Annotated in this window: 53 protein-coding genes and 8 pseudogenes (1 of these 61 running past the window's edge); 37 read left to right on the forward strand and 24 right to left on the reverse strand. The window is 62.3% G+C overall.

What is annotated here, in order from left to right:
• Nucleotides 1–239, forward strand: a 239-nt coding sequence (locus GCT13_RS28680; protein ID WP_193727782.1) for a substrate-binding domain-containing protein, incomplete at its 5' end; no start/stop codon positions are given.
• Between the two features lie 394 nt (nucleotides 240–633).
• On the opposite strand, the gene GCT13_RS28685 is transcribed toward GCT13_RS28680, so the two are convergent.
• The 6 genes from GCT13_RS28685 to GCT13_RS28715 form a co-directional block, all read right to left on the reverse strand.
• Entirely contained in the window at nucleotides 634–1974 is a 1341-nt protein-coding gene (locus GCT13_RS28685) for an MFS transporter (protein ID WP_152763829.1), read from the reverse strand.
• 118 nt (nucleotides 1975–2092) lie between these two features.
• Nucleotides 2093–3331 carry an ABC transporter substrate-binding protein gene (locus tag GCT13_RS28690; RefSeq protein WP_152763831.1) on the reverse strand — a complete coding sequence of 413 codons (1239 nt, stop codon included), beginning with the start codon at nucleotides 3329–3331 and terminating at the stop codon, nucleotides 2093–2095.
• Between the two features lie 86 nt (nucleotides 3332–3417).
• Nucleotides 3418–4404 (reverse strand): NADPH:quinone oxidoreductase family protein, encoded by a 987-nt coding sequence (locus tag GCT13_RS28695; RefSeq protein ID WP_152763833.1) that lies wholly within the window; start codon nucleotides 4402–4404, stop codon nucleotides 3418–3420.
• Nucleotides 4401–4817, reverse strand: a complete 417-nt coding sequence (locus GCT13_RS28700) for a CoA transferase (RefSeq protein ID WP_152763835.1) — start codon at nucleotides 4815–4817, stop codon at nucleotides 4401–4403. Before GCT13_RS28700 ends, GCT13_RS28695 begins: the two co-directional genes overlap by 4 nt.
• An 85-nt stretch (nucleotides 4818–4902) precedes the next feature.
• A complete protein-coding gene (locus tag GCT13_RS28710; RefSeq protein ID WP_152763837.1) occupies nucleotides 4903–6666 on the reverse strand; it encodes an MOSC and FAD-binding oxidoreductase domain-containing protein in 1764 nt (587 codons plus the stop codon).
• A gap of 44 nt (nucleotides 6667–6710) precedes the next feature.
• Nucleotides 6711–7580, reverse strand: coding sequence for a DUF427 domain-containing protein (locus GCT13_RS28715; RefSeq protein WP_152763839.1), 870 nt, complete (start codon nucleotides 7578–7580; stop codon nucleotides 6711–6713).
• 796 nt (nucleotides 7581–8376) lie between these two features.
• Here GCT13_RS28715 and GCT13_RS28725 point away from each other — a divergent pair.
• Nucleotides 8377–8712, forward strand: a complete 336-nt coding sequence (locus GCT13_RS28725) for a DUF4148 domain-containing protein (RefSeq protein ID WP_407670875.1) — start codon at nucleotides 8377–8379, stop codon at nucleotides 8710–8712.
• A 121-nt stretch (nucleotides 8713–8833) separates the two neighbouring features.
• Here the strand turns inward: GCT13_RS28725 and GCT13_RS49575 are convergent, their stop codons facing one another.
• A complete protein-coding gene (locus GCT13_RS49575; RefSeq protein ID WP_227747056.1) occupies nucleotides 8834–8992 on the reverse strand; it encodes a hypothetical protein in 159 nt (52 codons plus the stop codon).
• An 83-nt stretch (nucleotides 8993–9075) separates the two neighbouring features.
• Between GCT13_RS49575 and GCT13_RS49580 the strand changes: the two genes are divergently transcribed.
• From GCT13_RS49580 to GCT13_RS28755, 7 genes are all read left to right on the forward strand, one after another.
• Nucleotides 9076–9312, forward strand: coding sequence for a hypothetical protein (locus GCT13_RS49580; protein WP_227747057.1), 237 nt, complete (start codon nucleotides 9076–9078; stop codon nucleotides 9310–9312).
• Between the two features lie 6 nt (nucleotides 9313–9318).
• A complete protein-coding gene (locus GCT13_RS49585) occupies nucleotides 9319–9651 on the forward strand; it encodes a hypothetical protein (protein WP_227747058.1) in 333 nt (110 codons plus the stop codon).
• 53 nt (nucleotides 9652–9704) lie between these two features.
• Nucleotides 9705–10424 carry a DUF1223 domain-containing protein gene (locus tag GCT13_RS28735; protein ID WP_152763843.1) on the forward strand — a complete coding sequence of 240 codons (720 nt, stop codon included), beginning with the start codon at nucleotides 9705–9707 and terminating at the stop codon, nucleotides 10422–10424.
• A 506-nt stretch (nucleotides 10425–10930) separates the two neighbouring features.
• Nucleotides 10931–12100, forward strand: coding sequence for a porin (locus GCT13_RS28740; RefSeq protein ID WP_407670872.1), 1170 nt, complete (start codon nucleotides 10931–10933; stop codon nucleotides 12098–12100).
• Nucleotides 12101–12430: 330 nt separating this feature from the next.
• Nucleotides 12431–13066 (forward strand): sigma-70 family RNA polymerase sigma factor, encoded by a 636-nt coding sequence (locus GCT13_RS28745; RefSeq protein ID WP_227747059.1) that lies wholly within the window; start codon nucleotides 12431–12433, stop codon nucleotides 13064–13066.
• Entirely contained in the window at nucleotides 13056–13706 is a 651-nt protein-coding gene (locus GCT13_RS28750; protein WP_152763846.1) for a DUF1109 domain-containing protein, read from the forward strand. The genes GCT13_RS28745 and GCT13_RS28750 overlap by 11 nt, the downstream gene beginning before the upstream one ends.
• Nucleotides 13707–13916: 210 nt before the next feature.
• The gene (locus GCT13_RS28755) at nucleotides 13917–14459 is read left to right on the forward strand and encodes a DoxX family protein (RefSeq protein ID WP_152763848.1); all 543 of its coding nucleotides are present in this window, start codon (nucleotides 13917–13919) and stop codon (nucleotides 14457–14459) included.
• A gap of 485 nt (nucleotides 14460–14944) precedes the next feature.
• Here GCT13_RS28755 and GCT13_RS28760 read toward each other — a convergent pair whose 3' ends face one another.
• Both GCT13_RS28760 and GCT13_RS28765 read right to left on the reverse strand, forming a co-directional pair.
• Nucleotides 14945–16201 carry a hypothetical protein gene (locus GCT13_RS28760; protein ID WP_152763850.1) on the reverse strand — a complete coding sequence of 419 codons (1257 nt, stop codon included), beginning with the start codon at nucleotides 16199–16201 and terminating at the stop codon, nucleotides 14945–14947.
• A gap of 5 nt (nucleotides 16202–16206) precedes the next feature.
• Nucleotides 16207–16599 (reverse strand): hypothetical protein, encoded by a 393-nt coding sequence (locus GCT13_RS28765; protein ID WP_152763852.1) that lies wholly within the window; start codon nucleotides 16597–16599, stop codon nucleotides 16207–16209.
• Between the two features lie 167 nt (nucleotides 16600–16766).
• Between GCT13_RS28765 and GCT13_RS28770 the strand changes: the two are divergent.
• Nucleotides 16767–17171, forward strand: a pseudogene (locus GCT13_RS28770) (tannase/feruloyl esterase family alpha/beta hydrolase); the annotation flags it as partial.
• A gap of 173 nt (nucleotides 17172–17344) precedes the next feature.
• On the opposite strand, the gene GCT13_RS28775 reads toward GCT13_RS28770, so the two are convergent.
• A complete protein-coding gene (locus tag GCT13_RS28775) occupies nucleotides 17345–18295 on the reverse strand; it encodes a LysR substrate-binding domain-containing protein (RefSeq protein WP_152763856.1) in 951 nt (316 codons plus the stop codon).
• 125 nt (nucleotides 18296–18420) lie between these two features.
• On the opposite strand from GCT13_RS28775, the gene GCT13_RS28780 reads away from it, so the two are divergent.
• The 12 genes and pseudogenes from GCT13_RS28780 to GCT13_RS51335 form a co-directional block, all read left to right on the forward strand.
• Nucleotides 18421–19593: a M20 aminoacylase family protein gene (locus tag GCT13_RS28780; RefSeq protein ID WP_321574678.1), complete on the forward strand. Its 1173-nt coding sequence runs from the start codon at nucleotides 18421–18423 to the stop codon at nucleotides 19591–19593.
• A gap of 18 nt (nucleotides 19594–19611) precedes the next feature.
• Entirely contained in the window at nucleotides 19612–20961 is a 1350-nt protein-coding gene (locus tag GCT13_RS28785) for an MFS transporter (protein WP_152763858.1), read from the forward strand.
• Nucleotides 20962–21347: 386 nt separating this feature from the next.
• Nucleotides 21348–21836 (forward strand): NUDIX domain-containing protein, encoded by a 489-nt coding sequence (locus GCT13_RS28790; protein WP_152763860.1) that lies wholly within the window; start codon nucleotides 21348–21350, stop codon nucleotides 21834–21836.
• 101 nt (nucleotides 21837–21937) lie between these two features.
• A protein-coding gene (locus GCT13_RS28795) for an IS6 family transposase (protein ID WP_407670873.1) occupies nucleotides 21938–22655 on the forward strand; the annotation gives its coding sequence in 2 pieces (ribosomal slippage) (nucleotides 21938–22420 and nucleotides 22422–22655; 717 coding nt in all).
• Nucleotides 22656–22722: 67 nt separating this feature from the next.
• Nucleotides 22723–23028, forward strand: a pseudogene (locus tag GCT13_RS28800) (M20/M25/M40 family metallo-hydrolase); the annotation flags it as partial.
• A gap of 717 nt (nucleotides 23029–23745) precedes the next feature.
• Nucleotides 23746–24435, forward strand: a complete 690-nt coding sequence (locus tag GCT13_RS28805) for an ABC transporter permease (RefSeq protein WP_152763864.1) — start codon at nucleotides 23746–23748, stop codon at nucleotides 24433–24435.
• Nucleotides 24432–25145: an ABC transporter permease gene (locus GCT13_RS28810; protein WP_321574679.1), complete on the forward strand. Its 714-nt coding sequence runs from the start codon at nucleotides 24432–24434 to the stop codon at nucleotides 25143–25145. The genes GCT13_RS28805 and GCT13_RS28810 overlap by 4 nt, the downstream gene beginning before the upstream one ends.
• Nucleotides 25146–25176: 31 nt before the next feature.
• Nucleotides 25177–25944, forward strand: coding sequence for an ABC transporter ATP-binding protein (locus tag GCT13_RS28815; RefSeq protein WP_152763866.1), 768 nt, complete (start codon nucleotides 25177–25179; stop codon nucleotides 25942–25944).
• Between the two features lie 80 nt (nucleotides 25945–26024).
• Entirely contained in the window at nucleotides 26025–26801 is a 777-nt protein-coding gene (locus GCT13_RS28820) for an ABC transporter substrate-binding protein (protein ID WP_152763868.1), read from the forward strand.
• A gap of 93 nt (nucleotides 26802–26894) precedes the next feature.
• Nucleotides 26895–28010: a succinylglutamate desuccinylase/aspartoacylase family protein gene (locus GCT13_RS28825; protein ID WP_152763870.1), complete on the forward strand. Its 1116-nt coding sequence runs from the start codon at nucleotides 26895–26897 to the stop codon at nucleotides 28008–28010.
• Nucleotides 28011–28369: 359 nt separating this feature from the next.
• Nucleotides 28370–28684: pseudogene (locus tag GCT13_RS28830) on the forward strand (LysR family transcriptional regulator); the annotation flags it as partial.
• Nucleotides 28685–28937, forward strand: a pseudogene (locus GCT13_RS51335) (methyl-accepting chemotaxis protein); the annotation flags it as partial.
• Between the two features lie 736 nt (nucleotides 28938–29673).
• Here GCT13_RS51335 and gcvA read toward each other — a convergent pair.
• Entirely contained in the window at nucleotides 29674–30567 is an 894-nt protein-coding gene (gcvA, locus tag GCT13_RS28840; protein WP_321574682.1) for a transcriptional regulator GcvA, read from the reverse strand.
• A gap of 203 nt (nucleotides 30568–30770) precedes the next feature.
• Here gcvA and GCT13_RS28845 point away from each other — a divergent pair, with 203 nt between their 5' ends.
• The 7 genes from GCT13_RS28845 (at nucleotide 30771) to GCT13_RS28875 (ending at nucleotide 39621) form a co-directional block, all read left to right on the forward strand.
• Nucleotides 30771–31616 carry a transketolase gene (locus tag GCT13_RS28845; RefSeq protein WP_321574684.1) on the forward strand — a complete coding sequence of 282 codons (846 nt, stop codon included), beginning with the start codon at nucleotides 30771–30773 and terminating at the stop codon, nucleotides 31614–31616.
• Nucleotides 31613–32608 carry a transketolase family protein gene (locus tag GCT13_RS28850; protein WP_152763876.1) on the forward strand — a complete coding sequence of 332 codons (996 nt, stop codon included), beginning with the start codon at nucleotides 31613–31615 and terminating at the stop codon, nucleotides 32606–32608. The genes GCT13_RS28845 and GCT13_RS28850 overlap by 4 nt, the downstream gene beginning before the upstream one ends.
• 66 nt (nucleotides 32609–32674) lie before the next feature.
• Complete coding sequence (locus GCT13_RS28855; protein ID WP_152763878.1) at nucleotides 32675–33439, forward strand: SDR family NAD(P)-dependent oxidoreductase; 765 nt, start codon at nucleotides 32675–32677, stop codon at nucleotides 33437–33439.
• A gap of 186 nt (nucleotides 33440–33625) precedes the next feature.
• Complete coding sequence (locus GCT13_RS28860; protein ID WP_152763880.1) at nucleotides 33626–34669, forward strand: TRAP transporter substrate-binding protein; 1044 nt, start codon at nucleotides 33626–33628, stop codon at nucleotides 34667–34669.
• 5 nt (nucleotides 34670–34674) lie between these two features.
• Nucleotides 34675–36534, forward strand: a complete 1860-nt coding sequence (locus GCT13_RS28865; RefSeq protein WP_407670876.1) for a TRAP transporter large permease — start codon at nucleotides 34675–34677, stop codon at nucleotides 36532–36534.
• 118 nt (nucleotides 36535–36652) lie between these two features.
• A complete protein-coding gene (tkt, locus tag GCT13_RS28870) occupies nucleotides 36653–38629 on the forward strand; it encodes a transketolase (protein WP_152763969.1) in 1977 nt (658 codons plus the stop codon).
• A gap of 35 nt (nucleotides 38630–38664) precedes the next feature.
• On the forward strand, nucleotides 38665–39621 hold the full coding sequence (locus GCT13_RS28875) for a D-2-hydroxyacid dehydrogenase (RefSeq protein WP_152763885.1): 957 nt from the start codon (nucleotides 38665–38667) through the stop codon (nucleotides 39619–39621).
• Nucleotides 39622–39981: 360 nt separating this feature from the next.
• On the opposite strand, the gene GCT13_RS49595 is transcribed toward GCT13_RS28875, so the two are convergent.
• Entirely contained in the window at nucleotides 39982–40122 is a 141-nt protein-coding gene (locus tag GCT13_RS49595) for a hypothetical protein (RefSeq protein ID WP_227747061.1), read from the reverse strand.
• 102 nt (nucleotides 40123–40224) lie between these two features.
• Nucleotides 40225–40448 (reverse strand): annotated as a pseudogene (locus GCT13_RS49600) (DUF1016 N-terminal domain-containing protein); the annotation flags it as partial.
• Between GCT13_RS49600 and GCT13_RS48575 the strand changes: the two are divergent.
• The gene (locus GCT13_RS48575) at nucleotides 40447–40794 is read left to right on the forward strand and encodes a hypothetical protein (RefSeq protein ID WP_193727787.1); all 348 of its coding nucleotides are present in this window, start codon (nucleotides 40447–40449) and stop codon (nucleotides 40792–40794) included. The pseudogene GCT13_RS49600 and the gene GCT13_RS48575 overlap by 2 nt on opposite strands.
• Nucleotides 40795–40874: 80 nt before the next feature.
• Here the strand turns inward: GCT13_RS48575 and GCT13_RS49605 are convergent, their stop codons facing one another.
• From GCT13_RS49605 to GCT13_RS28900, 4 genes are read right to left on the reverse strand one after another with little or no spacing between them, the layout of a single operon-like run.
• Complete coding sequence (locus tag GCT13_RS49605) at nucleotides 40875–41075, reverse strand: hypothetical protein (RefSeq protein WP_227747062.1); 201 nt, start codon at nucleotides 41073–41075, stop codon at nucleotides 40875–40877.
• A 1-nt stretch (nucleotide 41076) separates the two neighbouring features.
• A complete protein-coding gene (locus tag GCT13_RS28890) occupies nucleotides 41077–41535 on the reverse strand; it encodes a hypothetical protein (protein ID WP_152763887.1) in 459 nt (152 codons plus the stop codon).
• 1 nt (nucleotide 41536) lies between these two features.
• On the reverse strand, nucleotides 41537–41821 hold the full coding sequence (locus GCT13_RS28895; RefSeq protein ID WP_152763889.1) for a hypothetical protein: 285 nt from the start codon (nucleotides 41819–41821) through the stop codon (nucleotides 41537–41539).
• Complete coding sequence (locus GCT13_RS28900) at nucleotides 41805–42068, reverse strand: hypothetical protein (protein WP_152763891.1); 264 nt, start codon at nucleotides 42066–42068, stop codon at nucleotides 41805–41807. The genes GCT13_RS28895 and GCT13_RS28900 overlap by 17 nt, the downstream gene beginning before the upstream one ends.
• 76 nt (nucleotides 42069–42144) lie before the next feature.
• Here GCT13_RS28900 and GCT13_RS28905 point away from each other — a divergent pair, with 76 nt between their 5' ends.
• The 6 genes and pseudogenes from GCT13_RS28905 to GCT13_RS28930 all read left to right on the forward strand — a co-directional run.
• A complete protein-coding gene (locus GCT13_RS28905; protein WP_193727784.1) occupies nucleotides 42145–42387 on the forward strand; it encodes a hypothetical protein in 243 nt (80 codons plus the stop codon).
• Between the two features lie 98 nt (nucleotides 42388–42485).
• Nucleotides 42486–43025: a class I SAM-dependent methyltransferase gene (locus tag GCT13_RS28910; RefSeq protein WP_321574685.1), complete on the forward strand. Its 540-nt coding sequence runs from the start codon at nucleotides 42486–42488 to the stop codon at nucleotides 43023–43025.
• A gap of 168 nt (nucleotides 43026–43193) precedes the next feature.
• Nucleotides 43194–44174 carry a chromate resistance protein ChrB domain-containing protein gene (locus tag GCT13_RS28915; RefSeq protein ID WP_152763893.1) on the forward strand — a complete coding sequence of 327 codons (981 nt, stop codon included), beginning with the start codon at nucleotides 43194–43196 and terminating at the stop codon, nucleotides 44172–44174.
• The gene (locus tag GCT13_RS28920) at nucleotides 44171–45352 is read left to right on the forward strand and encodes a chromate transporter (RefSeq protein WP_152763895.1); all 1182 of its coding nucleotides are present in this window, start codon (nucleotides 44171–44173) and stop codon (nucleotides 45350–45352) included. The genes GCT13_RS28915 and GCT13_RS28920 overlap by 4 nt, the downstream gene beginning before the upstream one ends.
• Before the next feature lie 87 nt (nucleotides 45353–45439).
• Nucleotides 45440–45562: pseudogene (locus GCT13_RS28925) on the forward strand (chromate resistance protein ChrB domain-containing protein); the annotation flags it as partial.
• Nucleotides 45562–45804, forward strand: a pseudogene (locus tag GCT13_RS28930) (hypothetical protein); the annotation flags it as partial. The pseudogenes GCT13_RS28925 and GCT13_RS28930, both read left to right, overlap by 1 nt.
• A 196-nt stretch (nucleotides 45805–46000) precedes the next feature.
• Here the strand turns inward: GCT13_RS28930 and GCT13_RS28935 are convergent.
• Together GCT13_RS28935 and GCT13_RS28940 are read right to left on the reverse strand one after the other, a co-directional pair.
• A pseudogene (locus GCT13_RS28935) lies at nucleotides 46001–46871 on the reverse strand (alpha/beta fold hydrolase).
• A gap of 203 nt (nucleotides 46872–47074) precedes the next feature.
• Nucleotides 47075–51016, reverse strand: coding sequence for an AAA family ATPase (locus GCT13_RS28940; RefSeq protein WP_152763897.1), 3942 nt, complete (start codon nucleotides 51014–51016; stop codon nucleotides 47075–47077).
• Between the two features lie 277 nt (nucleotides 51017–51293).
• Between GCT13_RS28940 and GCT13_RS28945 the strand changes: the two genes are divergently transcribed.
• On the forward strand, nucleotides 51294–52235 hold the full coding sequence (locus GCT13_RS28945; protein WP_152763899.1) for a hypothetical protein: 942 nt from the start codon (nucleotides 51294–51296) through the stop codon (nucleotides 52233–52235).
• Nucleotides 52236–52350: 115 nt separating this feature from the next.
• Here the strand turns inward: GCT13_RS28945 and GCT13_RS48580 are convergent, their stop codons facing one another.
• The 5 genes from GCT13_RS48580 to GCT13_RS28965 form a co-directional block, all read right to left on the reverse strand.
• Complete coding sequence (locus GCT13_RS48580) at nucleotides 52351–52503, reverse strand: hypothetical protein (protein WP_193727785.1); 153 nt, start codon at nucleotides 52501–52503, stop codon at nucleotides 52351–52353.
• The gene (locus GCT13_RS28950) at nucleotides 52500–53948 is read right to left on the reverse strand and encodes an MFS transporter (RefSeq protein WP_152763901.1); all 1449 of its coding nucleotides are present in this window, start codon (nucleotides 53946–53948) and stop codon (nucleotides 52500–52502) included. The genes GCT13_RS48580 and GCT13_RS28950 overlap by 4 nt, the downstream gene beginning before the upstream one ends.
• Before the next feature lie 404 nt (nucleotides 53949–54352).
• Entirely contained in the window at nucleotides 54353–55714 is a 1362-nt protein-coding gene (locus tag GCT13_RS28955; protein ID WP_321574686.1) for a citrate synthase, read from the reverse strand.
• A 120-nt stretch (nucleotides 55715–55834) separates the two neighbouring features.
• Nucleotides 55835–56767, reverse strand: a complete 933-nt coding sequence (locus tag GCT13_RS28960; RefSeq protein ID WP_152763904.1) for a hydroxymethylglutaryl-CoA lyase — start codon at nucleotides 56765–56767, stop codon at nucleotides 55835–55837.
• Nucleotides 56768–56830: 63 nt separating this feature from the next.
• Nucleotides 56831–57671: the 3' portion of a CaiB/BaiF CoA transferase family protein gene (locus GCT13_RS28965; RefSeq protein ID WP_152763906.1), read on the reverse strand. The gene runs 338 nt beyond the window's last position; the window shows 841 of its 1179 coding nt (coding positions 339–1179); the start codon falls outside the window, past its right edge — the gene reads right to left on this strand; its stop codon occupies nucleotides 56831–56833.

Raw genomic sequence — 57671 nt, forward strand, 5'->3', positions numbered from 1 at the left:
TGGCGAACGGTGACTACGAAATCGGCTTCCAGCAGGTGAGCGAGCTGCTGCCCGTCCAGGGCGCGACCTTCGTCGGAAAGATTCCCGAGTCTCTGCAGTCCGTCACGCGCTTCGCCGCCGGCATCCCCGTCGGCGCGCAGCATCCGAAGGAAGCGAAGGCGCTCCTCGACTATCTCGCAGCACCCGATGTACAGGCAGAAGTGAGATCGACCGGGCTCGATTCCGTCTCCGCACATTGAGGCAGCACCATGGGAGGGCTTGCCCCAGCCAGCCTTCCCGTCACCCCGGGGTGTCTGTCACGGCGTCATTGGCACCGTCCGGGCAGCCCGCCCGTCTGCGCAGCCCTTGAGGGGTACCGCCGACGTGAAGTGCGACGGGCTGGTTTTGCACAGTCAGCCGTCATTCGTGTTCGGGACGCAGCCGTCTCTTTATGGCCGCTAACGCCCAGTCGGGATCGCTCCACTTCGTTGGCCAGCGTGACGGATTGGCGATTCAGCATTTTTGGCACGAACATGTACATGCTGTACATGTCGAATCTCCACCACGCGCATGCGACCGCAAGTTCATCGAGTTCATGCTGGACCAGGCACGAAAGGCCAGGCGCGGTTCGCCGGCAAGTGCGCCCCATCGAGCTTAAAGGTCGACGTCCTTTGTCTCCGGCCCGATGAGCGCACCGACACACGCAATCGCACCGCCAATGCACAACAACGCGACGGGAGCATAGCGCAGCGGCATCACGGAACCGAGCCAGTTCATATAGAACGCGTAGAACGATGGCAATATCACTGACAGGCTGTAGCCGACGCCAAAACCTGTCGCTCGGATGCCCGTTGCAAACCGCTCGTTGATATATGTGACGATCACGGCCCACGCCGAACTCACTGTAATCGCAAGACCACATACGATCAGCACGACAACGGGCAGTGCCACTCCAGTCGCCCCAATGAGCAAATACAGCAAGACGGCGCCCAACGTGGCCGACAACGCGCCCACAACGGAAAGCATCGTGCGGCGGCCAATCCGTTGCCCCAACATGCCTGCTCCCACATAACTGAAACAGAGTACCGTGTAGGACAGCATGAGCGTCGTTGTCATCTGAAGCGCTGTAAGGCGCAGCGTCTTCAACAAAACGCCAGTGGGAAGGAACAGACCGACGATGTTTTGTGTAAGCCAGAATCCCGTCATCATCAGCAGGACCTGAACAAGATTGCGCAGTGCGGGTCCACTGACGAGGCGGCTGGCGGATGTCGCTTGCGGCTTACCTGCTGACTTGCCTGCCCACACCTCGGATTCCGCAACCTTGCGCACGTAGTAGAGCGCCAGAAGCGCCGCCATGAACGCACCAATCATGAAGGGAATACGCCAACCCCACTGTGCATAGGTAGACTGCGGGCCGCCTACGGGGAACAGCGCGAACATGACCATCGCAATGAGGTTGATTGCCACATAAGCTGCAGGGAATCCCGCGAGAATCAAACCACCTACCAGACCCCGTTGCTCCTTCTTCGAATATTCGATGGCAAGCGGCAATGCGCCCGTGTATCCGCCACCAAGGAAAATGCCGTCGATGAAACGTAGGATCACCAGAATCCAGTACGACGCGATCCCGATTGACTCGTAACCGGGTATCAACGCAATCAGGAAGGTTGCGACACCGAACCCGCTGACAGAGAGAATCGAGGCTGCGCGACGACCGACGCGGTCTGCTATGCGGCCAAACAGCAACGCACCGAGAGGACGTCCAAGCAACGTGGTTATGAACACCAGTGACTCGAGTATCGCCTGATGCCCGCTGGACACGTGCGCCGGCAAAAAGAACGACTGGATCGGCGCGAGGATGATCACCGGAAGATAGATATCGAACATGTCGATGAATTCCGAGAACACCGCGCCCTTGATGGCGTTTTTTCGTTTCTCGTCAATCGGCTCTTCTCGCGCTATTTGCCCGAATTCGTTGACGCGTACAGATTCCATTACAGTCTCCAGTTTTGTACTGCCTACAGGTATTGCTTGACCAAACGGACGGCGCTTGCCGTGACGGTCCCCATCGGGCCGCCCGGCTTGCGCCGTAGCACGGTCAACTTGAGTGCGCCTATTTCCTGACAAGCGAGCAGCCGCTTTCTGCGAGCGGTTCGAAGGCTTCATCCTTCGGAATCACGGAGCGGATCTTGAGCAGGTCCCACTCGCCTTTCGATTCAGATGGCTTCTTGGCTTCCGCGAGATACATGTTGTGCACCATAAGGCCATTTGCTTCGATACGCCCATCCTTCGCGAAGAAATCATTGATGGGCGTCGCACGCATTTTTGCCATCACCTTGTCGCTGTCGGCTGTTCCCGACGACCGGACCGCGCTCAGGTAATGCATCGTCGCTGAGTACATGCCGGCCTGGACCATCGTCGGCATCTTGCCTGTGACCGCGTAGAACTTTTTGGCAAACGCCCGCGTTTGGTCGTCGTGATCCCAGTAGAACGCGGTGGTGAATTGCAGCCCCTGTGCCGTCTTCAGCTCCATTCCCTTCAGGTCGCTGTCGAAAATCAGCAATGGCGCGACCACAACGTTGTTGCGCGACAGGCCAAATTCCGCCGCCTGTTTGACTGCATTCTGCGTATCCCGCCCTGCGTCGGCCAGACCGACTACCTGAGCCTTTGAAGCCTGTGCCTGCATCAGATATGAAGCGAAGTCTGACGCGGACAATGGGTGCTTCACAGAACCCACTACGTCGCCGCCCATCGTCTGCACGACCCGGGTTGCCTGGCTCTGAAGTGAGTTGCCGAATGCGTAGTCGGCCGTTAGAAAGAACCAGCGTTTGTAGCCTGCCTGCATTAGTGCGCGTGCCGTTCCATTTGCAAGGGCATAGGTGTCGTATACATAGTGAACGCCATAAGGTGAGCATTGCTTGCCCGTGAGTTCTGTCGTGGCCGAGCCTGCAAAGATTGTGATCTTCCGTTTCTCGACGCCGAGCTTCTGCAACGCGAGTGCCGATGCGGAATCAGTGGATTCGAGCACGGCCTGAACATCGTCCTGGTCGTACCAGTAGCGCACCTTCGTAGCAGTCACATCGACCTTGTTCTGATAATCCGCCGACAGTATTTCTATCGGGCGGCCCAGCACCGTACCGCCGAAGTCCTGCGCAGCGAGCTTGACGGCCGCCACTCCGCCCGCACCGCCAATCCCCGAGTACACGCCGCTCATGTCGACAATCACGCCGATCCTGAACGGCTCTGCATTCCCCTTGTCGGCTGCTTCGCAGGTGCCGGCTATGACAGTGAGCAAACATGCCGCTACCAGATGTGCGCATACCCAACGTTTCAATCCCGATGACGATTTCATGGTGTGTCTCCTAAGATTAAAAAATTATTATTTTGTATATCTAATTAATAACAATGCCTGGATGCTTTCGTATCGGTGTTTCTCCGTTAGAAGTGAAGAATCACACGCCCCGTCACGGCACGCGTATCGACAGCCTCCAGGCCGTTTGCCGCCTTATCGGCGGGCAACCGTAGCGCAATGCGCGGACGAATCAATCCTTGTTCGAGAAGGTCATGCAACTTCTGTTGCGCCAGGCCTACCCGCTTCGGCTGCCGGTCGCGATAGTCGCTCCATTGCAAACCAGATACCTCGATGTTCTTCACCAGAAGATAATTCGCCTTGATCTGAGGGATCTGGCCACCTGCAAAACCAATCACGACTGCCCTTCCGCACCACCCTAACGCTCTGAGGGCGGCACCGAACACATCGCCGCCTAGCGTGTCCAGAACGATATCGACCCCGCGACCTTTCGTTACTTCGAACACCTGCTGACGCAGACCTTCCCGGAGGTCCGGCATCGACAGATCGATAACATGCGACGCACCATCCGCAAGCGCCTGCTCAGCCTGTTGCGTACGATTCACCGCAGCGATCGCTTTCCCGCCAAGTGCCCGCACAAGTTGCAGCGCCGCAGAACCGACGCCGCCGCTCGCTCCCGTCACAAGCACCATCTCGCCAGCGGCGAACCGGGCGCGTTCCATCAAGGCAAAGAAAGCGGTCTGGAATGGCAACCCCATCGCCACGGCATCATCGAAAGGAATCGCAGCCGGCAAGATCTCGCACCTGTCTTCCGGCACGAGAACGCGAGACGCGTAGGCCCCATATTCCATATGAGCGACGACGCGGTCGCCCGGCCTGATATGACGGACGGACGGTCCGACTGTCACCACCACACCCGCTGCATCCTTTCCCGGCGTGAATGGCAATTGCGGCAAGTTCTGGTACCTCCCCCGGATCACAAGCAGATCCGGATAGTTGATCGCGGAAGCACGGACATCGATGAGAACGTTATTGTCTTTGACCTCAGGGTCCTGAAGATCCGTGACTTCGACTTCGCCGGGTTCTCCAAATTTACGCACTACAACGGCCTTCATAGTTCACCGCCTTTTTTCGCATATGTCTGGAATGACGCAGCGTCCGCGCCGAGCCGTGGTGCATCGAGTGTTTCCTGCCGGGAGCGGAACTGTCTGTCAACGGGCACCGGCAGCGCGGGGATCGTGGCTCCATCGGCGAGTCGCACCGTCCTGTCGAACACGCCGCGTTGCGTGAAGTGCGTATCCGCAGCCGCCTCTGCAAGGTCGACGACACGAACCACACACGTGTCGGTTTCCGCAAATTTGTTCAGCCAGTAGGCAGCCGTTCTTTGCCGGATCGTCAAGGCAATACGATCTCTAACCTCGGGCCCCTCGCCATCGACTTCGGCCAGTTCGGGAACGCCCAGGGCATTTGTCCTGGTCCGGCGGGTGGAGCGAGGGGCTCGATCCAGAGCGGCGCGACTATGCGACATTCGCCGACTTCACCGACCCGGACGGCAACATGTGGACTCTGCAGGAACGCGGCTACCTCGCGCGATGATCCGCGCACGATGCCGCTCACACATCAATCACCACGTCATCCTGCGGCCGCGCGCAGCAGATGAGGACATTGCCCTGTGCGGGTGGATCGAGGGGATCAGGTTCGTAGGCCACGCGACCCGAAACTAGTCCGCTCTCGCAGTTGTGACAGACGCCCGTGCGGCAAGACCACCGCACGGGCACGTCGCACGCCTCGGCCAGCTCAAGAATGCTTTGATAAGCCGAGGCATTCCAATGCGCCGCGATGCCACTGCGCGCAAACGATACGAGTGGACCGCCCTTTGCGTCGTCTTTGGGCGGATGCGGCGCGTGCGCTGACGCATCAACGATACCTGGATTCAACGGCTCTGCACCGTTGAAGATTTCGGCGTGAACGCGCTGCGGCACGACGCCCAGCGCCGTCAGCGCCTCTTTCATGTCTGCCATGAAACGCGTCGGTCCGCAAAGGTAAACGTCCGCCTCCCGCGGGACACCGACTTCTTTCAGGACCGATTGCGACAGATGCCCGGTAGCGTCGATATCTTTGCCGACCCGATCGTGCGATGTGGGCGCGCTATAACACACATAGCTGCGGCCACGGGGCAGCGCGAGCATCAGGCGTCGCGCCTCGGCAGAAAATGGATGATGCCGCCCGTCGTGTGCCGCATGCAGCCACAACACCTGCCGCGTCGAGCATTCCGACGAGAGCGCGTGCAGCATCGCGAGAACGGGCGTTGCGCCGATTCCGGCGCTGAGCAGCACCACAGGTCCGTCACCGGGCTGCAGCACGAAACTTCCACGCGGCGAGCTAACGTCGAGCGTATCGCCCACGCGGACGTGCTCCCGCAGCCAGGTTCCGCCCACTCCGTTGGGCTCGATCTTCACGCTGATCCGATACGTCTGCGTGGAGAGCGGACCGGAGAGCGAGTAACTGCGAAATAGCGGCGGACCGCCCGCAGTCGGATCGAGACGCAACACGACATACTGGCCCGGCAGCGCTCGTTGCAGCGGCAGACCATCCTTGCTCTTCAGCGTGAAAGAAACGACATCTGCCGATTCCTGCTCGATCGTCGATACGGTGAGCGGTCGAAATCCCGGCGGCGCCGCATGCGCCGCTACTGCAGGCACGAGCCCGGCGTTGCCGCTCGCAGCGCCGTTCATGCCGCTTTTCAGCAATGCGTCGAACGAGAAGCGCCATCCGGGTGAAAGCGCTGCGATACGCAACGCGCGTTCGAGTTTTTCGCGCGGATGGTCCGACGAATACAGCAGCGCGTTGATCTCCGCGACAGTCATGCGCTCGTCTGCCTCACCCACCTTCACGATCTCGTCGTTCGCGCCTACTTCGCCTTCCTCGAGCACGCGCAGATAGAAGCCAGGTCTTCCACTCGATGTCAGCAACGCGGGCATACGCGGCTCGTTCGTCCGGATGCCGACGCGATAGCAGGTCACGCGGGGCTGCGTCACCTCGAAAAGCGCACCGCCAATCCGATAACGGTCGCCGATGCACACGGCCGAGTCGGGCAGCCCTTCGACGGTAAAGTTCTCGCCGAACTGGCCATGCACGAAGTCATTTCTCTTTAACTGCGCTTGCCAGTACCGGTACGACTCGATCTGGTAAACGAACACGGCCCGCTGCTCGCCGCCATGCCCCGCCAGATCGCCTTGGCCGTCTTCCGCCAGATTCAGGCGTGCTGCGAAGCAGCGCCCTTGTACGGGGTTCTTCCAGATCCCTGTGTGCACAGTGCGGCCTTTCCACTCGATATCGCGTGGAAGTCCGACGTTCACCGATAGCAGCCGAGCCATATTCCTCCTCCGCAGCGGGCGAGCCCGCCATCGCGCGCCACGCGTTACTGTTGGCGGCCGGGCAGCACCTCGTCGACAGTGAGCTCGCGATCGGGCCCGTGCGGAATCACGGTCTGCCCCGGTTCCAGATGGAGTTGTCGCCCGTCGAGATGCACGGTGACGGCATCCGGCTCGAACGACACCATGTTGGCAATGCGGCGCACTTCCGGATACGTCTCGGGGTAATACCATGCGGCCAGTCGCGCGTCGCCGATGTCGTAGTAGCTGCAGATCCCCTTATAGGGGCAGAACGTCTGGTTGGCGGCGGGCTTCAGTCCGGACTCGTCGATGTCGGCGCGCGGAACGTACCAGCGCGGCGCAAAGCCGGACTCATAGAGCACGAGCGGCCGCGTCGTATCGGCGATGATGCGTCCCTGATGGCTCGCGACGAGCTTTCGCGAAGTCTGCCGGATATCGATGCGGTGGTACGGATCAGCGGCATGGCCGATGATCCGCTCGTCCTCTTCGTAGAAAGCATCCATCGCCCGCCAGGCAAACGCGACGCGTCCCTCCAGCTCACTCGCGCAGGGCGGCAAACGTGTGTGCTGCCAGGCGGCGCGCTGCGCGATCCTCTCGCCAGCGCGCACGACAAACCAGGCACTCGGACCGAGGTCGGCGTGTTGCGTCGTGCGGTCCATTGGTTCCAGGGCGCCCGAAACGATATCGGCTTGCCGAAAATAGGCCACGGGATATCGGCCCGGTTCGAACAGAAGCACGACGTCCTCGCTATCGGCGATCCACGTTCCACCGAAGCGCACACGCATTCGCCGCCGCAACGGTTCGGCGTACAACAGTCTCGCGGGTAGTGCGCCCGGTACCAGAAACCGCCCGATTGCTCCCGTCGAAAGCGGGCCCTGCTGCCACGATAGTCCCATTGCTACTTCTCCTCCGGCGCTCCGCCGTGCTGTTGCACGAACAGCCCTTCAAGGTCACTTGCGAACTCGGCTGGTCATCGGTCTCAATGCTAGGCGGCAGATACAACCAGCGCAATAACGATGTCATTTGCGGTGCAACGCAGAGGCTCCCGGCACGCGTGCCCCATTGCCGGACAATGAGGCAATAGGCCATCGTGAATATTGCGCTCAACAACAGAGCAACGAACGCGCCCGCTGCGTGCGGCCGCATCGGCACCGGGCCTCTACAGCGCAGATCACCATCGCGATCGACGGCATCGATAGCACCATGATGTGGAACGGACAGCCGCGCATCAACGCCACCAGATGCGCAGCTTACCGAGGCGGCGCTCGTCGCAGCGGCGATCCGCGCGGGAGGCGCGGTGGCGCAGGCGACGCACTTCTTCAATAGCCGACGCATTCGACGGTGCGCGCTGCATGCACGCGGCCGCGCGCTGTCGTACATCGTATCGATGCTATCGTCCCGCGACCGCGCGCGTGACAGGATCTGCCGCGTTGCACATTACCTCTCCTCGCGTCGTTGCCTTCCCACGCATGATGTAACCACCGCTTCGATCGCCCCGATCTACTCTTTGCAACCGCAACAAAGTACACCGCGCTGCGCATGCAGCGCATTGGGACATGCGCGCCTGATCGAGCCAAAGACGGCGCAACGCGTCACAGGCGGGCGTTGATTCGAGACACCGCGCATGTCGCCCCAACAATCATTTGCAAGGAGGACAGGACCATGCGAGTTCGCAAGTGCGTCGGTATCGTGATGCTTTCGTTTGCTTCAGCCGCTTATGTGGGCGCTGCGCATGCTCAGGGATTGACGCGCGAGCAGGTGCGGCAACAGTTGCTTGAAGCGCAACAGAACGGACTGGCGTTCGTGACCGACGCGTCGTATCCGGACGTGAGCCCCGTCTATCAGCATCAGGTCGAGCAGATGCGCGCGATGCACTCGCACGACGGCGGCGTCGGCACGCAAGCGAACGGGAGCACGGAATCCGGCGCTTCGACGGCCGCCTCGGAGATGCCGATGCAGACTCATCCCACGTCGCAAGACGACTGTGTCGGACCCGTCAGCTTCTGCAACGTCTATTTCGGCAGCTGACCGCGATGGTCTCCCATCGTAGCCAATCGACTGTCGACGTGTAACCGTTGTCGTGCGGCCAACGAATTAACTTGAACCACTACTCTGCCGCGCACCAATTCGCGAAATGTCCCTTCATTTTTCATGCACGATGTGCGGTCGTTGCTGCCATGACCTGCGCCTGCCGCTCGCCGTCGACGAAGCGCTCGCGTGGATCGCCCGCGGCGGTGACGTGCAGCTGTTTTGCGACGCCATCGTCTGGCCGCAAGATCCGCCCGAAGCCGATGCGCTCGCGCAGCACCGGCGCCGACGCTCTTTCGCGGCGCATAGCGGCGTGCGACCGGTGCGCGTGGCGGTGACGCTGGTCGCAGCGTTCACAGGCCCATGTCCGCATCTGCGTGCAGCGCCCACGACCAGCGCCCCCGGGTGTGCCGCATCTATCCAGTCGAGATCAATCCGTTCGTGCCGCTCGATCCCTCCGCGAAGGCATGTCCTTCCGATGCGTGGTCCGGCACCCATCCGTTGTTGATGCGCGCGGGCCGGCTTGTCGATCCCGACACCGCAGCCCTCATCGCGCAGTCGCGTGAAGCGGACCGGCGCGACCGCGTCGGCAAGGCGTAGCTATGTATGCTGCTCGGCTACGACACCGCTGCGCTCGCCAACGAAGGCTTCGCTGTCTATGCGCCGCAACGCATGCGCCTGCAGGCCGCGTTGCAAGCGGCGCAACATGCAAGCGCGCACGTCGATGATGCCGAGCCGAGTTCACCGCATCCGTGGCATGTCATCACGAATCGTTCGACGACGCTTGCCACGCTGCGCTCGATCGGCGCGACGGCCAACACGGCCGCCGAAGCGCCACAGTCCGCGCACACGCCGGCGTACCTCGGCTTCTTCTCTGACGACACCGCCAACGGCGACCGACGCGAATCACCTGACGCGCCGGGAACGGATCAACTGTAACCTCCCGCGCCGGCAATCGAACTAACGATACCGTCGCCATCTGGAGTCAGCACATGTTCGCCCGTTCTCTCGCTGTCATCTGCGCCGGGGCCGCGGCGCTGCTTGCATCGCATGCATTCGCCGCCGGGCCGCGTCCCGTCGTCGTCGAACTATTCACGTCGCAGGGCTGTTCATCATGCCCGCCGGCCGACCGCTATCTGTCGGAGCTGAGCGACACGCGCGCCGACGTGCTGCCACTGGCATTTCACGTCACATACTGGAATCAGCTTGGCTGGAAAGACCCGTTTTCGTTCGAAGCCGTCGATGAACGGCAGGTGCAATACGTCAAGCGGTCCCGCGACTTTGCGTACACGCCGGAAATGGTGATTGACGGCAAGGCCGAAGTGGTCGGCTCGAATCGCGGCGCAGCCAGCTCGGCCATCGACGATGCGAGGTCCACGGGCGTCACGGCCGCGACAGTCAACGCCGCTCGCGAAGGCAGCGGCGTATCGGTGTCGATCGGCCCTGGGCGAGGACGCGCGCGTGTACTGCTCGTCGGCTACGATGCACGCCACGTCACGCCGATTGGGCGCGGCGAGAACGCAGGCCAGACGCTCACTGAATCGAACATCGTGCGCAGCTTCGCGCCGATTGGCCAGTGGTCCGGCGCGCCGCTCACGCTGCATGCGAACGCCGTCGCCGGCGAACACATGGCGGTACTGCTCGAAGCGCCCGATGGCGCAATCGTCGGCGCCACGCGCGTTGCCGATGGGCGGCAAGCGCCTGCGCGCTGAGCGATCAGGCCGGTCTGCACGCCCGCTTGCATACATGACCGCCGGTTCGTCACACCGTTGACGAACCCCTCTGCTCTGCTCGACCCGGAAGGCGCTCCGTGCCGATCCGTCGTGCCGCGCTTGCCTTGCAGCAAGCCACGCTCGACGACCCGCCTAACGACTCCGACCCGGGGCTCCGACCCGGCCGCGTTCCCGCCGAGGCTCCAACGCCACCTGATGACGCGGCCTGAACGCCAATCCGCTGCCGCAGCAACCGGCTACCGAACGCACAACCTGTCGAGCGGTGCGTCGGAGCACGCATCACCGGATAGCGCCCAAAATCCGCCGACATCGCGCAACACGGATAACCGCGCAACGTCGCAAAGCGGTTCGTAACGATTGCGCCGTCTGCGCCGATTTACCTCTTGTGATCGCTTTCAATCATGCGTCGTTGGGCAGGTCACGACGCGAATGCGCGCACGCCCATTCATACACGAACACAGTCAAAACTTGAGGAGAACACATCCGTGAAGCGAATGCTCATCGCCTGCGCCATCACGCTGCCGATTGCAACGGTGGCCCACGCGCAGTCAGGCGTGACCTTGTACGGTTTGATCGACGAAGGCTTCGAGGCCATCAGCAATGCGCCGACCACGGCGGGCTCACCGGGCGCGCGGCAATACAGACTCGACGCTACCAACGGCCTCAACAGCTCACGCTGGGGCCTGAAAGGTCGCGAGGAACTCGGCGGCGGACTGACCGCGCTATTCCAGCTGGAAAACGGCTTCGAGCTCAACAATGGACGGCTCGGCCAGGGCGGTGCGGAGTTCGGCCGCCAGGCGTTCGTCGGCATCGAGAGCAGACCGTTCGGCACGCTCACGCTCGGCCGCCAGTACGACAGCGTGGTCGATTACGTCGGCAAGCTGGAATTCGGTGATTCGAATGTCGGCACCGCGCATGGCGCGCATCCCGTCGATATCGATAACTTCAACAACAGCCGGCGCACCAACAATGCGGTCAAGTACACGAGCAACGACTACGGCGGCTTCACGTTCGGCGGCGTGTACAGCTTCGGTGGCGTCGCGGGCTCCGTTGCGCGGAATCAGATTTTCTCCGTGGGCAGCGGCTATCACAACGGACCGCTGACGGCAGGCGCCGCGTATCTGCAGGCGCGTAATCCGTCCACGTCGCTTTTCGGCAGCAATCCGTCCGACACGGCGACGGCGAACGGACTGACGGGCACGCCCGTGGTCAGCGGCTATGCGAGCGCGAACGCATATCACGTGATTGGCGCAGGGGCGACATATGCGCTCGGCGATGCGATTCTCGGCGCGAACTGGTCGAACGTGCGCTTCGCGGGCATTGCCGCGCTCGGCAACAGTTCGGCGATCTTCAACAACGTCGAGGCGAGCCTGCAATATCACGTCACGCCGAAGCTGCTCGCGGGCGTCGCTTTCGATTATCTGCATGGCAGCCATGTCTCCGATACGGTCGGCGGCGCCAACTACAGCCAGTTCAGCACGGGCGTCAATTACACGCTGTCGTTACGCACCGATCTCTATGCGGCACTCGACTATCAGGTTGCGAACGGGCGCGACTCGAGCGGACATGGCGCAGTCGCGAATATCGCGGGAGTTTCGCCGTCATCGAACCGTTATCAGGCCGTCGGTCGCATCGGTTTGCGGCATCGGTTCTGACGCGCACTGTCCGCCGGATCTCCTGGAGCGCGCCGCCAAGGCATGCGGCCTTTTCCCGTCGACGCCGGGTACATCCGGCCGGCGGGATTTTTTTTCTTTCGCGCATGAATCGGACAACGCGTGTAACCACGGCGCACATTGGACCGATCTACTCATTAATAGCTCTGCTTCGCGGCGCAGTCCCCGAAACACACGCGCAGCGGGCGTGGTCCTTTTTAATCATCTCACTGCCATGCGCCGTCCTCTTTCGCCTTTCGTGACCGTCGATGGGTCGTGCCAGCCTGCGCGCTTTCACGCGTCGGCACGGTTTTCCACCGATGCGCCGCCGGCATGATCGCGACGCTCGCAACCATGGTGCCAACTGCTTCCGACGACAGTAGTCAGACCACGCGCGGCACCCAAACCGGCACGGCGTCGGACGCCGAGCGGCGGCTCACCGCGCTGCTCGAGGCCTCGATCGCTGGCGACAAGCACGCATATCGACGCTTTCTCGGCGAACTGGCGAAACATCTGCGTACGCGCCTGCGCAAGCATCTTTGGCACCAGGATGCCGATGTCGAGGACCTTGTGCAGGAAGTGCTGATCGCAGTGCACAAGGGGCTCGACACGTTCCGTCCCGACGTGCCGCTCACCGCGTGGATCAGCGCGATCGTCCGGTACAAGCTTGCCGACCACTTCCGCGCAAACGCGCGTCGTGGCGAACTGTTCGAGCCACTCGACGACGACGTCGATGTGACGGGCGCATCGCCGCTCGACTCGCTCGAAGCGCGCCGCGACCTCACGCGGCTACTGGCGACGCTGCCGCCGCGTCAGCGAGAACCGATCGAGCACACGAGGCTATGGGGGCTTTCCGTCGCCGAAACGGCGGCCAGGACTGGGCTCACCGAATCGGCCGTGAAGGTCGGCGTGCATCGCGGCCTGAAAGCGCTTGCCGCGAAAATCAGGAGGAAAACCGATGAAGACTGACGATTTCATCGCCATGCTTGCGGATGGGCCGCGCGCGCCGTCGAGATCGGCGGTGGTGGGCCGGCTTGGTAGCGGCGTCGCATTCAGCGTCGTTGCCGCGCTATTGCTGCTCGCGTTCGTCGTGCCGGGCGGCATACCCGTTCATTCGCTGATCACACGACTCGCGATGACGATGTTCTGGCTCAAGGTCGCCCTTCCGCTGTCGATCACCATAGCCGCCGCATGCATTGCGTCGCGGCTTTCGCAACCTGGCGTGCGCGTCGGACGCGCCTGGCATGCGCTGCTCACGCCATTCATGGCCGTATGGCTCGTCGCACTGGCGACGCTGTTCACCGCACCCGCCGATGCACGCAGCGCATTGATCCTCGGGCATACATGGCGAACGTGTTCGCTGCACATTGCGCTGCTATCTGCTCCCGCCCTTTTCGTGCTGCTGCGAGCGATGCGCAGCCTCGCGCCGACACGACCCGAACTCGCCGGCGCGGCGACGGGGTTGCTCGCCGGCGCCATCGGCGCGCTTGTGTACTGCCTGCGCTGCCCGGAGATGGAGGTGCCATTCTGGGCGACGTGGTATCTGCTCGGCATGACGGCGCCGACGCTGGCTGGCGCACTGCTCGGCCGTCGGATGATGCGGTGGTGAGCGGCCGCGGGCGCGCGCCCATCGCTGATCGCAGGCTGTAGCTTGACGCGTCGATCCTGGCACAGCATCCGTCAGAAGAACTTATGTCCCGCTGTAACCGCATCCGATATCCCGTCGATGTATTGAATGAGCGTTGCACATCGCCGCTCGCCAGACGCGCAACCGCCAGAGAAGCGCGCCTCTTTTCTTTACAGCTATCCACGTCCGCTCATGAACAGCCTCCGCTCCCTTCTTGCCGTATTCGATCCGTCATGGCTCGTCGCACGCTTGACCCGCTATTCGCCGCTACCGATCCGCTTCATCGTCGGTTATGGCTTCATGGCGCATGGATACGCGAAACTCGTCAAGCATCCCGAGAACTTCGCCGCCATCCTGCATGCGCTCGGCGTGCCGGCGCCGCATCTGATGGCGTGGGCAACCATCGTCGTCGAACTGCTAGGCGGCTTTGCGATCCTGGTTGGCGCATTTGTGCCACTCGTCGCGGTGCCGATGATCGTGGTGCTGCTCGTCGCAACCTTCACCGTGCATCTGCAATACGGATTCACGTCGATCAAGCTGATGTCCGTCGTGAATGGGGTTCCACGATTCGGGCCACCCGGGTATGAGACGGATGCGCTGTATGTCGCCGGGCTGATCGCTCTGCTTTTCAGTGGCTCGGGACCGTTCGCGATCGATGCCATACTCAAGCCGCTTTACACCCGAGTCGCGCCCGGGTCACGTGCGTTCAATTGCTCTCATAGATCAGAACTATAGGCGACAGAGGGATGCCTGAAAAACGAGCGCACGATCCCCGGGTTTTGCAGTTCGCCGCTGAGTCTCCTCTTCGTACGCCGCGAACCAGAAGGCGCCCTTCGCGCTTCACCGCAGACAAATTCGAAGCACGCGAGAACTTTGGCTGGTTTGCTCTTTATATGCCAATCGAAGCGTGATTTATTGGACGACCTGAAACCGGCCGAATCGCCACCCGCATGACGCTAGTCGCCATTTGAAGCATGCAGCGGACGAGCGACGCGATTGGCGCGCTGCCCAGTTGACCCGTCATGACGCGCGGTCGAATGGCCGTTTGCTTGGGCGGGGCAGCCGTCTGAATGTCCGAACGACTCGAAAAACGAACGACGCTACCTGGCCGCTTGTCGCCCGTCACTGGCAACGCAGAAGCCGTGGATCGCCTTTTAGAATGCCGCGGAACGAGATGGCGGCTGCCGATCCGAATCGGGACGCATACAGACATGGTCAAGCTACGCAAGACGGCTAACGAGACCACCTGCGAACGTTAATTTTTCGTCGAGCCTCGATTGAGCTGGTCCAGCACGCCACACGGAGCTAGCCGTCGCATACCTCTCGTGAGCGAGGCTAGCCACCTCTCGATAACCGGTTACCAAGGCCAGCTCGATGAGTGCATCCCCGAGGTCTTCCAGGTCGCCGCTAATATCGATCGGATCGGAAGTGGTGTTGGCCTCAGTCATGTTCGCGAGGTGATCCCGCGCCGCACATGCTGCGAGCAGGCAGGGCGCGGATCGAAGCCGCTTCCCAGATTCCTGCATAAGCTCCGCGAGCCCCTTAAGACCGGTCCAGGCCGAGCCTTGCCGGACCCTCGCAATCAGGTCACACGCCGCACCCAAGCTCGCATCTACAGGAACCTCCATCTGGCGCTCGTTAGCATTGGGGCAGCCCACCAGATTCCAGACGTCTCCAAAATCAACACCCCGCTGAGCGAGGTCGCTCATGAACGGAAGTACGTCACCGTCCACACCTTGTCCCAGACCAAGAGCGAGCGTGGCACGCACCAGGCAAGCCCATCTGAGCGAAGGATGACTCGAGACAAGTTCCGATGCCTCTGCAAATCGGCGCGCAGCATCGTCGTAGTCCAACTGCATCAGGGCTACGTTGGCCTGTTCGGCTAGCAGCTTGACAGCATTTAGCGTGGCGCGACGCTCGTCCTCCTCGGCGATTCGCGCTCGCTCGCGGGCCTGAGCCATTGCCATGATTTCATTATTCGCCGCTTGACCGAGCTCCCTTTGCGCTTCGGCGAAAAGCCCTTTGGACAGCATGCGCTCTACGCAGTGCTTCAGTTCCGCCGCATACCGGCTGTCCAGTTCCAGCGAGACAATGGTCGCCTCTGTGCGCCTGTACCCCTGCGTGATCTCGATCAGGCGGGCAGGGACGTTTTTGGGCCGTACTTTTTGCTCGTCGATGACTTTAAAAAGTGAAGTGAGCACGGCTGGTGGAATATGCAGCCGGGACGCCAACCCAGATATCGGTGCTCGGCGTTGATCCTCGCTGGATACGGGTGTCCGCCCTGAGGCGATCTCTACTAGCCTCATCAGATCCGGCGGACTCTCGTTGCTGATTTCCTGAACGATAGTGAGGTTAATGTTATAAGTCTGGTCGCCGCCAATGATGTCTCCGCCGACTTTTCCGACATGGCCGGAAATATTGACCCCACCAGTCCGACCGGCGGATTTCCTTTGCTGGCCATTGTTCGATGCGACCATCACCGCTAATTTCCCCGCAGCCTGTCAAGTACGAAGGCAGCCGCATCACCACCAATCTGCGCGAGAATGGGCGTGGCAAAGGTATTCACAACCGCACTCGCCGCGTCCGGCACCAGCCCAACCAGGCCATCCACAAGTCTGGCGACCAAACTGTCCTTGGCGTCCTTACCCTTTGCGACCTCGGTTTTCAACTCCTCTAGCTTCGCAAAAGCCTCCGACTGCGTTTCGGGTGGCGCGGCGCTTATCGCTTGGACCAGTGGTCGAAGCGCGTCATCGAGTTCAGTTGCGGCCAATGGACTGACAACCTTGTTGCCGCCCACGATGTCGCCTCTTACAGACCCTACGCTCCCGCTAATATTCACGCCGCCGCTCTGACCTTCGTTTCTGTTCTTTCCCATTTCAGCCTCATGCCTGCGGAACAAAGCAAAAAGAGATGAAACACGCGAACTGCCGCCCTCTTCTCCATAGCCATGCTAGCCGCGGCGTCAATCGCCGATTCAGTGGCGGCTAGTCATGAGGAAACCCCGCGGCAGAGAGATAAATGCGATCGTCGATACAAAGGCGGATTCAACCGACCGACGCAAACCTGACGCGCTTCATGCGGCGCGGCGGCAAATTGCTGATGGCGCACGGCACCATAGATCAGACCGTCAGCACGCGGGCAACCGAGATCTACTATCAGCGCCTGCTGTTCACGATGGGTTTTGGTGCCGTCGAGTCGTTCGTACGCTTCTATGAGATTCCGGGCTTGCAGCACGCGGTAGGCACCGAGTTCAACGCATCGTGGGACTCGCTCACGGCGCTGGAGAACTGGGTCGAGCACGGGACACCGCCGGTGCATCAGGTCGTCACCGATACGGCGGGCGTGCCGGGACGCACCCGGCCACTGTGCCAGTATCCGACGTGGCCTGGCTATAACGGCGCGGGCGATGTGAATAGCGCGGCGTCGTTCACCTGCGTGCGTGGCTAGTCCACTCACGCCGCGACGCGCGGATGGCTGCGGCGTCTGTAGCCGCCGAGTCACGAATGGGTGAAAGCAGCCCGCATCCGCCGTAGCGATGCCGGCATCTGAACATCGGGTATCGCGCACGACTGGTCTGTTTGCCGTGCCAACGCAGCGCGGCCGCCGATCAGGTGCCGCGTCTAGAACAGCAATTCGATCGAGTGAAACAGGCGGCGGCTGCCGGCATCCTGCGACCGCGCGCCTGCGTCGATCACTTCGCGCAGGCATTCGATAAAGCAGGCACCTGCAGGGCTGACGGGCACGCCGCGCCGCGATGTGATGCTCACGATGGTCTCATCGACGATCTCGCGCAACGGCAACGCGCGCAGATTCTCTTTCGCGATGTTCACTTCGACGAGCGGCCACGGAAAGATGCTGAGGAAGTCGGTCTGCTGAAGCAGGCCCAACACGATCGCGAACGAATGCGCGAGATGGATCGTATGAGGCACCTTCATCCCCCGCTTGCGGAACAGGTTGTCGGCCATCGACTCCCGGCTCGCCGGGTCCCAGTTCAACACCCACTCGGCATCCTGCAGTTCATGCAGCGTACGGCACTCGCCAAGCGGATGCCCGCGTCGCGCGACCACGGCTGAATGCGTCGAAAAAAGCGGCACATTATGAAACTCCGATTGCGGCGACGCTGGCGGCGGACGGCCGATCGAAAAGTCGAGGCTGCCGTCGCGCAGACGCGGCTGCACGACGGCCAATAACCCTTCGAAGAATTCGAGTTGCACATCGGGCATCTTCTGCTTGAATCGGTTGACCGTCTGCGGCAGAAACGTCAGCGCAAGCCACGGCGTCACGCCGACCGACAGCTTGCCCGCGGCCGCACCGCGCATCGCTTCCAGTTCCGCTTCCGCGCGCGCCAGTTGCCCGAGCACGAGCCGCGCGTGCACGACGAGCGCACGCCCGTATTCAGTGAACGCGACGCCGGATGCGCCACGAATCACAAGCGGCGCGCGCAAATCGGCTTCGAGTTCGCGCACTGACTTGGTGACGGCAGCGGGCGACAGGCCCAACTGACGTGCCGCGGCACGGATGCTCCCCGTTTCGGCGATCGCGGCGAGCGTGGTGAGTTGATGCAGTTTCATTTGTCGGTTGCAGGCAGTGTGGCATCACAAGTGGCAACTGTTGGTTGTCACCGTAACCGTTTCCCGTCTGCCCGTCAAAAAAGCAGTTGGCTATGCTGGTCTCACATTACCAAGGAGACAGCAGCGTGAATACGATGGTCATCCCCGCCGGCATTGCCGGTCTCGAAGAAGAAATGATTGCCTTGCGCCGCCAGATTCACGCGCATCCCGAGCTGGCTTACGAGGAGCACGTCACGGGCGATCTGGTTGCCGCGAAGCTCACCGAATGGGGCTACACCGTGACGCGCGGGCTCGGCAAAACGGGCGTTGTCGGGCAACTGAAAGTCGGCAGCGGTGAGCGCAAGCTGGGCCTGCGCGCCGACATGGACGCACTCCCCATCCACGAGCAGACCGGCCTGCCATACGCGAGCAAGCTGCCCGGCAAAATGCACGCATGCGGCCACGACGGCCATACGGCGATGCTGCTCGCCGCGGCGAAGCACCTCGCACAGGATCGCTCGTTCGACGGCACGCTGAACGTGATCTTCCAGCCCGCCGAAGAAGGCCTCGCGGGTGCAAAGAAAATGATCGAAGATGGCCTCTTCAGCAAATTCCCGTGCGACGCCGTGTTCGCGATGCACAACATGCCTGGTCATCCGACGGGCAAGTTCGGCTTTTTACCGGGGCCTTTCATGGCGTCGTCGGATACCGTCATCGTCAAAGTGACCGGGCGTGGCGGTCATGGAGCGGTGCCGCACAGGGCCGTCGATCCCGTCGTCGTGTGTTCGCAGATCGTGCTGGCGCTGCAAACCATCGTGTCGCGCAACGTTGCGCCGCTCGACATGGCGATCATCACCGTCGGCGCAATTCACGCAGGCGAAGCGCCGAACGTGATTCCCGAAACGGCGGAGATGCGTCTCTCCGTGCGCGCGCTGAAGCCTGACGTACGCGGCTATCTGGAGACGCGCATTCAGGAAGTCGTTCACGGACAGGCGTCCGTGTATAACGCGCGCGCCGAGATCGACTATCAGCGCCGTTACCCGGTGCTCGTCAACGATGCGCTGATGACCGCCTTCGCAACGCAGGTGGCGCGCGAGTGGGTCGGCAACGATGGACTGATCGACAACATGCAGCCGTTAACGGGCAGCGAAGATTTCGCGTTCATGCTCGAGCAATGCGCGGGTGCGTATCTGATCATCGGCAACGGGGACGGCGAAGGCGGCTGCATGGTCCACAACCCCGGCTACGACTTCAACGACGATTGCCTCGCGACGGGCGCCGCCTACTGGGTGCGTCTTGTGCAGGCGTTTCTGGCCTGACGCGTTCGGGAGACGGACATGACATACACCGCCGCATCGGCTTCCACGCCAAACAGCAACGCGTCGACGAGCGACGCTCAACCGCAGCACGTGAGCCACGCGAAAGCGATTGCCGCAATCACGCTCGGCAACGGCCTCGAATTTTTTGACTTCACGATTTATAGCTTCTTCGCGACGATTATCGGCAAGCTGTATTTCCCCGTCGAAGGGCAGCTTGCACAACTGATGCTCGCGGTCGGCACGTTCGGCGTCGGTTTCATCATGCGGCCCGTGGGCGGCGTGCTGCTCGGCGCGTATGCTGACCGGGCGGGGCGCAAGGCAGCGATGAGTCTCACGCTCTGGCTGATGACGCTCGGCTCCGCGATCATCGCCTTCGCGCCGACGTATGCATCGATCGGATTCGCAGCGCCTGCGCTCGTGATCCTCGCGCGGCTGGTTCAAGGCTTCGCGTTGGGCGGTGAGATCGGCGCATCGACGTCGCTGTTGATGGAATATGGCAGCGACCGCACGCGCGGTTTCTACGGCAGCTGGCAGTTCGTGAGCCAGGGCTTGAACACGGTGGTGGGCTCGCTGCTGGGCGTCGCGCTTGCGGCGATGCTGTCGACGCATGCGCTGGAAAGCTGGGGCTGGCGCGTGCCGTTCGTGATCGGCATGGCGATGGGGCCGATTGGCGTGTACATCCGGCGGCATCTCGACGAAACACTGCCGCTGCCTGCATCGCCCGAAGATACACCGGCCATCGAGGCATCGGCGGTGACGCGGCCCGTGCGGGAGATCTTCGGCACGCATCTGGGCGTGATCGCGACGGGCGTCGTGACGACGATCGGCGGCACGGCGGCAAATTACATCGTGCTGTTCTATCTGTCGACGTACGCGATCAAGATCCTGCATCTGCCGATGTCGCTCGCGTTGTGGGCGTCGTGGACGGCGGCGTTCGTCACGGTGATCTGCTCGCCGTTTGCTGGCTCGCTGTCGGACCGCTATGGACGAAAGCGCGTGCTGTGGGTCTCGCGCGCGTTGCTGATTGCGGCGGTGTACCCCGCGTTCATCGTCATCAATGCCGTGCCCACCGTCCCAGTGTTACTGGCTGTGGTTGCCGCGCTGGGCGTTCTCGTTGCATTCACGGCGGTGCCCAATATCGTCATGCTGCCTGAGATGTTTCCGCGTGCGATTCGCGCGACTGGGATGTCGATTGTCTATTGCCTCGGCGTGTCGATCTTCGGCGGCTTCGCACAATTCTTCGCGACATGGCTGATTCAACTTTCGGGCAATACGCTGGCACCCGCGTGGTATCTGATCGGTTGCGGGCTGGTTTCGCTGCTGCCCTTGCCGTTTATTCGCGAGACGGCGGGCCGTCCGATCGACTAAGGGAAGGGACGCCTTCTGATGTCGCGGGTTGCTCTCTCACGCCTCGACGAGGCTCAGCCCTCCGATTGATTATCGATTTGAATGCCGGTCCATCGCGCGAGTGCAGCCCATAATCCAGTCCAATCGTGAATGAAGGTCCCGCGCGAGCGTTGCCGAATTGCCGCCGCTCACCGCCACTCACCGCCGTTGCGGGCGTTCGTCGGGCCAGGAACGACGGCAGGTCGACATATGCCCTTGAATGGTTGGCTATCGCTATCCCGAGAGCGAGCAGCCTCCGGATAAACTACGGTTCACAAACAATCGTATGACAGACGCTGACTGATCCAGGCCGCTCGAGCGCGGCGAACTGGACGATCCTCTGACCATGAATGGAAAGGAGAAACCTCATGCCGAGCCTTGAGCGAGCCCAAGCGGCTGTGCTTGTCGACTCTGTCTGGCGCATCGTGCTTCGCCTCGGATTTCCGCTCGCTCGCGCCTGGTGGCACGTTCGACGGCCTCGCCATGAGGGTGCGCTAGTAGCAATCCACGTCGGGCAGGCGCTGTTGCTCGTAAAGTCATCGTACCGCGCCGAGTGGGGTTTTCCGGGTGGCAGCATCCGGCCAGGTGAGACGCCCGATGCAGCGGCGCAGCGCGAAATGGAGGAGGAGATTGGTCTCTCTTCGTACCCATTGGTCCCGGCGGGCAGCGTCTGCGGCACGTGGGACGGCCGCAGAGACCGCGTGCACTACTTCGAGCTGCACCTCGATCGCATACCCGAGTTGCAGCTCGATAATCGTGAGATTATTGCCGCGCGTCTGGCATCGCCGGAGGAGTTGCGCAGCATAGCGCTGACAGGGGCAGTCGCGGCGTTTCTCGGCAGAGATCGCTGCGGCTAGCTGAGCCCTTTTGCGCTCGCGTTTAGCGCCGTGAATTGGGTAGTGTCGCAGTAAGGCGCTGCGGTAAGATTCGCCACCCCAACATGGTTGGCGGCCACACAATGGCGAAAACGAAGAAGACGCTGCCTCCAGGCATCGGCACAGTGCTCAAGCGCCTGCACTACCCGGTGGATGTGATTCTGCTGTGCGTGCGGTGGTACGTGGCCTACTCGCTGAGTCTGCGCAACCTCGAAGAAATGATGGCGGAACGCGGTGTTGACGTGGACCATTCGACGGTGCACCGCTGGGTCATCAAGCTCGTGCCGCTGTTCGAAAAGGCGTTTCGCCGACACAAACGTCCGGTCGGTACCAGTTGGCGCATGGACAAGACGTACGTCAAGGTGGGTGGCCGGTGGAAATACCTGTACCACGCGGTGGACAAGGCCGGCAACACCGTCGACTTCCTGCTGCGCGCCCGTCGTGACAAGACCGCAGCCCGGCGTTACTTCGAGAAGGCGATCGGGCGCAACGGCGAGCCTGAGACCGTCACCATCGATAAGAGCGGCGCGAATCGGGCTGCACTCGAGGCCCTGAACGCTGAACGCTGAACGGGGAACGCCCATCCAGATCCGGCAGGTCAAGTACCTGAACAACCGGGTCGAGCAGGACCATCGCGCAATCAAACGCATCATCAGGCCGATGATGGGCTTCAAGGATTTTCGCTGCGCGCGCATCATCCTGTCCGGCATCGAGGTCATGCATATGATTCGCAAGGAGCAGATGAAAGATGACGGCATTGCCCGAACTGTCGCCGACCAGTTCTATTCTCTGGTGATGTAAGCAGTACTACTCATAGTAGCCGACGCTCGTCCTGCCATCCTTATCGCGACAAAATCCGAGAATCTCCATCGAATACACCCACGGCTACCCCGTGTTAATCAACTCGGAGCGTGAAACTGCGTTGGCCCGCGAGGTCGCGGAAGAGCTGGTCGGCGTGAGCCGCGTCGTGGCATCGTTTCCCATCATTGCGGGCAGTGAGGACTTCGCTTTTTTGCTGCAGCAGAGCCCGGGCTGCTTTCTGCGTCTGGGAAACGGCTTGAATGCGCCTACGCTGCACAGTGCGCAGTACGACTACGCCGGCGAAAATCTCGTTATTGGCGCTGCATTCTGGACTCGGCTCGTAGAACGTTTCCTCGGCTCGGACGCAACCTGAGCGAACTGTATCGACTGCATGTGGGCGCACCTTCTTTCAGCCCATGTCGTTCGCTGGAACGGACGGCAGTTGCGGTTTCATTCGCCCAGCATGCGCAATTTCTCATTCGATGTGCGGGTGAGCCGATCTGAGCGGCGATCTGCCCGCCGCCTATGCGACGTTGTTACCCGCTGCGGATGTGGCGCTTCCGAAACAAACCACGCGATGTTGTATGGACAAGTTTCCAATAGGATGCGCGAATGACTTCGTCTATGACAGTTCTGCGTACCCCGTCAACATCCGTTCTCACCTGTTTTAGTGCCTGAAACAGGGCGTCTTTTGACTTCCGCATCGAGCACGTGTTGGTAATAACACCGATTGTTGGTTCCTGAGATGTCTCGATAATTGTATATACAAGCTGCGGAACCGCCCTCGGACGTCAGTCCGGGGCATCTAAGGCTTTCGATAGGGTCGCTCGCATGCGGGATGCCGCATCGAACATCGCTTTCGGCGACTTTCATGAAGAAGCGCGTTCGCCCAAAGCGAAGAGCGAAGAGCGAAGAGCAAACAGCTTTCGTCCACATGGTCAAGGATGGGACATACAAGAGGAACGAGTTGCGGTATTTCGACTTCGACGTGTGCGGCGGTTAACTGCTGTCGCATTCACTCGCATCAACACAGGGGCACAGGCTGCGCGGACGCGCGGCGTGCGCTCCCTGTCACCAGGGACATCCTTCCATGCTTTTTCAAGGCTTCGGCCCGCTGCTGCTGGCGGGCACGCTCGAAACTCTCAAGCTCGCGGTTCTTTCGCTCACTGCGGCCTTTCTGCTGGGCCTCGCCGGCGCCGCGGCGAAGCTCTCGCGCAATCGCATGCTCGCGCGCCTCGGCGCGATGTACACGACGCTGATTCGCGCGGTACCCGACCTTGTGCTGATGCTGCTGCTGTTCTACAGCATTCAGATCTGGCTCAACGACGTGACTGACATGCTCGCCATGGACCAGATCGACATTGATCCGTTTGTGGCGGGCGTCATCACGCTCGGCTTTATCTACGGCGCGTACTTCACCGAAACCTTTCGCGGTGCCTTTCTGGCCGTTCCCCGCGGGCAAATCGAGGCTGGCTTCGCATACGGCATGAACTCTACGCGCGTGTTCGTGCGCATTCTGTTCCCGCAGATGATGCGCTTCGCGCTGCCGGGCATCGCCAACAACTGGCAGGTGCTCGTGAAGGCGACTGCGCTCGTTTCGATCATCGGTCTCGCCGACGTTGTGAAAGCCGCTCAGGACGCGGGCAAAGCGACACAGGCATTTTTCTTTTTCACGCTCGCAACCGGTGCAATCTATCTCGTGATCACCACCGTTTCCAACCTGGCATTGCACCACCTCGAAAAGCGCTATTCGATCGGTGTGCGGAGGGCTGCGCTGTGATCGAACTCATTCACCAATACTGGCCGAACTATCTTTACAGTGACGGCTTCAACTACAGCGGCCTCGTCATCACACTTTGGCTGCTGGTCGTTTCGATCGCACTCGGCTTTCTGCTCGCCGTGCCGCTCGCCATCGCGCGCGCGTCGCGCAACCCTTTTCTTTCGCGACCGGTCTGGCTCTACACCTATGTGTTTCGCGGCACGCCGCTCTACGTCCAGTTGCTGCTTTGTTACACGGGCATCTACAGCCTGCACTTCATCCATTCTCACGAATGGCTCGGAGCGTTCTTTCGCAGCGCGATGAACTGCACGCTGCTGGCTTTCACGCTGAACGAATGCGCCTACGCCACCGAGATCTTTGCCGGCGCGATCAGGGAGACCTCGCACAGCGAGATCGAAGCCGCCCGTGCTTATGGCATGTCGAATTACAAGCTCTATTCGCGCATCATCCTGCCCTCCGCATTGCGGCGTGCGTTGCCCGCCTACAGCAATGAAGTAATCCTGATGCTGCACGCCACGACGCTGGCCTTCACCGCGACCGTACCCGACATCCTGAAAGTGGCACGCGACGCGAATTCGGCCACCTATATGACGTTCCAGGCATACGGCATCGCAGCCGCTTTGTATGCGTCTATCGTGTTCGCCCTGATCTGGGTATTTCGCCGCATGGAAATGCGAATGCTGGCTTACCTGAAACCTCAAGGGCACTGAACCCGTCCAGCCCTGATGGAGAGCATTGAGAATGTACAAGCTGACTGTCGACGATCTGCACAAGAAGTTTGGAGAGAACGAGGTCTTGAAGGGGGTATCGCTCAAGGCGAAAGCCGGTGATGTGATCAGCCTGATTGGTTCTAGCGGCTCGGGAAAGAGCACGTTCCTGCGTTGCATTAACTTCCTCGAATTGCCGTGCTCCGGGCGCATCACGCTGAACCGCGAGGAAATCCGCACCACGACTAACGGCAGAGGCGGGCTGCGCGTGAGTGACCCGAAGCAACTGCGGATGATGCGCACGCGTCTGTCGATGGTCTTCCAGCATTTCAACCTGTGGGCTCACATGACCGTGCTCGAGAACATCATCGAAGCACCCGTGAGCGTGCTGGGATTGAGCCGCAGCGACGCGCAAGCGCGCGCCCGAAAGTACCTCGACAAAGTGGGGCTTTCGGCCGATGTCGAGCAGAAGTATCCGTCGCATCTGTCCGGTGGCCAGCAGCAGCGCGTGGCGATCGCCCGCGCGCTGGCGATGGAACCGGAAGTCATGCTGTTCGACGAACCGACCTCCGCGCTCGATCCCGAACTCGTCGGCGAGGTGCTGAGAGTGATGCAGGCGCTCGCAGAAGAAGGCCGCACGATGATCGTCGTGACGCATGAAATGGGCTTCGCGCGGAATGTTTCGAATCACGTTGTCTTCCTGCACAAGGGCAAGATCGAGGAGCAAGGCGACCCGCGTGAAGTGCTGACCGCACCGCACAGCGAGCGGCTGCAGCAGTTTCTGGCAGGACGGCTGAAGTAAGCCCATTCGATGCACTTCGTGCTCGAAATTTCCCGGCATCTCCATCAATCCAACTTTCACAACCTTTGGAATTCACATCAATGAAGAAGTTTGCTCTGTTCATGGCGACCCTGGCGATCGCAACCTCCGCCTGCGCGAAGGACTGGTCCGCCGTCCGGTTCGGTGTCGATGCGAGTTACCCTCCTTTTGAATCGAAGAGTGCGAACGGCCAGCTGGTCGGCTTCGATATCGACCTGGGCAACGAGATCTGCAAGCGACTGAATGCGAAGTGCGTGTGGGTCGAGAGTGCGTTTGACGGCATGATCCCGGCGCTGAAGGCGAAAAAGTTCGACGGCGTGCTGTCGGCGATGTCGATGACGCCGCAGCGTGAAGCGCAGATCGCGTTCTCGGCGAGGCTGTTCCACACGCCGACTCGCCTCGTTGCGAAGAAAGGCTCGAACCTCCAGCCGGCGGCAGATGCGCTGAAAGGAAAGGCGGTCGGTGTCGAGCAGGGCTCGATCCAGGAAACCTATGCAAAGATCAACTGGACGCCGAAGGGCGTGAATGTCATACCCTACCAGGACCAGGACCAGGTCTATGCAGACCTGACCTCGGGCCGTCTCGACGCGGCACTGCAAGACTCCGTGCAGGCCGACATGGGCTTTCTGAAGACCGCGCGCGGCGCAGGCTTCGCGTTCGCAGGCAGCGAACTGACCGATCCGCAGGGGACGCTCGGCAGCGGCGCCGCCATCGGTCTGCGCAAGGAAGATACCGACCTGAAGGCAAAGATCGACAAGGCGATCGCGGACATGATCAAGGACGGCACCTACAAGAAAATCGAGGCCAGGTACTTCGCATTCGACGTGTACGGCACCTGACACACACGGGGACCGTGACGCTCTGCAGCGATCGCCTGAATCGCAATACCTCATCCCGCGCGCCGGTATCATCCGGCGCGCGCTCAACCCATCATGCAAACACAAACGCACCCGTTGATCTCCCCGGCGCTCGGCACGCAGCGGCACCTGACGAGCTTCCACTATGGCCCTGCGGGCGGGCAAAAGGTCTACATTCAGTCGTCGCTGCACGCTGACGAGTTGCCTGGCATGCTCGTCGCCTGGACACTACGCAAGCGCCTCGCCGCGCTGGAGACGGCGGGCAAGCTGCGCGGCGAAATCGTCATCGTGCCCGTGCCGAATCCGATCGGGCTCAACCAGCAGCTGCTCGGCCAGATGCTCGGCCGCTTCGAAACCGGCACTGCGTCGAACTTCAACAGGAACTTCCATGACCTGGCCGCGCTCGTGATCCCCCGTATCGAGCCTCGGCTGACCGGCGACGCGCAACAGAACCTGCTCGCCGTGCGCGACGCCACGCGAGAAGCACTGGACGAGCAGACGCCAACCACCGAGCTCGAATCCCAGCGCCTCGCGCTGCAGCGACTGTCATACGACGCCGACATCGTGCTCGATCTGCACTGCGACTTCGAAGGCGCGATGCATCTCTTCACAAACCCCGACCTGTGGCCGGACGTCGAGCCGCTCGCGCGCTATCTCGATTCGAACGCCTCGCTGTTCGCGCTCAATTCGATCGGCAATCCATTCGATGAGATCCACAGCTTCTGCTGGTCGGAGTTGCGGGCGCGCTATGGCGAGCGCTATCCAATACCGAACGGCTCGATTTCGGTGACGATCGAGCTGCGCGGTCAGGCGGACGTGACCTACGCGTTCGCCGAGCGCGACGCGAACGCAATCGTCGAATACCTGACCTACCGAGGCGTCATCGATGGGACGCCCGCGCCCTTGCCGCCGCTCGAGTTCGACGCGACGCCGTTCTCCGGCACCGAGCCCCTCCTCGCTCCCATCTCCGGTGTGCTCGTGTTCCGCACGCCGATCGGCATCTGGGTCGAACCCGGCCAGGCGATCGCCGACGTCGTCGATCCACTCGCCGATCGCGTCGTCACGATTACCAGTTCCATCGCCGGCGTGCTGTATGCGCGGCGGCGTGCGCGCTTCACCACCGCCGGGCAGGAGGTGGCGTGCATCGCTGGGGCCAAGCCGATTCGCAGCGGCTCGTTGCTTCCGAACTGAACGCATCACGGCGCCGGATCTCGTATCTCTCCGTGAAGATGCTTGAATCCACGATCGTCCGTGAATGCCGCGACAGCGTCGTTCGACTGCGGGTCGACGTCAGGTCAATTCCGCGTACATGTCGGGTTGGTTGAACGTCACGGTTCAACTGTAATCCTGGCCCGCGCTCGAATCACGACGATCCGCTCGGACACGTCGTTCTTCGACAAAACGGCAATAACGTGTTGCCTGGCTAGCCGGTTGAATGCACGATAGATCGCTCATTCCGGATTGCACGGTCGACTCCCCTTGCACGAATGAGATGCCGGCGGCGTTCCTTGCAGGCGCAAAACCATAGCTTCACCAAACCAGATTCCTTTATGCACCACCTTCCTGATCTAGAAGCCTGGGCAATCTTTGCGCGTGTGGCCCAAACGGGTTCGTTCGCAAAGGCCGCCGAGGCGCTCGGCATGTCGCAGCCCACGGTCTCGAAAGCAATGTGTCGACTCGAGCAGCGGCTCGGCACGATGCTTCTGTATCGAACCTCGCGCAAGCTCTCGCTCACGCCGACAGGCGAGATACTGCGGGAAAGAGCGCTGCGCTTGCTGAAGGACGCCGAGACCATCGAGTGCGATGCGTCCGCGCAGGCAGTCAGGCCATATGGAACGGTGCGCGTCAACGCGCCAAGCACGTTTGTCAACGAAGCCGGGTCGATGATGACGCAAATCGTTGGCGCAATCGAGCGCGTGAGCGTCATCGTGAATGAAATCAGCACGGCCAGTGCGGAGCAGAGCACTGGTGTCGGAACAGGTTGGTGAAGCAGTCAATCAGATGGATCAAACCACGCAGCACAATGCTGCGCTTGTCGAGGAAAGTGCTGCAGCGGCTGAAAGTCTAAGGCTGCAGGCTGCACAACTCGTCGAATGCGTCGCACAGTTTCGGCTTTGAGGAAAGCATGTTGCGCGTCGGAGCGTCGCAAACCAATGACTATCAACGGATGTTAAGCGGTAGCGTTTAACCATACACGGCAAGGCGACGATTCATTATGTCGTCCACTGCCATACAGCATCGGGATCGGTTTCGTTGACGTCAGGTAACAGGCTTCGCGAGCTTGTCCCGTACCAACTGCGCGTTGTGCGTCATTGCCCCTCCCTGCCTCCCGACAGCCCGATACGACACGTAAGCGGCGATCATGGCCGTCGATCGTCTGCTCACCTGCGCTGTACTCAGCGTGGGTTCCGCCATGGGAAGTGGCTTCCAGCCGTTCGGCGAGGCACACGTGGTCAATGATGTGCCTTCAAAGACATCCGTGCGTGTCGTCATCGATGACTTCGTCTGTGCACGATGTATGTTGATGCTGTTGCCTCTGTAGAGCATGGGATTCCGGTAGGGCGCGATCTCAGTCCGTCCCATGCCGCGTGACGCTCTCCACTTCATCCTCGACGTGACGGCGTGAGATGGCCAGCGCCGCATGGTCCAGAAAGGGGTGATCGTACTTTTCGTGCGGGAAATGGCGGCTAGCCTTGAAAAGAGCGAAAGATCAAGGCTTGCGCTTCGCGCAGACTCGTGCGGCATCCAAAGGCGGCGAAACCTTTATGCAGGCGGTTCGGTTTCATGAAGCCGCCAGCAATCAATCGAAAAGTACGTTCACCCAAAGAAGCGGCCCGATCTGTCCAACCGCGCCTCAGCCCGTCTCGAGTTCCGCAAACAGCCAGTCCTGAAAACGCTTCAGCTTCGGCAGATCAGCGCGCGATTTGAGCAGGTTCAGCGTGTAGCCATTCACCCTCAATCCTTCGAGTCCCAACGGCGCCACCAACGTGCCCGTCTCCAGTTCGCGCTGCACGAGCAGCAGGCTCTCCAGACACACGCCCATGCCGTCCGCCGCCGCGCTGATCGCCATGAACGAGCGATCGAAACGCGGACCGCGCGTGATATCGAGCACGACCTTGCGATGCAGCCGCATCCAGTCGCGCCATCCGACGAGACACCCTTCGCTATGAATCAGCGTGTGATTTTTCAAATCCGCGACCGAGCGAATCGGATGCTCGCCGTTCGCGAGTCGCGGCGAACATAACGGCACGATCGTTTCAAGCGGCAAGTCCAGCACCATCGTCCCCGCCGGTTGCAGCCGCCGCGCGCCATAGCGGATATCGATATCGACGGATTCCTTGATCAGATCGACAGGCGCGGACGACGCATTCAGCCGCACATCGATATCCGGATGCATCGCACTGAAACGCGCGAGCCGCGGCATCAGCCATTGCGTCGCGATGCTCGGCGTCGCGTGTACGGTGAGGATGTCGCTCTTCTCGACGCGGCCGATATCGCGCGTGGCCTTGTCGATACGCGCGAATGCCGCGCCGATTTCCTCTGCATATTGACGGCCCGTGTCCGTGAGGATCACCGCGCGATGCACGCGGTGGAAGAGCCGCACGCCCAATTGATCCTCCAGCAGCTTGATCTGATGACTGATCGCAGAGGGCGTCACGAACAGTTCGTCTGCTGCGACCGCGAAGGACGAAAGCCGCGCAGCGGCCTCGAAAGCCTGAATGGACTTGAGTGTGACGCGATTGTGCACTGCAGCGTTCGGTTGAATTGAATTCACTGATGAGCCACTTTAATTCGTTTGAGCCAATGTGTTCAAGCAGATACGCTTCCAATCACTCGCAGCGATCTCGAAGCAAGGGATTACCCGAATCTGCGAGCACGACGAAACATCCCGCCATGAATCACTCCGCGCCTGGCCTTCACCGAGCCCGGCGCCGCAAGAAGGAGACACGCGTGAATACGAGCGAAGCCGGGCGCACTGCCCAACTCGCGGAACACGCCTATCGCATCCGCCGCAACGCGCTGCTGATGGGCGAAGTACAGGGCCAGGGCTACATAGGCCAGGCGCTCGACATTGCCGACGTACTGGCCGTCGCCTACTTCGGCGCCATGCGCTACCGCCCTGAAGATCCCGAATGGGAAGGCCGCGACCGCTTCCTGCTGTCGAATGGACACTACGCGATCGCGCTATACGCGGCCCTCTTCGAAGCCGGCATTCTGCCCGCCGACGAGCTCGAAACCTACGGCAGCGACGACAGCCGCCTGCCGATGTCCGGCATGGCCAGCTACACGCCCGGCATGGAGATGTCCGGCGGCTCGCTCGGCCAGGGCCTGACGATTGCCGTGGGCCGCTGCCTGGGCCTCAAGCGCAAGGGCTCGGACGTATTCGTCTACACCCTCTTCTCCGACGGTGAACTCGACGAAGGCGCGATCTGGGAAGGGCTGATGTCCGCCGCGCACTGGAAGCTCGACAACCTGATCGCCATCGTCGACGTGAACAACCAGCAGGCCGATGGCCCGTCGACGCAGATCATGGCGTTCGAGCCGCTCGTCGACAAGCTCGAAGCGTTTGGCTGGTACACGCAGCGCGTGAACGGCAACGACATCGACGCCGTCAGCCAGGCCTTCGACAACGCCCGCCGTCACGACAAGGCGCAGCCGCGCATCATCGTCTGCGACACGAAGATGGGCTGCGGCGTGCCGTTCCTCGAAGAGCGCGAGAAGAACCACTTCATCCGCGTCGATGCGCACGAGTGGAAGCTCGCGCTCGAAGCACTCGATGCCGGGAGGCAAGCATGAGCACCGTCGCCAGGAAGCGCCTGAAAACCTCCGCGATGATCGCGTCGATCGCGGGCGAAGGCCAGGTCACGCGTTCCGCGCCGTTCGGCCATGCGCTGGCGGAACTGGGGCGCGCGAAGACCAACATCATCGGCATGACGGCCGACCTCGGCAGGTACACCGACCTGCACATCTTCGCGCAGCAGTTTCCCGAGCGTTACTACCAGATGGGCATGGCCGAGCAGCTGCTGATGGGTGCCGCAGCGGGTTTCGCGCATGAAGGCGCGCAGCCGTTCGTCACCACGTATGCGGTGTTCGCCACACGACGCGCGTATGACTTCATCCATCAGACGATCGCCGAAGACAACCTCGACGTGAAGATCGTCTGCGCGCTGCCCGGCCTCACGACCGGCTACGGTCCCAGCCACCAGGCCGCCGAAGACCTCGCGCTGATGCGCGCGATGCCGAACATGACGGTGATCGATCCGTGCGACGCGCTCGACATCGAGCAGATGGTGCCCGCCATCGCCGCGCACAAAGGGCCCGTGTATGCGCGCCTCCTGCGCGGCAATGTGCCCGTCGTGCTCGACGAATACGACTACCGCTTCGAACTCGGCAAGGCGAAGCTCTTGCGCGACGGCAACGACGTGCTGCTGATCTCGTCGGGGATCATGACGATGCGCTCGCTCGAAGTCGCAAAGGCGCTGGAAGCGGACAACATCGGCGTAGGCGTGCTGCACGTGCCGACCATCAAACCGCTCGATACGGCCACGATCCTGCGCGAAGCGAAGCGCACTGGCCGCATGGTGATCGTCGCGGAGAACCATACGGTGATCGGCGGGCTCGGCGAAGCGGTGGCGCGCACGCTGCTCGGCGCGGGCGTTACCCCTCCGTTCCGCCAGATCGCGCTGCCCGACGAATTCCTCGATGCCGGAGCGCTGCCCACGCTGCACGACCGCTATGGCATCTCGACGGAAACGATGTGCGACACCATCAAAGGCTGGCTGGGCTGACACCCGTTTAGCCAATAGCCAAACCACAACCCTTACGCAAGCAATCATTATCAGGAGCACAGCATCATGTCAGAGTCACGTCTTCTCGAAGGCAAGGTCGCCGTCATTTCCGGCGCAGCATCGCCGCGTGGAATCGGCATGGCCACCGCGCGCATGTTCGCGAAGCACGGCGCAAAGATCGCGATCCTTGATCTCGACGCTTCCGCGGCACGCGACGCGGCCGCCTCGATCGGCCCCGAGCATCGCGGCTATGCGTGCAATGTCACCGACCGGCAGGCATGCCAGGCCGCCGTCGAGCAGATCGTCGCCGACTTCGGCGCGATCGATGTTCTCATCAACAATGCGGGCGTCACGCAAGCCGTAAAGCTGCTCGATATCGATCCGGAAAGCTGGGACCGCATTCTCAATGTGAACCTGCGCGGCGTGCTATATCTGTCGCAAGCCGTCGTGCCGCAGATGAAGAAGCAAAAAAGCGGCTCGATCGGCTGCATGTCGTCGGTGTCGGCGCAGCGCGGCGGCGGCATTCTCGGCGGCCCGCACTATTCGGCAGCGAAGGCGGGTGTGCTCGGCCTTGCGAAAGCGATGGCGCGCGAACTCGGTCCCGACGGCATTCGCGTGAACTGCGTGACGCCCGGCCTGATCCAGACCGACATCAACGCGGGCAAGATCAGCGACGACAAGCGCGGCGAAATTCTCGCGGGCATTCCGCTCAACCGTCTCGGCGTGCCGGACGATGTCGCGGGCGCCTTTCTGTTTCTCGCGTCGCCGATTTCGTCGTACATCACGGGCGCCGTCATCGACGTGAACGGCGGCATGCTGATTCACGGATGACTCACGGCTGATCCGTGCTGAAGCGCGAATAGCACCCAACGGCGCGCAGCAGCCGGGTCCGGCCAGCCGCGCGCAATACAGGCAGCAGCAACAGTGGCCGGAAACAGGCAAACGCGCCGCAGAGCGTGTTGTCCGGGCAAGACAACTACACCGATACATCCCAAATCCGTATTGGAGGAGCACATCATGAGCAACCGTTCGACCATCCGCAGCGGCATCGACCGACGCACCTTTCTGAAAGCGGGCGCAAGCGTCGCTGCGGCAGCACCGCTGTGGGGCCTGTCGATCCGACGCGCATCGGCTGCCGACTTCTCATACAAGCTCGCGACGGGCCAGGACCCGACGCACCCGGTCAACATCCGCGCGCAGCAGGCGTGCGACAAGATCCGCGCCGCGACGAACGGCAAGCTCGACATCAAGGTTTTTCCCGCGAACCAGCTCGGCTCGGATACCGACCTGCTGTCGCAGGTGCGAAGCGGCGGCGTCGAGTTCTTCAATCAGGCGTCGTCGATTCTCGCGACGCTCGCGCCCGCTGCCGGCATCGTCAACACGGGCTTTGCGTTCCCCGACTACGACACCGTCTGGAAAGCGATGGACGGCGATCTCGGCGCGTACATCCGGGCGCAGATCGAGAAGACAGGCATCGTCACGGTGTCGAAGGTGTGGGACAACGGCTTCCGCCAGGTCAGCTCATCGACGCGCGTCATCAAGCAGCCGGGCGACCTGAAGGGCTTCAAGATCCGCGTGCCGCAAGCGCCGATGCTCACGTCGCTCTTCAAAGCGCTCGATGCTGGCCCTGCGCCGATCAACTTCAACGAGCTGTATTCGGCGCTGCAAACAGGCGTCGTTGAAGGACAGGAGAACCCGCTGCCCATCATCGCGACGGCCAAGCTCTATGAAGTCCAGAAGTCGATCAGCCTGACGTCGCATGTGTGGGACGGCTACTGGATTCTCGGCAACAAGCGCGCATGGGAGAAGCTGCCCGCCGACATGCGCGCCATCGTCACGCGCGAATTCGAAGCGGCAGGCATGCTCGAACGCGCGGATATCGCGAAGCTGAACGGGTCGCTACGCAACGATCTGAAGGCCAAGGGCATCAATGTCGTCGATGTGGACCGCCAGGCGTTCCGCGACGCCTTGCGCAAAACGAGCTTCTATAGCGACTGGAAAGCGAAGTATGGCGACCAGGGCTGGAGCACGCTCGAAAAGTACGTCGGAAAACTGGTATGAACACCATGCACACCGCTACTTTCCCTCAACCGTCGCCGCGCCGAATCGTCAATACGATCGACACGGTGCTCGGATACATGGTGGAGATTCCCGCCGCGCTGCTGGTCGTCGCTGAAATCTTCGTGCTGCTGGCGGGCGTGACGAGCCGTTATGTGCTGCGCACCCCGCTCGTCTGGTCCGATGAACTCGCCTCCATGCTGTTCCTCTGGCTCGCGATGCTCGGCGCTGTGGTCGCGCTGCGGCGCGGCGAGCATATGCGAATGACGGCGCTCGTCGGCAAGGCATCGCCGTCCGTGCGCGCGTTTCTCGAGCTCGTCGCGATCGCCGCTCCCCTCGCGTTCCTGCTGCTCGTGATCGGACCGGCTGTCGAGTTCGCGCAGGACGAAGGCATCATCACGACGCCCGCGCTGGAAATCTCGAACACCTGGCGCGCGGCGGCGCTGCCCATCGGCTGCGTGCTGATGCTCGTCGTCGCGTGCCTGCGCCTGATTCGCGTGGCCAACTGGCACATGACACTTGCAGCGCTCGCGCTGGTGGCCGCGATCGCGGGCGGCTTCGTCGCGATGAGTCCCGTGCTGCAAGCTCTGGGCAACGTGAACCTGCTGATCTTCTTCGTGGGTCTCGTCGCGTTGTGCGTGCTGTCGGGCGTGCCTATCGCGTTCTCGTTCGGCCTCGCGACATTCGGCTATCTCGCGCTGACGACGAGCACGCCGCTGAGCGTCGTCGTCGGACGGATGGACGAAGGCATGTCGCATCTTATCCTGCTCTCGGTGCCGCTCTTCGTGTTCCTCGGGCAACTGATCGAGATGACGGGCATGGCCAACGCGATGATCGCGTTTCTAGCGAGCCTGCTCGGCCACGTGCGCGGCGGTCTGTCGTATGTGCTGGTCGGCGCGATGTATCTGGTGTCGGGCATCTCCGGCTCGAAGGCGGCCGACATGGCAGCCATCGCGCCCGTGCTGTTCCCGGAGATGAAGGCACGCGGCGCGAAGCCGGGCGACCTCGTCGCGCTGCTCGCGGCCACGGGCGCGCAGACGGAGACCATCCCGCCGAGCCTCGTGCTGATCACGCTCGGCTCGGTGACGGGCGTGTCGATCTCCGCGCTCTTCACGGGCGGCATGCTTCCCGGCATCGTGCTCGCGATCACGCTGTGCTCTGTCGTGTGGTGGCGCTATCGCGGCGACGATCTGTCGAACGTGCGGCGCGCCGCGCGCGGCGAAGTGCTGCGCAAGCTCGCCATCGCCTTCCCCGCGCTCGCGCTGCCGTTCGTGATCCGTTTCGCGGTCGTCGAAGGCATCGCGACGGCCACGGAAGTCTCGACAATCGGCATTGCGTATACGGTGCTTGCGGGTCTCCTGATCTATCGCCGCTTCGAATGGTCGCGCCTGAAGCCAATGTTGATTGACACGGCCGCGCTCTCCGGCGCGATCCTGCTGATCATCGGCGCAGCGACGGGTATGGCGTGGGCGCTCACGCAGTCCGGGTTCTCAGGCCAGCTCGCGCAGGCGATGGCCAAGCTGCCCGGCGGCGCCGCGATCTTCATGGCCGCTTCGATGCTCGTGTTCATCGTGCTCGGCAGCGTGCTCGAAGGCATTCCCGCGATCGTGCTGTTCGGCCCGCTGATGTTCCCGATCGCGCGGCAGATGGGCATTCACGATGTGCATTACGCGATGGTCGTGATCCTGTCGATGGGCGTAGGCCTGTTCGCGCCGCCGTTCGGCGTCGGCTACTATTCGGCGTGCGCGGTGAGCCGCATCCATCCCGACGAAGGCATGAAGCCGATCATCGGCTACATCATCGCGCTCGTGATCGGCCTGATCGTCGTCGCAGCCGTGCCGTGGATCTCGACCGGCTTCCTGCACTGACGCATTGCGCTGCGTCTCTGTCTTCCGCCGAAGACGCAGCGCCCTCTTCCCTCTTTCAACACTTGCGATAGCCGCCGCCCATGAGGCGAGGCGGCAAGGAGAAGTCATGTCCGACATCATGCCGTTGCGCGCAACGCGGCCGCTCGCCAACGCGATCCGCTTTCTCGCCATCGACGCCATCGTGCGCGCCGGCGAAGGTCACCAGGGCGTACCGCTCGGCATGGCCGAAATCGCGACTGCGCTGTTCACGCAGCATATGAAGTTCAATCCCGCCGATCCGCAATGGCCCGATCGCGACCGCTTCGTGCTGTCCAACGGACACGGCTCGATGCTGCTGTACGCACTGCTGCATCTGACGGGCTATGCGGAGTTCGGCATCGATCAGATCAAGACCTTCCGCGAGATGGGCTCGCATTGCGAAGGCCATCCAGAATTTGATCCCGCAGCCGGAATCGAAGTCACGACGGGGCCGCTCGGACAAGGCATAGCGAACGCGTTCGGCATGGCCGTTGCCGAAGCCTACCTGAACGCGAAATTCGGCGACGATATCGTGAACCACTACACGTATGCGTTCGTCGGCGATGGATGTCTGCAGGAGGGCGTCGGCCAGGAAATGATTTCACTCGCGGGACACCTGAAACTCGGCAAGCTGATCCTCTGCTGGGACGACAACCGCATCACCGACGACGGCAGCACGTCGCTGTCGATCAGCGAAGACGTGAGCGAACGGTTCCGCGTCGCGGGCTGGCATGTGATCGAAGTCGACGGGCACGATCTCGATGCAGTCGCCGCGGCGTTCGCGGAGGCGAAGCGCGACCCGCGTCCGTCGATGCTGGCATGTCGCACGGTCATTGCGCGCGGCATCGCCCGTTTGCAGGGACAACGCGGCGGGCACAGCGGCAAGCTGTTTGCAGCCGATGCCGATGCGGCTCGCGGCGAACTGGGCTGGCCGCATGCGCCGTTCGAGATTCCCCTCGACGTGCTGCAAGCCTGGCGTACCGCGGGACGGCGCAGCGAAAGCGAGTATCTCGCGTGGCATGAGCGCCTCGCTACATTGCCCGACGACGCGCGCGCCGAGTTCGAGCGCATTCAGGCAGGCCGTTTGCCCGAAGGCTGGCAGCGCGTACTCGACGACTACCGCAAGCAGGTCGTGGAAAAAGGCGAAGCCCAGGCGGGCATCATGATTTCTGCCGAGATCAACGATCTGCTCGCACAGTTGCCGGAACGCATGGTCGGTTGCGCGGACCTCGAAGCGCCGACGAGCCACAAGCGCAGCCTTCATGCGTTCACATCGGAAGATCGCAGCGGCGCGTATGTGCATTGCGGCGTGCGCGAGCATGTGATGGGCGCGATGGCGAACGGCATGGCCGCGCACGGGGGCGTGATACCGCTCGCCGTCACGTATCTCGCGTTCTCCGACTACGAGCGACCCGCGATGCGCATGGCCGCGTTGATGGGTCTGCCCGTGAAGTTCGTGTTCAGCCACGACTCAATCGGCGTCGGCAAGAACGGGCCGACGCATCAGCCGGTGGAGATCCTCGCATCGCTGCGCGCGATGCCGAACATGTATGTGTTCCGTCCCGCCGATGCTGTCGAAGCCGCCGAATGCTGGGCGCTCGCCTACGAGTATCGCAGCGGACCGAGCACGATGGTATTCGCGCGCCAGATGCTGCCGCTCGTTCGCACGCGCCTGACCACCGACAACCTGTGCGCGCGCGGCGGGTACGTCCTCGCTGAGGCCGAAGGCGGCGAACGCCTCGTCACGCTACTTGCGACGGGCTCGGAAGTCGCGCTGGCCGTCGCGGCGCGCGAACGTCTGCAAAAAGAAGGAATTCCGACCGCCGTGGTCTCGCTGCCGTGCTGGGAACTGTTCGACGCGCAGGACCGCGAATATCGCAAGACTGTGCTCGGCGCGAACACCGTGCGCATCGGCATCGAGGCCGCCATGCGCTTCGGCTGGGACCGCTATCTCGGCGAACGCGGTGGCTTTGTCGGCATGAAGGGATTTGGCGCGTCAGGTCCCGCCGAAACGCTGTACGAACACTTCGGCATCACGCCGGCGCATATCGTCGCTGAAGCGAAGCGTCATCTTTGATCCGACCTCATCGAGCAACTCCAACAGGAACCAGCATGCAGAAGATCGTCTTCCTCGATCGCGCGACACTCGCGCCACAGATAAAGCTCGCACGGCCGACATTCGAACACGAGCTTGTCGAATACGAGCATACGCGAGCCGATCAGGTCGCCGCGCGTCTTGACGGCGCAACCATCGCCATTACCAATAAGGTGCCGCTGACCGCGGAGGTGATCGCGCAATTGCCGTCGTTAAAACTCGTCGCCGTCGCCGCGACGGGCACCGATTGCGTCGATAAGGAAGCGTGCGAGCGTCATGGCGTCAAGGTGACGAACATTCGCGGCTATGCGCTGAACACCGTGCCCGAGCATACGTTCGCGTTGATGCTCGCGCTGCGCCGCAATCTGATCGCGTATCGCGACGACGTGCTGAACGGCGAGTGGCAGAGGTCCGGCCAGTTCTGTTTCTTCAATCACGCGATACGTGATCTCGGCGGCATGACGCTCGGCATCATCGGCGAAGGCGTGCTTGGTCAGCGCGTAGCCGAGATTGCGAAGGCGTTCGGTATGCGCCCGCTATTCGCTGCGCACAAGGGCCGCGAAGGACTCGGACCGCTGTACACGCCATGGGACGAAGTGCTTGCGACGAGCGACATTATCACAATACACAGTCCGCTAACGCCACAAACGCCCGGCATGCTCGCGATGCCCGAGTTTCGCGCGATGATGCGCAAGCCGCTTGTGATCAATACGGCGCGCGGCGGGCTCGTCGATGAAGATGCGTTGGCGCGCGCGCTCGAAGAAGGGCTGATCAGTGGCATAGGCTTCGATGTGCTGTCGAGCGAACCGCCCAGCGGCGACAATCCGCTGATGCGCATTGCGAATCGGCCGAATGTAATTGTGACGCCGCATGTCGCTTGGGCATCGGATGAGGCGCAGCAGGCGCTTGCCGATCAGTTGATGGATAACATCGGCGGATTTGTGCGCGGCGCGCCTGTCAATATTGTCGTTTAGTGTCCGCGATGGGCGCGGTTGTGGTTCGCCTGGCTTTTCGCTGGCATCCGCGCTGCGCCTCGCGGTACGAGCGCTACCCTGTACGGTCGGCACTTACTTTCTTTGACAACGCCGCAAAGAAAATATGTAGCTCACAACGCAGATCTAAACGGCGATATCACGTGGCCCGATGCGGCTTGCAAAAGAACAAACCGCGATTTTCCGGGAATAGCAGCGATTATCGGCATATCGATTTCAATATAGTTTTTCGTAATCCTCAAGATAAAGCCAGACCATTCTTCGAATTCCCCGGGGTGCGGCTAAGCACATGCTCAGGTGGATGCGCGACCTACGAATCGGCGACAACGGCAATGTAAGTCTTTATTCATCAGTCTGAGGATCGCTCGGCCGCGCGAGGCCTCGCGCCTCCAATTCTCGCCGCGTCTTGACGAGTTCGTCGGCCAGCAACTTTTCATCGGGCAATACGGTCTGGTATTCGGCGGCCAGTACCTTGTTGGACAATCCTTCCAACGCGTAACGCGCCACGGCCGCATTGGTACGGCCACACACGGTGGGTTCTCACCGGGCAGCATCCAGTGCTCACGGGCATAATTGCAATACATGCCCGAATCGTGCCGACAGGTCTGCCGACAGGCGTTTGAGCAGAGCTTGCCCGTAGCCCGCCCGTCCCGCCTTGACTCGACAATGCGTCGACCAATTTCCCAGTAGGTGCCCGTCATCAGCGCGTTGACGCTGCGTGCGGCTGCGCGGCGAGCGGCATCCAACAGGTCGACGATGTCGCCATGAAACGTGCCATATTCGGGGTTGTGGGATGTGAGATCAGTCATGCCTGCCCTTATGCTGCTTGCGCGCCTGCACGTCTATTTCCGCCCTTCGCCAACGAGGCGCGACGATTTCACCGCGAGCACAAGCTTGTGGGGTTCTTCTCAATGGTCATCGACGCTTCTCAATGAACCGCAACGTGCCGCGCGCTGTTCGGCCTTGACGGCCGGCACCGGGCCGACGCCTGATTCGCAGGCTCATCATTGTATCAATGTGACGTGCGAGATGCCGGCCGGCACCTCCCAAATCAACGATCCAGCTGGTGCGAACGAACTGGTCATCGGAAAAGCAGGATCGTCTCAAGGCCCGTTCTCGACACTGCCATACTTCGAGTTGACTGCGCTTTTCTGACCGCCGTCGACCGAGCGACACTGATTCAGGAACTCGCCCCGTGCGTTGGACGTGCCACTCAGATCGAAGTGGCCGTGGTGCTAACGCACGATTGAAAAGTACTTCGCCTCATACTGGCTGCACTCACGCCCGCCATTGCCGCCCTGTATCAGTCCGGCAAGACAGAGCACCGCACCACACGCATTCTCGTTATCGTCATTCGCGCGCGTCGGCGAAGTGGCCACCATGCCCGGGATCATGAGCGTGCAGACCAGCACGAGCGCCCTCACCTGTCGTTCCATTTCATGCTCCCGATGTGCCAAAGAGATGAAGTGCCGCGATCGCACCAGAGAGCAGCGCCGCGCCGATCGCAGTGCACACGGACCAGACGGCGAGCTCCGTGCGGCCGATGCCGGCTGCGCGCTGTCGCTCCTCACGCAGCACATCGCGAAGCAGCTCGCGGCTGCGGCCGTTGGCTTCGTCGTAATGCCGTAGCGAGATCTCGCCAAGCAGCTGGTCACGGGCCTCATCGAAACTGGTTGCTTTCGCGAGCACGTCAGCCGTTGTTTCGGAAAACTTCTCGAGAAACTGCTCGTAGCCCGCAGTGAACCTGAGCAACGTCAGCTCACCGTCGTCCCTAAACTGTTTGCCGCTCGCTTCAAGCTGTTGCGACAGTTGCTTCACGTCGCGACGCAGGAGTGACAGCTCGCCCAGCACCGCGCCGATCAGTTCCTCACGGATCGCGTCGTCCGTGGCGCCCATCTCAGTGCACCACGGCCTTGAAGACTGCGTCGAGCTCCGACGTTACCCGACCTGCGAGCCGTTTGAGCGCAACCATCTGCCGGATATGGGCGCGCTGCTCCTCGGGCGCACCGGACTCGATTGCCTCGGCGTTCATGGCCAGGTAGTCGGTCTGGTCGAGCGAGATCTCCGCGATTGTCTTGCCTGTGCCCTTGATCTTCTCGAAGATGGGGTTCTCGTGGATCATCGCGCTGGCGTCGAGCGCAAACCAGCCGTTGCGGCCGACGGCGTCAAAGACGCCTTGCAAAGGAGCGCACGAGATCCTGTTTCGGATCAACCATGTTAAACACCACCCTGATCTTGCTGGACGGTACACCAATCGCCTGCAGGGACTGTAGCGTCGAAATCGTGTCAACCTGCTGCTTCGAACCATAGACGGTTGGCACAACAAACCGGTCGAAGTCCTGATGCGAGCCGTCGTATCGTTGCATCAACATCAGGAAATCCTCGACATTCGAGGCACCGACATCCACGACGGCGTTGCCGATCGTCATGAGATCCTATGTAGCGTGGGGACCCGAAGCGCCGGTCTAGCATGAAAGGGCCGTAACTTCCTCAACGGAGGGTGTGATGAATACAGATCGCGTTCTAGCCGATGGTACGATTCTGGCGGTTTCGCTTGAACTGTCGCCGAGCCAGTGGAAAGTCGCGTTTCACGACGGGCTCCGGGAGAAGCCCGCCATCCATTCCGTCGGCACTGCGCCCGCCGATGCGCGACTTCAGGCGGTCGTCGAACTCATCGAGCAGCAGAAGGGTCATGGCCACCCCTTGATTTACATGGCGAAAATCGATGCCGTTCAATCGCACATTTGACCAGACATAGCAGGCATGCTGATTGCGACTGTGGCGCTGCGTCCAGATCCGGACGCTATCCCTGTCCTGTCCTGCGTAGACGTGTAGTCTCTAACTTCGTGAACATCCACTTCATCAAACACTGGCTGAAAAACCCCGCCGCCGTCGGCGCGATCGCTCCATCTTCTCCGTACCTGGCGCGCGCAATGGCGCAGCCGGCCGACCAGTTCGATACGATCATTGAACTTGGCGCCGGCACGGGCGTCATTACCGATGCGCTTATCGAGCGCAACCCTTCTGCAAGGCTGATAGCCTTCGAACTGGACCCGGCCCTGGCTGGCAAGCTTGCCGCGCGACATCCCGGCATCGAAGTTGTGGCTGGCCGCTTTCACGAATGCGCGCAGATTCTGGATTCATTGCCGGAGCGCGCGCTGATTGTCTCGGCGCTGCCGTTTCGCTCGTTGCCCAAGGAGGTTATTCGCCCGACGACTGTGATTCTGGCGAGGTTTCTCATGCAGAACGTCGCGCGCAGCCTCGTGCAGTTCACCTATCAGCCTAGAACTCCATTCGATGTCCCGACGAGCCTCACCTGGCGCTGGCGGCGTGTCATCTGGCGCAACACGCCACCGGCCGGCGTTTGGGAACTCCGACAAGGGTAAGCCAAAGCCGCCGGATGGTGGCCGAACTCCGTCACATGCCCGGCTCTCGCACGGGCACTAGCCGTTGCAGCCGCTTCCCCTTTGTACGTTCTTTCCGATAAAACGACTGCCTGGAACGAGCACAAAAAAGGCTTGTAGAGTGCGCTACATGTGCATAGTTTACGCTACATGAGCACATCGACTGTCTGGTCCCTGCTGGTTCTCACGCTTCCAACCGAAAACGCGACGGCGCGCATGCGCTTCTGGCGAACGCTGAAGGCGAAGGGATGTGCGGTGCTGCGCGACGGCATCTATCTACTGCCTCACACGGAAGAGCGCGAGCAGATGCTGCGCGAACTGGCGAGCGCCATTTCGGGTAGTGGCGGCACTGCGTATCTGCTTCGTGCACCGAGCCTCGATGCCGCGCAGGAAGCGGAATTCCGGGCGCTTTTCGACCGCAGCGAAGACCATGCCGAATTCATGCGCGCTCTGAAGGACGCGCGCAAGACGGTGTCGGGCCAGTCGGCGGCTGATCTGACAAAGCTGCTCCGGAAACTGCGCAAAGACTACGAAACCATCGCCGCGATCGACTACTTTCCGGGCGACGCGGCGACGCGCGCCGAAGCAGCGTGGCAAGACTTCATCGGTCTGGTCGATACCGTGCTGTCGCCCGGCGAACCCCATTCCGCCGAACGACTCATCCGCAGCCTGTCAGTCGGCGACTATCAGGGGCGCGCCTGGGCCACGCGGCAACACATGTGGGTTGATCGCGTTGCGAGCGCCTGGCTGATCCGGCGATTCATCGATCGCGATGCGCATTTCATCTGGCTCACGTCACCCGGCGCCTGCCCGGCCAACGCGCTCGGCTTCGACTTCGACGGTGCGGCCTTCACCCATGTCGGCGAACGCGTGACGTTCGAGGTGCTGGTCGTGAGCTTCGGTCTCGACGGGGACCTTGCGCTACTTCGGCTTGGCGAGATGGTCCATGCGCTCGACGTTGGCGGCGCACCCGTTCCCGAGGCCATCGGCTTCGAAGCCGTGATGGCCGGGGCAAGGGAGCGCGCGGCAGACGACGATCAACTGCTCGATGAAATGGGTCGTGTGCTCGATTCGCTCTACACGCACTTTGCGTCGGCTGCGAAAAGCGTCGACGTCAGGGGACGTCCATGAACGCGACGATCGTGACGGCACCGGGCTACACACTGGGTCAGCTGGTCCGGTACATGTTGCGGCTGGGCGCGTTCGGATTCGGCGGACCTGTGGCGCTCGTCGGCTACATGCATCGCGATCTCGTCGAGCAGCGCAAATGGATCAGCGAGTCGGACTACCGCCAAGGACTGGCGCTCGCGCAGATGATGCCCGGACCACTGGCTGCACAGCTCGGCATCTATATGGGCCATGTGCACTATCACATCGTCGGTGCGACGCTCGCCGGTATCGCCTTCGTGCTGCCGTCATTCCTGATGGTGGTCGGCCTTGGCTGGGCCTACGCCCACTTTGGCGGACTCTCATGGATGCAGGCCGCGTTCTATGGCGTGGGCGCCGCTGTCGTCGGGATCATTGCAATGAGCGCGTACAAGCTCACGACGAAGACCATCGGCAAGAACAGGCTCCTCAGGGCGATCTACCTGACACTCGCCGCTGTGACCGTCATCACCGAATCGGAGATCGCGTGGCTTTTCATTGCGGGCGGCCTCATCAACTGCTTTGTCGTTGCTCCGCCGAAATGGTTGAGCAAGGGCGGCCTGAATGCAGCCGCAGCACAGTTGCCAGTCGCAAGCGGCGTGTTCAGCGGTCTTGATTGGCCATTGCTCGGCCAGATCGGACTGTTCTTCACGAAGGCTGGTGCTTTCGTGTTTGGCTCGGGCCTGGCAATCGTTCCGTTCCTCTACGGCGGCGTTGTCACCGAGCATCACTGGCTCAACGACAGGCAATTCGTCGATGCCGTGGCCGTCGCGATGATTACGCCGGGGCCGGTCGTGATCACGGTTGGCTTCATCGGCTACCTGGTCGCAGGGCTTGCGGGCGCCTGCACGGCGGCGCTCGGCACCTTCCTGCCCTGCTATCTCTTCACGGTGCTGCCGGCGCCGTACTTCAAGAAATACGGCAAGCTGCCCGCCGTCAAGGCCTTTGTCGACGGGATCACCGCGGCAGCCGTCGGCGCGATTACCGGTTCGGTGATCGTCATTGCGCGGCGCTCCATCGTCGACTGGCCGACTATTCTGCTCGCACTCGCGACCGCGATGCTGCTGTGGCGCTTCAGGAAGCTGCAGGAGCCGGTCATCGTCATCGCTGCTGCGCTCATCGGACTTGCTGTGTATCCGCTCATCCATTCGCACGCCATTTGACCGCACGCGCGTGCGCGTACCTGCGAGGACAGCAACATGGCAACACGTCGTACGTTCCTGCGCAACACGGCTGCCGCCGGCGCGTGCGTCGATCTCGCGTCAGAGTCAGCGGGCCTTTACGCAATTTCCATCGGGTTATCGCGCACCTTTGCAGATGATCACGAACAGCTGCGCTACGGCATGCTCATGCATGACGCACTCTATGTGTGGACGTCGGTGACGGTCCCGACGTACTCGCATTCGATCCCGGTCGCGGCACGCTCTTCGTGGCAGGTGAAGCCGGCATCGTATCGATGTTCGCTGTCGGGTCATCGATCGTGTCGAAGACCGGAGAGGGCAGCATCGGGCCGAACGCGCACGTGGTTGGCGTCGATCCATCGACGCATCGCGTCTATTTCCCGCTGAAGAACGTCGATGGGCGTCCGGTGCTTCGCGTAATGGCGCCACGGTGAACCGGCAGCACTACCGACAATCATCATGGTCGGCCGGCCAGGACAGTTGTTGGTAGCCAGGCCGTGTCGCTTGAGCGGACCGAAGAGCAACAGACGAATATCGTGGAGCGGCACGCGCAACGCCTCCGCGTACCTCGCTCAAGGTCGTCCGGACAATTGTGGAAACCGGTTCAAAGCCTGGATTACGGCGATAGAGTCAGCCATCCGCAAGAAAACCGCGAACCAGGGCGATCGTCGCTTGTGGGTTTTCCTCCATCACCCAATGGCCTGAGTCCGGTATCACGCTCTCTCGCACGTCGTCGGCAGCGGACCGCATCACCACGGCCATGGTGGTGCCGAAAGACTTCTCGCCCCCGACGGCCAGCACGGGCATCCGCAGCCGCGCGCCCGTGGCGAGCCATGCGCGGTTATCGTCCGCATCCTGATCGAAGGCCGCGAATTGCGCGAAGCCGGCGCGTATGGCGCCAGGTAACGCATAGAGTGCGGAGTAATGGACCCTTGCTCCCTCATCGAACCTCGCGGGATCGGCGGAGAATTCGTTCCAGAAGCGGTCGAGATAGATGCGCTCGCGACCGGCGACAAGTCGCTCCATGTCAGGCCCGCCAAAACGGAAATGCCAAAGCATTGGGCTCTTCAAGATGTCGTCCCACGGGCCGATTCCCGGGATGGGTGCATCGATCAGCACCAACCGTCTGATCCGCTCCGGATGCTGCGCAGCGAACTGGAAAGCGACCATGTTCCGATGTCATGTGCAACGAGATCGATCTGATCCACGCCAAGTGCAGCGAGCACGCCCGTCATATCGGCAGCCTGAGTCTTCTTGTCATAGCCGTCAGCAGGTTTCGAGGAGAGGCCCAGGCCGCGCAAGTCCGGCACGATCACCCGATGGTCCTGCGCGAGATCGACGGCCATCGGCTCCACATATCACCCGTCTCGGCATAGCCATGCAACAGCACGACGGCGGGACCCTTGCCGCCGACGCGAACGGACAAGGTCGTTCCGTTCGTCTGAATATCCTGCGTCCGAAAATCGGTCGGGAACGACCGCGTGCTTGTCAGAGGGGGCATAGGTTATCTCCTTTGAAATTGCGGGGCGCTACGAGCGCCAGGACACGCATTCACCGTCGATGGTCGGATGCGCGCCGGCTTGCTGAATCGCATTTTTCCGGTAGATCAGAAGCGGTTTGGGTCCATGTAGATTCCGTCGTCGACAAGCATAACCGCAGTTCGAATTCGCATCGCTTATCGCTTCCATGCACGCGATTGCGCTGCTACCGGTTCCCGAGTTCGGCGAGCAGTGCCCGCGCCGCACGCACATCGGTCAGTCCGCTTCCCTCACTCATGGCTTCGCAGGCGGGCTGCAGCACGGCGCAGGCATTGTCCTGGTCGCCCGTCGATGCCAGCTGGCGTGCAAGGCTGATCGCAGCACGAAGACCCGGAAAGCACGCGCCCTGTCTTTGTGCAATCACGACCGCTTCGCGGATGAACGTGAGCCCTTCTTCGCCTCGCGCGGTCTGCCGGGCTGCGAGCAATTCGCCTTTGAGCCGCAGCATCTCGGAGAGCTGGAAGCGCCCGCCATGCGCATCCACAGCCGCGAGCGCCCGGTCGATCTCGACGAGCCCCGCCTCCCGTTTGCCGGCCCGGCCAAGCGCTTCGCCAAGCAGCGCGTTGAAGTACGGCAAGCCCATTTCCGCACCTGTTGCGCTGATTGCCGCAATGCCCTCACGCATCCGTTCGATGCCTTCGTCGAGGTCGCCGGATTGCGCCAACGCCCAGCCCAGTTGAAATGTCCCCTGTGACAGCAGCAAGGGCAACGCGTATTCCTCGCATACCGCGATCTCCCGTGCCGCCCACTGCCTCGCCAGTTCCGGCTCGCCACGCAGGATATGCGCGAAGCTGCGCGTCCAGTATGCGAGCGCCGTCGTCAGCGGATGATCGAGTGCGCGCGCGAGTTCAAGCGTCTCGTCGGAAATCGACAGCGACTTGTCCGGATAGCCGCGCAGGCACTGCACGAGCGCGGTGAAGCATCGACAGCACACACCCGGATCATGCCCGGAGTACTTGAATGTCAGCGCATGATCCCGCTCGCGCTCGTATAGTGCGATTCCCTTTGCACAATGGAACCCGGCCGCGGCGTATTCCCCCATAAAAAAGCTGTTCGTCCAGAACAGATGATGCGTTTCGATGCGCATCGCGTGGTCGCGCGAGTCCGCCGTTAGTGCGGCGCAGCGGTTGCCGAGTTCACGGGCGATTTCCGACTCGCCCCGGATCATCCGGTATTGTCCTTCGCCTCGCAATACGGTGAACAATTCGCTCTCGTCACCTAGCTCTTCGCATAGCAAACGTGCCTGCGTATACGCGTCAAGCACTTCTTTGGCGGCCCAACCCTTCGCCGCCATCATCGTCACGCCCAGGACCTTTTGATACTCGAGTTCATGCCTGAGCAGCGCCGGCGTGCGTGGCAAAATCCGGATGATGTCGAGTCCCCGGTTCAGGTACTCGACCGTCTGCTGATACGCGGATCGCTGCAGCGCCTTGCACGCCGAGCGGTACAGGTAATCAACGGCCTTCTCCCACAGCTCGCCCGCAAGCGCGTGATGCGCGAGGCGCTCGACATGCTCGTCGAGACGTTGCGCGTGAAGCCGCTCGATCACCTCCACGAGCTGCACGTGCACCGATCGCCGCCGCTCTTTGAGCACGCTTGCATAAGCGACACGATGCGTAAGCGCATGCTTGAACGTGTACTGCTGATGCGGCAGCAAGCGCGTCTGATAGAGCAGTTCCGCCGCCTGCAACTCGCCCAGCAGATCGAGCAGCCGTTCGCGTTCGAGTTGGGCCACCGGCTGCAGCAGATCGACTGCGAACTCCTGCCCGATCACGGCTGCCATCTGCAGCAAGGCTTTTTGCTGCGCGGACAGTCGATCGATACGCGATGCAAGGACGGCGTGCACAGTCGATGGGATCTCGAACGTGTCGATGGTTCGAACCATCTGGTAGGCACCCGTCTGACCAACCAGCGCACCGGCGTCGACCAGAGCGCGGACCGACTCTTCGAGGAACAGCGGCGTGCGGCCCGTGCGCTCGATCAGCCGTCTGCGAAGCGCCAACACCCCGACGTCGTCGCCGAGCAGCGAGCGCAGCAGCAGGTCAGCGTTTTCGGCGGCAAGACTGTCCAGATGAAGCTGCGAGAAATAGCTCTTGCCGAACCACGCGTGCCGATATTCGGGCCGATGCGTGACGAGCAGCAATACGCGCGCTGCGCCAATGCAATCGACGAGATGATCGAGCACAGCTTGCGTGCCATCGTCGTTCCAATGCAGATCCTCGACGACGACGACCAGCGGATGGTACTCACTTGCACGGATCACGAGAGAAGCGACGGCTTCGAGCGTGCGCTTGCGCTTTTGCGGCGGACTCGCCATCTCCCACTGCGGATCGTCAGGCGGCAAGTCCAGCAGCGCGGCCAGCGCGGGACGCGTCACGGCAAGTTCATCGTCGACGGCCCCGATGCCCAGGCGCAGCCTGTCAGCCGCTTCAGCCAGCGTGTCGCGCTCGCCGATGCCGAACCACGTCCGCAGCAGCTCGGCGACGGGAAGATAGATTGCACTATTGTCGTGCGAGCTCGTACCCGTTTCGAGTGTCGTCCACCCGGACGCGCGTGCAGCGCTGACAAACTCGTGCACCAGACGGGACTTGCCCACCCCCGCTTCCCCGACGATCGCGCACACTTGCCCTGTGCCGCGTGCGGCACGCTCGAGCAGCCCCTGCAAACCGGCCATTTCCGTGTCGCGGCCGACAAACCGCGAAAGACCGCGTGCCGCCCGGGCGTCCCAACGAAGCCGCAGCCCGGACCTCGCGCGTAGTATGAAGATCTCGACGGAGGGCACCGCGCCCGGAAGCACTCGCCCCCGGCGATCCGCGAGTTCGATGAATCCTTCGGCGCACCGCACGGTATCGGCGCTCACGCCGATCTCATCGACGGACAGGACGGAATCGATCAGGTTCGCCAGTTGCGGTACGGCGCCTAGCGCGTCGTAGTGCTGCGCCCGGTCGCTCCCGATCGTCCGGACCACGGCATCGCCGGAATGGATGCCGATCCGCACGTCAAGAGGCCGTCCGACGACCGCTGGCATCGCTTCGCGCATCGCGAGCGCGGCATAGCACGCCCGTACCGCGTGGTCCTCCTGCGAGACGGGCGCCCCGAACAGCGCCGTCACGCCATCGCTTCGAAGCTGCGTCGTGAGGCCGCCGAACCGGTGGACGGCGTCGACCATTGTCTTCAGCACAGCGTCGACCCGTTCCAACGCGAGCTCGGTGTCCATGTCGCCATTCGGCTCCCGCACCCGCGTGCAGAGCACGCTCAACGGTTTGCGCTCCGCCGGCGATATCGCCGCATTGACGGCTTCATGCACGTCGCGCGACGCGGCGCCAGGCTGCGCTGCGTGCACCCCGGTAATCACACGCGACGCGGCGGGCACGCTGTAGCCATCCTGCTGGATGTCAGCAGCGAGACGTCGAGTCCCGTCCGTGGGAACCATGCCGAGTTCGGCATTGAGCACGCGGACGCATTCCTGATATTGACGCATGGCAGCATCCCGGCGCCCTGCCCTCGCATACAGCCTCATGAGCGCCGCATGCGCCCACTCCAGCAACGGGTCCAATGCCAGAATTCTGCTTGCCACCTCTATTGCGTGACTGGATGCGCCGGATTGCTCGTAAAGAGCGACGAGCTCGGCGAACACTTCCACTGCGCGCTCGTGAAACCAGCGGCGCTCGACGGTCATCCACTGTTCGAACGGTTCTTCGCGCAGACCAAAGCCATCGAGCAGTGCGCCCCGATAGAGCGCGACAGCCTTTGCCAGTGAATCGGCAGACCGCTCGCCCGAGAAGTGCGTGAATTGCAATGCGTCGACTTCAACAAGATGGGCGTCGAGCCATATCGCGTCCGGCGCCGTCTTCAACAGCGGCGCGGCATTCGACAACATCCGGCGCAGGCTCGACAGCGTCTGCCGCAAGCTCGCTCTCGCCTGCTCTTCGGCGCTGCGTTCCCAGAACACGCTTGCCAGTTGCTCGCGCGAACGCAACATGCCCGGCGACAAGGCGAGGTAGGCCAGGATCGCCTTGCTCTTCTTCGTCGGAAAGTCCAGCGGCACGCGCTCCCCAGCAAGGCGGATGTGCAAGCCTCCAAGGACTTCGATCGTGAGCCCGGTCATAACGTGCGAAAGATGAAGCGTTGCCCTACAAACAGTTTACTTCGCGGCGCACGATATTCACGCATCGCGCGCCCGGACTTCGCACAGGCCCGTCCCTTCATTTTTTACGGCGATTTCACGCGGCCCCGCGCGCTGTTCACGGATCGATGACGTCCGGCAACGATAGTTGGATCGTGACGATGCGGCTCGGCCAAGGTGGCTGACCCATTCGAACGGGGCATCCCGGCGGCATCGGCACGGTGAGTATCGATGAATCGCAATTGAAGGAGATGTTTCAATGGAAATTACCACCGATGTGAACCAGCTCGACGCGAGCCGCTACGCAAAATGTATCGCTGCATCGAAACGCGTCCGCTGGGACATCGACCGCGACGTGATTCGCGGCCGATCTTTCGATTTCTCGAAGAAATTCCTGCCCGACGCGCTGTCGAAGGTCGATTCCCTCGCCTTCCTTGGCCCCGACGAACAGCGCATGCTCAGTCAGATCCAGGGCCGCACGTATGCAAACATGTTCGGCCTCGTCGAACGCTTCATTGCGGCCAAGGTACTGGAGATGAGCGGTCCGTACCGCCTCGGCGACCAGAACGCCCTCGAAGCGCTCGTCCGGTTCAGCGACGAGGAAATCAAACATCAGGAACTGTTTCGCCGCATCGAACGCATGTGCGCCGAAGGCATGCCCGCCGGCTATGCGTTCTTGCCGGAAGCCAACAGCGTGGCCTCGTTCGTTCTTTCGAAATCCACCTGGGCCGTGCTCGCGCTGACCTGTCACATCGAGCTCTTCGTGCTCGCGCACTATCGCGGCAGCATCGACGGCGACTCGAACTCATCCGAGCTGTGGAGAGACGTCTTTCTCTACCATTGGCGCGAGGAATCGCAGCACGCCATCCTCGACGAACTCGAATGGCAACGCGAAGACGCCCGGCTTTCGCCTGAAGAGCGCGACAAGGCAGTCGACGAGCTGATCGAACTGGTCGCTGCCGTCGACGGCATGCTGCAAACGCAGGCTCGCGCTGATGCCGACTACTTTGCAATGATCTGCGGACGGCCTCTGCCGATGACCGAAAAGGAGTCCGTGCATGCGGGTCTGCTTGGCGCGTACAGGTGGCAATATATCGTTTCCGGTGTGCAGGAGCCGCGCTTCAGTCATGCGCTCGGCAGCATGATTACCCGCAACCAGGCGTCGCGGATCGAAACCGCGATGACGCCGATCATGAGTTAGCGCGCGCGACGGGCCGCTGCGGAAAATTGGCGCGAAGAGTTGGGCAAACGGCTGTGCACCGCAACTCAAAGTGCCGTTCAGTCGCGCGACTGAACGGCACTAACGCTTCAGCCGGTCACGCGAACACGCCCGATGCCGCCGCCGACTCGTCGAGAATCGTCGTGCGATGCATGCGGCGGCGCTGTTCGGGCGAGACATCGCTGATCGTGGCGGAATGCGTAGACGCACTCGAGGGGATAGCGCTGTGGCCACCCCCTCGCGTATTCATCGAGCGATGTCGTCGAGTGCAAGACCCGTGGTGCGCGGCCCGAACAGCGCGACCGCGAGCACGACGATCGTCATTGCGCCGCCGATGAAGGCGAACACTCCGCCGACGCCGAACTCGCGCAGGAAGAACGCGATGAAGAAGCCAACGAAGATCGACGACAGCCGGCTCCACGAGTAGACGAAGCCCACGGCGCCGGCGCGCATGCGGGTCGGGAACAATTCGGCCTGGTACGTGTGCACGATCGTCGAGAGCCAGTTCACCACCAGCGTCTGCACGATGCCGACGGCGATCAGCCAGCCTGGCGCCTTCAACATCGAGAAGATCACGCCGATCACCGCCACCGATATCGCGCTCCAGACGAGTTGCCATTTACGCTCGAAACGGTCCGCGACCAGCATGACGATGAACGGCGCGATGGGATAAAGCAGCACGATCAGGAACGTGTATTCGAGGCTGCGCGTCACCATGATGCCCTTCGCGATGAGCAGCGTCGGAATCCAGCTGACGAAGCCGTAATAGCCGATGGTCTGGAAGAAGTTCACGACGACGAGCATCAACGTGCGGCTGCGATATTGCGGGCTGAACGCTTCGCGCAGCGTGCCCTTCTGCTCATCCGCTTCCGATGTTTCAACGGGAGCGGGCAGCTCCTTGCCGTATTCGTTGCGCACGCGCGCTTCGATCATCCGCATCACTCGCTCGGCTTCGTCGACGCGCCCTTTTTGCGCGAGCCAGCGAGGCGACTCCGGCAGACGCAGTTGCAGATACCAGACCAGCAGCGCGCCCGCCGAGCCGAGCGCGATCACCCAGCGCCAGCCGTCGAAGCCGAGCGGTGCGATCGGCACGAGCACCCATGCGAGGAACGCGATCAACGGCGCGCAGATCTGCGCGACGCCGTACACGAGTCCGAAGGCCATCCCGCGCGCGTGACGAGGCGTCAGCTCCGACACGTAAGAGTCGATTGTCACGTACTGCACGCCCACGCCGATGCCGCAGATGAGACGCCATACGTTGAGGCCGAGCGCCGTGTCCTGAAACGCGATGACGATGGTCGCGACGCAGTACCACAGCATCGACGCGGCAAACACGCGGCGCCGGCCGAAGCGGTCCGCGAGACTGCCGAAGACGATCGTCCCGATGAACAGACCGACGAACAGCGATGCAAGAAAACCCGCAAGGCCGTTCATCGCGAAGAAGGTCGGCGTGGTGGGCGTGAGAATGCCCGAGTGAAACAGGCCCGGTGCGATGTAGCCCGCGAAATACACGTCGTAAAGCTCGAAGAATCCGCCCAGCGCGACGAGCGTGAGCAGCTTCCACATGGTGGCCGTCATCGGCAGACGGTCGAAGCGGGCGGTCACGGTGCCGGCGGTGACGGGACGTGACAAATAGTCCGCTATTTCAGGCGAGCCGACGACATCCGCGCCGATCGCCCTGTTCGGGGTGCTCATCGTGTCTTCCTCCTGTGCGGCCTGTTTCAATGGTCGCTATGGTCGAGCCTGCATCGTTGCAGGCATGAATGTCGGGATACTAATTATTCGAATGCGAGACACAGTGATCGCGAGCACCGGGCAATCACGTTTCGTGACACGCGGCGCTTCCGTCCACCCGCCAGGCTGCGATTCCCTTTCAATAGAAGTAGCGCCCAGTCTAGTGACGCGCACGATGGCCCACAATACTTGATCGTTGAATCAACGTCGCTTTGTTTGAGAGTCGACGCGAGCGGCACGCGACTATTGCCCATCGGCGCTGTGGCGCATGCAACAAAAACGGCCCTCGCGGGGCCGTTCATTCATGCGTCGTTTGACGACGGCGCGATCAGGGATCGCAAGCGGAAATGCAAGCGGGGATGCAATCAGGTATGAGATTCCGCCGCGAGCATCGCGCCATCGACGGGCAGCACGTCTTCTGCGCTATTCGAAGAAGCGGGACACGTCTGCAGATAATCGGCGCGCGGACGGATCAGCGCGCCGGACGTGCGCTGCTCGACGATATGCGCAACCCATCCCGCCGAGCGACTGATGATGAACAACGCGAATGCGCTGCGCGGCGGCAGGCCCAATGCAATCGTGAGCAACGTCAGGCCGATTTCGAGGCTCGGCAGACAGCCGTGCTTCGCGGCAATGTCGAGCGCCGCAAACAGCGGCTCGACGGACGGATGACGGCCCGCAAGCCGTCGCACGACGTCGATCAGATAACGGGCGCGCGGATCGCCGTCCGGGTACAGCGGATGATTGAAGCCCGGCAGATTTCGATGCGCTGCATAGTGCTCTTCGAAGAGCCGTTGCGCCTGAGCGACCGTCTTGCATGCGCGCAGCAGGTCTTCGGTGGCTTCGTACGAGCGCGCGGACGTGAGCCCCGTTTGCGTGAGGATCGCCGCCGCCACGCATTCGCCGACATCGGCGCCCGCCGATGCGGCGATGCGCGCGACGAAGGTTGCCTGCGCGAGCTCGTGATCGGCGCACAGCACGAGGGCCGCATCGAGCGCGGCAATGTGTTGCGGCGAGACCGTCCCGCCCAGCACGGCAAGCAGCGTCGCGGACAGCCCGCCGCCCCGTTTGCGAGCGGACGTTGCCGCCGCGCCGTCGTGCGGCCGTCGCAGATGGCCGAGACAATGCGCCATCGTCGCGATCATGCGGCTCGCCGCGACGAACTGCACATCGGACGAGCGCACGCCGCGCAGATGCTCGCTGCCGAAGCGCAACGCGATATCGGCGAAGAAGCGCACGAGTTCACGCCGGGGCTGCAAGCCCGCCGTGCCCGGCCATGCGTCGGCGAAACGCAGCGTGCGCGCGCACGGTTGCCAGGACAACGTGATGTCGTCGCCCGTATTCCACAGCGCTTTCACGACGGCTTCGAACGTCTGCCCGTCGCGGGCCATGTCGAGCGCCGCCACGCCGCGATAGCGCGGCCCTTGCGCGGTGATCTCCGTGAGCGTGCTGGAAATGATCGGCTCGCCCCAGCGCATCGCGGCCGCAGCAACGGGAGCATGACCGCTGCGCGCATCGGCGCGCGACTTCATGCGCTCGACGTCCTGGCGCGCGTACAGGCGACGTCCCTTGTCGCCTTGCGGCACACTGCGTATCCAGCCGCGGCTGACATAGGCATACAGCGTTTGCAGCTTGATCTGCAGGAGCGCGAGCGTTTCGGCGCGCGTCAGGTAATCGCCGGGCGCGTGCGCGAGGGCCGCTGCGCCGTCTTGTCGGTTGCGTTGCACCTCGATCTCCTTGCCGGCGCAAGGGCGCCGTACGGGGGCACAGTGACCGACAAGATAATCGAATGCCTGAGCGCTCACAATCCGGTGATGCCAGTAGCCATACGCAGTCTCACGCGCTCGCTACGCGTGAACGGGCGCCCGCGCCCGGTACGTCTTGGGGATGCCCGCCTTGGGCACCTGTCCGTACATCGGCTCGGCGGGCACGCCTTCATGCAGCAGCTCGCGCGCGGCGATCAGCCTTTGCAGGTCGATGCCCGTGTCGAAGCCCATGCTCTCCAGCATGAACACGAGATCCTCGGTGACGATGTTGCCCGACGCGCCCGGCGCGAACGGGCAGCCGCCGAGGCCCGCCAGCGCCGAATCGAAAGAGCGAATGCCCTCTTCGAGTCCTGCGAGCGCATTCGCGAGCCCGAGCCCCATGGTGTCGTGCAGATGCAGCTTGGTCAGCTTGTCGCCGATTTCGGCGCGCACCGCCCTGACCATCTTTCGCACTTGCGCAGGATTGCCGTAGCCGACCGTATCGGCCAGCGCGACGGCATCGACGCCTGCTTCGGCCAGCGCCACGGCTGTTTCGATCACTTTCTCCAGCGGAATGACGCCGTCGATCGCGCAACCGAACGCGGTCGCGCAGCCGGGCTCGATCGCCATCGGCCGATCCTGTTCCCTCACCCATTCGACGATGCGGCGCACTTCCGCGACCTGTTCCATCGTGCCCTTGCGCGTGTTCGACCGGCTGTGGCCCTCGCTCACCGAAACAGGCACGCCGACGCCATGCGCGCCCGCCGCATACGCTGCCTGCGCACCGCGCAGATTGGGCACCAGCGCCATGACGCGCAAGCCCGGCTGTTGCAGCGCCGCTTTCACGATCGCTTCCGTGTCCGCCATCTGCGGCACGAGCTTGGGCGGCACGAAACTCCCGACTTCGATTTCGCCGACGCCCGCCTGCGCGATTGCCGCGATCCAGCGCGTCTTCAGCGCCGTCGGCATGATTTCGTGCGCCATCTGCAGGCCGTCGCGCGGCCCGACTTCGCATACCGCCACCTTCTCTCTCATTTCACCGCTCCTCCAGATAGTTCGTTCAGCGGGCCGATGCGCTTGTGGGCGCAATTAGCGCACTCAGCGCAGCACGCCCGCTTCCGTCAAGGTTTCGATTTCGTTCGCATCGAGCCCCAGCAGCTCGCGGAACACGTAATCGTTGTGTTCGCCGAGGCGCGGCGGCGGCACGAAGTCGCCGCGAAAGCCTTCGCTGTCGCGCCACGGCAGCGCGATGTTGCGCGAGCCGTCGGCAAGCTCGGGAAATAACCCGCGCTCCGCGAAATAAGGGTCCTCCATCACCTCGCCGATATGCCGCGAACGCGCCGCCGGTACACCGCGCGATTGCAATGCGTCGAGCGCCCGGCCGGCCGGCTGGTCCGCGAGCCACGCGGCCAGCAGATCGTCCGCTTGCGAACGATGCGCGGCGCGGGCCAGTGCGTCGGCGAAGCGCGAGTCCGTGGCGAGTTCCGGCTTGCGCATGGCGTCGCACAGCGCGCGCCACTGCACGTCGTCGCTGACGGATACGGCGAGCCACGCGTCATCGCCCGCGCAGCGAAAGCATCCGGACGGCGCGGCGCTCCACTCGCGAGCGCCGCTCGCGGCGGGCGTATCGCTGCCCAACGCTTCGCGGAACAGCAACTCGGGCAGCAGCGCGACGGTGCTCTCGAGCATCGAAAGATCGATGAAAGCGCCCTCGCCTGTCATGCGCCGGTGGCGGATCGCGGCGAGCACCGCGCAGCACTCCCACAGCGCCGTGATCGGATCGGTCCACGCGGGCAGGATGCCCATCGCCTCGACCCGCTCGTTCGGCGTGCCGATCACGCTGGCACGGCCGCTGTAGGCCTGCAAAAGCGAGCCGTAGGCGAGCGCGTCGCGCTGCGGTCCCTCGCGGCCCGTACCGGACGCGGAGACGAAGATCAGA

Origin of the sequence: Paraburkholderia franconis (assembly GCF_009362735.1) — a bacterium.
GTDB classification, from domain to species: Bacteria; Pseudomonadota; Gammaproteobacteria; order Burkholderiales; family Burkholderiaceae; genus Paraburkholderia; species Paraburkholderia franconis.

Coding starts and splice junctions, on each gene's coding strand:
- GCT13_RS28745 (WP_227747059.1), top strand. CDS start 12,431: ATGATCGCGACGCTCGCAACCATGGTGCCAACTGCTTCCGACGACAGT.
- GCT13_RS28755 (WP_152763848.1), top strand. CDS start 13,917: ATGAACAGCCTCCGCTCCCTTCTTGCCGTATTCGATCCGTCATGGCTC.
- GCT13_RS28775 (WP_152763856.1), bottom strand. CDS start 18,295: ATGAAACTGCATCAACTCACCACGCTCGCCGCGATCGCCGAAACGGGG.
- GCT13_RS28825 (WP_152763870.1), top strand. CDS start 26,895: ATGCAAACACAAACGCACCCGTTGATCTCCCCGGCGCTCGGCACGCAG.
- GCT13_RS28735 (WP_152763843.1), top strand. CDS start 9,705: ATGTTCGCCCGTTCTCTCGCTGTCATCTGCGCCGGGGCCGCGGCGCTG.
- GCT13_RS28860 (WP_152763880.1), top strand. CDS start 33,626: ATGAGCAACCGTTCGACCATCCGCAGCGGCATCGACCGACGCACCTTT.
- GCT13_RS28725 (WP_407670875.1), top strand. CDS start 8,377: ATGCTTTCGTTTGCTTCAGCCGCTTATGTGGGCGCTGCGCATGCTCAG.
- GCT13_RS28945 (WP_152763899.1), top strand. CDS start 51,294: ATGGAAATTACCACCGATGTGAACCAGCTCGACGCGAGCCGCTACGCA.
- GCT13_RS28785 (WP_152763858.1), top strand. CDS start 19,612: ATGACATACACCGCCGCATCGGCTTCCACGCCAAACAGCAACGCGTCG.
- GCT13_RS28915 (WP_152763893.1), top strand. CDS start 43,194: ATGAGCACATCGACTGTCTGGTCCCTGCTGGTTCTCACGCTTCCAACC.
- GCT13_RS28960 (WP_152763904.1), bottom strand. CDS start 56,767: ATGAGAGAGAAGGTGGCGGTATGCGAAGTCGGGCCGCGCGACGGCCTG.
- GCT13_RS28710 (WP_152763837.1), bottom strand. CDS start 6,666: ATGGCTCGGCTGCTATCGGTGAACGTCGGACTTCCACGCGATATCGAG.
- GCT13_RS28920 (WP_152763895.1), top strand. CDS start 44,171: ATGAACGCGACGATCGTGACGGCACCGGGCTACACACTGGGTCAGCTG.
- GCT13_RS28855 (WP_152763878.1), top strand. CDS start 32,675: ATGTCAGAGTCACGTCTTCTCGAAGGCAAGGTCGCCGTCATTTCCGGC.
- GCT13_RS28715 (WP_152763839.1), bottom strand. CDS start 7,580: ATGGGACTATCGTGGCAGCAGGGCCCGCTTTCGACGGGAGCAATCGGG.
- GCT13_RS28850 (WP_152763876.1), top strand. CDS start 31,613: ATGAGCACCGTCGCCAGGAAGCGCCTGAAAACCTCCGCGATGATCGCG.
- GCT13_RS28790 (WP_152763860.1), top strand. CDS start 21,348: ATGCCGAGCCTTGAGCGAGCCCAAGCGGCTGTGCTTGTCGACTCTGTC.
- GCT13_RS28805 (WP_152763864.1), top strand. CDS start 23,746: ATGCTTTTTCAAGGCTTCGGCCCGCTGCTGCTGGCGGGCACGCTCGAA.
- GCT13_RS28695 (WP_152763833.1), bottom strand. CDS start 4,404: ATGAAGGCCGTTGTAGTGCGTAAATTTGGAGAACCCGGCGAAGTCGAA.
- GCT13_RS48575 (WP_193727787.1), top strand. CDS start 40,447: ATGCCTGCCCTTATGCTGCTTGCGCGCCTGCACGTCTATTTCCGCCCT.
- GCT13_RS28815 (WP_152763866.1), top strand. CDS start 25,177: ATGTACAAGCTGACTGTCGACGATCTGCACAAGAAGTTTGGAGAGAAC.
- GCT13_RS28905 (WP_193727784.1), top strand. CDS start 42,145: ATGAATACAGATCGCGTTCTAGCCGATGGTACGATTCTGGCGGTTTCG.
- GCT13_RS49585 (WP_227747058.1), top strand. CDS start 9,319: ATGCTGCTCGGCTACGACACCGCTGCGCTCGCCAACGAAGGCTTCGCT.
- GCT13_RS28820 (WP_152763868.1), top strand. CDS start 26,025: ATGAAGAAGTTTGCTCTGTTCATGGCGACCCTGGCGATCGCAACCTCC.
- GCT13_RS49580 (WP_227747057.1), top strand. CDS start 9,076: ATGTCCGCATCTGCGTGCAGCGCCCACGACCAGCGCCCCCGGGTGTGC.
- GCT13_RS28690 (WP_152763831.1), bottom strand. CDS start 3,331: ATGAAATCGTCATCGGGATTGAAACGTTGGGTATGCGCACATCTGGTA.
- GCT13_RS49605 (WP_227747062.1), bottom strand. CDS start 41,075: ATGGAACGACAGGTGAGGGCGCTCGTGCTGGTCTGCACGCTCATGATC.
- GCT13_RS28685 (WP_152763829.1), bottom strand. CDS start 1,974: ATGGAATCTGTACGCGTCAACGAATTCGGGCAAATAGCGCGAGAAGAG.
- GCT13_RS28865 (WP_407670876.1), top strand. CDS start 34,675: ATGCACACCGCTACTTTCCCTCAACCGTCGCCGCGCCGAATCGTCAAT.
- GCT13_RS28765 (WP_152763852.1), bottom strand. CDS start 16,599: ATGGGAAAGAACAGAAACGAAGGTCAGAGCGGCGGCGTGAATATTAGC.
- GCT13_RS28760 (WP_152763850.1), bottom strand. CDS start 16,201: ATGGTCGCATCGAACAATGGCCAGCAAAGGAAATCCGCCGGTCGGACT.
- GCT13_RS28750 (WP_152763846.1), top strand. CDS start 13,056: ATGAAGACTGACGATTTCATCGCCATGCTTGCGGATGGGCCGCGCGCG.
- GCT13_RS28875 (WP_152763885.1), top strand. CDS start 38,665: ATGCAGAAGATCGTCTTCCTCGATCGCGCGACACTCGCGCCACAGATA.
- GCT13_RS28950 (WP_152763901.1), bottom strand. CDS start 53,948: ATGAGCACCCCGAACAGGGCGATCGGCGCGGATGTCGTCGGCTCGCCT.
- GCT13_RS28890 (WP_152763887.1), bottom strand. CDS start 41,535: ATGGGCGCCACGGACGACGCGATCCGTGAGGAACTGATCGGCGCGGTG.
- GCT13_RS28940 (WP_152763897.1), bottom strand. CDS start 51,016: ATGACCGGGCTCACGATCGAAGTCCTTGGAGGCTTGCACATCCGCCTT.
- GCT13_RS48580 (WP_193727785.1), bottom strand. CDS start 52,503: ATGAATACGCGAGGGGGTGGCCACAGCGCTATCCCCTCGAGTGCGTCT.
- GCT13_RS28900 (WP_152763891.1), bottom strand. CDS start 42,068: ATGACGATCGGCAACGCCGTCGTGGATGTCGGTGCCTCGAATGTCGAG.
- GCT13_RS28700 (WP_152763835.1), bottom strand. CDS start 4,817: ATGTCGCATAGTCGCGCCGCTCTGGATCGAGCCCCTCGCTCCACCCGC.
- tkt (WP_152763969.1), top strand. CDS start 36,653: ATGCCGTTGCGCGCAACGCGGCCGCTCGCCAACGCGATCCGCTTTCTC.